Annotated in this window: 46 protein-coding genes (1 of these 46 running past the window's edge); 34 read left to right on the forward strand and 12 right to left on the reverse strand. The window is 45.8% G+C overall.

Translation table 11 applies throughout. From position 1 onward, the window contains the following. The coding region (locus BBG47_RS12125; RefSeq protein ID WP_254659808.1) for an ABC transporter permease at positions 1-1,912 on the forward strand (1,912 nt) is incomplete at its 5' end. Between the two features lie 68 nt (positions 1,913-1,980). Here BBG47_RS12125 and BBG47_RS12130 read toward each other — a convergent pair. Further along, the gene (locus BBG47_RS12130; protein ID WP_083189246.1) at positions 1,981-2,502 is read right to left on the reverse strand and encodes an HPP family protein; all 522 of its coding nucleotides are present in this window, start codon (positions 2,500-2,502) and stop codon (positions 1,981-1,983) included. Between the two features lie 284 nt (positions 2,503-2,786). Between BBG47_RS12130 and BBG47_RS12135 the strand changes: the two genes are divergently transcribed. Continuing rightward, complete coding sequence (locus tag BBG47_RS12135) at positions 2,787-3,689, forward strand: LysR family transcriptional regulator (protein WP_065291912.1); 903 nt, start codon at positions 2,787-2,789, stop codon at positions 3,687-3,689. A gap of 43 nt (positions 3,690-3,732) precedes the next feature. On the opposite strand, the gene BBG47_RS12140 is transcribed toward BBG47_RS12135, so the two are convergent. After that, positions 3,733-4,548, reverse strand: coding sequence for a DeoR/GlpR family DNA-binding transcription regulator (locus BBG47_RS12140; RefSeq protein ID WP_021253081.1), 816 nt, complete (start codon positions 4,546-4,548; stop codon positions 3,733-3,735). A 244-nt stretch (positions 4,549-4,792) separates the two neighbouring features. Between BBG47_RS12140 and BBG47_RS12145 the strand changes: the two genes are divergently transcribed. The 7 genes from BBG47_RS12145 to BBG47_RS12175 all read left to right on the forward strand — a co-directional run bounded on the left by BBG47_RS12145 (position 4,793) and on the right by BBG47_RS12175 (position 14,221). Continuing rightward, positions 4,793-6,034, forward strand: coding sequence for a metallophosphoesterase (locus BBG47_RS12145; RefSeq protein ID WP_065291913.1), 1,242 nt, complete (start codon positions 4,793-4,795; stop codon positions 6,032-6,034). A 326-nt stretch (positions 6,035-6,360) separates the two neighbouring features. Continuing rightward, entirely contained in the window at positions 6,361-7,335 is a 975-nt protein-coding gene (locus BBG47_RS12150; protein ID WP_065291914.1) for an ABC transporter permease, read from the forward strand. A 31-nt stretch (positions 7,336-7,366) separates the two neighbouring features. Beyond that, on the forward strand, positions 7,367-8,263 hold the full coding sequence (locus BBG47_RS12155; protein WP_028533157.1) for a carbohydrate ABC transporter permease: 897 nt from the start codon (positions 7,367-7,369) through the stop codon (positions 8,261-8,263). Positions 8,264-8,349: 86 nt separating this feature from the next. Then, a complete protein-coding gene (locus BBG47_RS12160; RefSeq protein WP_083189249.1) occupies positions 8,350-10,029 on the forward strand; it encodes an extracellular solute-binding protein in 1,680 nt (559 codons plus the stop codon). Between the two features lie 168 nt (positions 10,030-10,197). Continuing rightward, positions 10,198-11,778, forward strand: coding sequence for a response regulator (locus BBG47_RS12165; RefSeq protein WP_065291915.1), 1,581 nt, complete (start codon positions 10,198-10,200; stop codon positions 11,776-11,778). A 14-nt stretch (positions 11,779-11,792) separates the two neighbouring features. Then, on the forward strand, positions 11,793-13,550 hold the full coding sequence (locus tag BBG47_RS12170; RefSeq protein ID WP_065291916.1) for a sensor histidine kinase: 1,758 nt from the start codon (positions 11,793-11,795) through the stop codon (positions 13,548-13,550). Positions 13,551-13,612: 62 nt separating this feature from the next. Beyond that, positions 13,613-14,221 carry a hypothetical protein gene (locus tag BBG47_RS12175; protein ID WP_065291917.1) on the forward strand — a complete coding sequence of 203 codons (609 nt, stop codon included), beginning with the start codon at positions 13,613-13,615 and terminating at the stop codon, positions 14,219-14,221. 71 nt (positions 14,222-14,292) lie between these two features. Here BBG47_RS12175 and BBG47_RS12180 read toward each other — a convergent pair whose 3' ends face one another. After that, positions 14,293-15,141, reverse strand: coding sequence for a DegV family protein (locus tag BBG47_RS12180; RefSeq protein WP_065291918.1), 849 nt, complete (start codon positions 15,139-15,141; stop codon positions 14,293-14,295). Positions 15,142-15,412: 271 nt separating this feature from the next. Here BBG47_RS12180 and BBG47_RS12185 point away from each other — a divergent pair, with 271 nt between their 5' ends. Next, complete coding sequence (locus BBG47_RS12185) at positions 15,413-15,988, forward strand: hypothetical protein (RefSeq protein WP_251482900.1); 576 nt, start codon at positions 15,413-15,415, stop codon at positions 15,986-15,988. A gap of 29 nt (positions 15,989-16,017) precedes the next feature. Further along, positions 16,018-16,890: a protein phosphatase 2C domain-containing protein gene (locus tag BBG47_RS12190; protein ID WP_065291919.1), complete on the forward strand. Its 873-nt coding sequence runs from the start codon at positions 16,018-16,020 to the stop codon at positions 16,888-16,890. 61 nt (positions 16,891-16,951) lie between these two features. Here BBG47_RS12190 and msrA read toward each other — a convergent pair whose 3' ends face one another. Then, a complete protein-coding gene (gene msrA / locus BBG47_RS12195; RefSeq protein ID WP_083189250.1) occupies positions 16,952-17,938 on the reverse strand; it encodes a peptide-methionine (S)-S-oxide reductase MsrA in 987 nt (328 codons plus the stop codon). Positions 17,939-18,049: 111 nt separating this feature from the next. Between msrA and BBG47_RS29890 the strand changes: the two genes are divergently transcribed. Further along, positions 18,050-18,187, forward strand: coding sequence for a hypothetical protein (locus tag BBG47_RS29890; protein WP_175400519.1), 138 nt, complete (start codon positions 18,050-18,052; stop codon positions 18,185-18,187). A gap of 140 nt (positions 18,188-18,327) precedes the next feature. Continuing rightward, positions 18,328-19,050 carry a TerC family protein gene (locus BBG47_RS12200; protein WP_065291920.1) on the forward strand — a complete coding sequence of 241 codons (723 nt, stop codon included), beginning with the start codon at positions 18,328-18,330 and terminating at the stop codon, positions 19,048-19,050. 79 nt (positions 19,051-19,129) lie between these two features. Here the strand turns inward: BBG47_RS12200 and melA are convergent, their stop codons facing one another. Next, complete coding sequence (gene melA / locus BBG47_RS12205; protein WP_065291921.1) at positions 19,130-20,428, reverse strand: alpha-glucosidase/alpha-galactosidase; 1,299 nt, start codon at positions 20,426-20,428, stop codon at positions 19,130-19,132. A 176-nt stretch (positions 20,429-20,604) separates the two neighbouring features. On the opposite strand from melA, the gene BBG47_RS12210 reads away from it, so the two are divergent. Then, positions 20,605-21,477 (forward strand): AraC family transcriptional regulator, encoded by an 873-nt coding sequence (locus BBG47_RS12210; protein ID WP_065291922.1) that lies wholly within the window; start codon positions 20,605-20,607, stop codon positions 21,475-21,477. Positions 21,478-21,550: 73 nt separating this feature from the next. On the opposite strand, the gene BBG47_RS29895 is transcribed toward BBG47_RS12210, so the two are convergent. The 6 genes from BBG47_RS29895 to BBG47_RS12235 all read right to left on the reverse strand — a co-directional run bounded on the left by BBG47_RS29895 (position 21,551) and on the right by BBG47_RS12235 (position 28,701). Then, complete coding sequence (locus tag BBG47_RS29895) at positions 21,551-21,724, reverse strand: hypothetical protein (RefSeq protein WP_155987320.1); 174 nt, start codon at positions 21,722-21,724, stop codon at positions 21,551-21,553. A 540-nt stretch (positions 21,725-22,264) separates the two neighbouring features. Beyond that, entirely contained in the window at positions 22,265-23,665 is a 1,401-nt protein-coding gene (nhaC, locus tag BBG47_RS12215; RefSeq protein ID WP_065291923.1) for a Na+/H+ antiporter NhaC, read from the reverse strand. Between the two features lie 291 nt (positions 23,666-23,956). Next, positions 23,957-24,964 (reverse strand): LacI family DNA-binding transcriptional regulator, encoded by a 1,008-nt coding sequence (locus BBG47_RS12220; RefSeq protein ID WP_065291924.1) that lies wholly within the window; start codon positions 24,962-24,964, stop codon positions 23,957-23,959. 277 nt (positions 24,965-25,241) lie between these two features. Further along, the gene (locus BBG47_RS12225; protein ID WP_065291925.1) at positions 25,242-26,366 is read right to left on the reverse strand and encodes a GNAT family N-acetyltransferase; all 1,125 of its coding nucleotides are present in this window, start codon (positions 26,364-26,366) and stop codon (positions 25,242-25,244) included. 28 nt (positions 26,367-26,394) lie between these two features. Next, positions 26,395-27,315 carry a ribokinase gene (gene rbsK, locus BBG47_RS12230; RefSeq protein WP_021253036.1) on the reverse strand — a complete coding sequence of 307 codons (921 nt, stop codon included), beginning with the start codon at positions 27,313-27,315 and terminating at the stop codon, positions 26,395-26,397. 123 nt (positions 27,316-27,438) lie between these two features. Further along, positions 27,439-28,701 carry a CapA family protein gene (locus BBG47_RS12235; RefSeq protein ID WP_065291926.1) on the reverse strand — a complete coding sequence of 421 codons (1,263 nt, stop codon included), beginning with the start codon at positions 28,699-28,701 and terminating at the stop codon, positions 27,439-27,441. 230 nt (positions 28,702-28,931) lie between these two features. Here BBG47_RS12235 and BBG47_RS12240 point away from each other — a divergent pair, with 230 nt between their 5' ends. The 9 genes from BBG47_RS12240 (at position 28,932) to BBG47_RS12275 (ending at position 37,863) form a co-directional block, all read left to right on the forward strand. Beyond that, positions 28,932-29,306, forward strand: a complete 375-nt coding sequence (locus BBG47_RS12240) for a winged helix-turn-helix transcriptional regulator (RefSeq protein WP_021253034.1) — start codon at positions 28,932-28,934, stop codon at positions 29,304-29,306. A 178-nt stretch (positions 29,307-29,484) separates the two neighbouring features. Continuing rightward, entirely contained in the window at positions 29,485-30,345 is an 861-nt protein-coding gene (locus tag BBG47_RS12245) for a DegV family protein (RefSeq protein WP_065291927.1), read from the forward strand. 232 nt (positions 30,346-30,577) lie between these two features. Continuing rightward, positions 30,578-31,282 carry a response regulator transcription factor gene (locus BBG47_RS12250; RefSeq protein ID WP_021253032.1) on the forward strand — a complete coding sequence of 235 codons (705 nt, stop codon included), beginning with the start codon at positions 30,578-30,580 and terminating at the stop codon, positions 31,280-31,282. Next, positions 31,279-32,364 (forward strand): sensor histidine kinase, encoded by a 1,086-nt coding sequence (locus BBG47_RS12255; RefSeq protein ID WP_175400520.1) that lies wholly within the window; start codon positions 31,279-31,281, stop codon positions 32,362-32,364. The genes BBG47_RS12250 and BBG47_RS12255 overlap by 4 nt, the downstream gene beginning before the upstream one ends. A gap of 210 nt (positions 32,365-32,574) precedes the next feature. Then, positions 32,575-33,354: an ABC transporter ATP-binding protein gene (locus BBG47_RS12260; protein WP_065291928.1), complete on the forward strand. Its 780-nt coding sequence runs from the start codon at positions 32,575-32,577 to the stop codon at positions 33,352-33,354. Next, a complete protein-coding gene (locus BBG47_RS30695) occupies positions 33,326-33,796 on the forward strand; it encodes an FtsX-like permease family protein (protein ID WP_254659809.1) in 471 nt (156 codons plus the stop codon). The genes BBG47_RS12260 and BBG47_RS30695 overlap by 29 nt, the downstream gene beginning before the upstream one ends. A gap of 20 nt (positions 33,797-33,816) precedes the next feature. Beyond that, positions 33,817-35,286, forward strand: a complete 1,470-nt coding sequence (locus BBG47_RS12265; RefSeq protein ID WP_254659810.1) for an ABC transporter permease — start codon at positions 33,817-33,819, stop codon at positions 35,284-35,286. A 153-nt stretch (positions 35,287-35,439) separates the two neighbouring features. Continuing rightward, the gene (locus BBG47_RS12270; RefSeq protein ID WP_065291929.1) at positions 35,440-36,180 is read left to right on the forward strand and encodes a hypothetical protein; all 741 of its coding nucleotides are present in this window, start codon (positions 35,440-35,442) and stop codon (positions 36,178-36,180) included. Positions 36,181-36,453: 273 nt separating this feature from the next. Next, positions 36,454-37,863: an alpha-L-fucosidase gene (locus BBG47_RS12275; RefSeq protein ID WP_065291930.1), complete on the forward strand. Its 1,410-nt coding sequence runs from the start codon at positions 36,454-36,456 to the stop codon at positions 37,861-37,863. 161 nt (positions 37,864-38,024) lie between these two features. Here BBG47_RS12275 and BBG47_RS12280 read toward each other — a convergent pair whose 3' ends face one another. After that, positions 38,025-38,744 (reverse strand): Crp/Fnr family transcriptional regulator, encoded by a 720-nt coding sequence (locus BBG47_RS12280; RefSeq protein WP_021253026.1) that lies wholly within the window; start codon positions 38,742-38,744, stop codon positions 38,025-38,027. A 411-nt stretch (positions 38,745-39,155) separates the two neighbouring features. On the opposite strand from BBG47_RS12280, the gene adhE reads away from it, so the two are divergent. The 11 genes from adhE to BBG47_RS12335 all read left to right on the forward strand — a co-directional run. Then, complete coding sequence (adhE, locus tag BBG47_RS12285; RefSeq protein ID WP_065291931.1) at positions 39,156-41,783, forward strand: bifunctional acetaldehyde-CoA/alcohol dehydrogenase; 2,628 nt, start codon at positions 39,156-39,158, stop codon at positions 41,781-41,783. A gap of 501 nt (positions 41,784-42,284) precedes the next feature. Next, entirely contained in the window at positions 42,285-44,552 is a 2,268-nt protein-coding gene (pflB, locus tag BBG47_RS12290) for a formate C-acetyltransferase (RefSeq protein ID WP_065291932.1), read from the forward strand. 181 nt (positions 44,553-44,733) lie between these two features. Next, on the forward strand, positions 44,734-45,465 hold the full coding sequence (gene pflA, locus BBG47_RS12295) for a pyruvate formate-lyase-activating protein (protein WP_065291933.1): 732 nt from the start codon (positions 44,734-44,736) through the stop codon (positions 45,463-45,465). Between the two features lie 469 nt (positions 45,466-45,934). Beyond that, positions 45,935-47,575 carry a DUF4855 domain-containing protein gene (locus BBG47_RS12300; RefSeq protein ID WP_254659811.1) on the forward strand — a complete coding sequence of 547 codons (1,641 nt, stop codon included), beginning with the start codon at positions 45,935-45,937 and terminating at the stop codon, positions 47,573-47,575. 301 nt (positions 47,576-47,876) lie between these two features. Further along, entirely contained in the window at positions 47,877-49,238 is a 1,362-nt protein-coding gene (locus BBG47_RS12305; RefSeq protein WP_065291934.1) for an ABC transporter substrate-binding protein, read from the forward strand. A 128-nt stretch (positions 49,239-49,366) separates the two neighbouring features. Beyond that, on the forward strand, positions 49,367-50,251 hold the full coding sequence (locus BBG47_RS12310; protein WP_021253020.1) for a carbohydrate ABC transporter permease: 885 nt from the start codon (positions 49,367-49,369) through the stop codon (positions 50,249-50,251). A 2-nt stretch (positions 50,252-50,253) separates the two neighbouring features. Next, a complete protein-coding gene (locus BBG47_RS12315; RefSeq protein WP_065291947.1) occupies positions 50,254-51,081 on the forward strand; it encodes a carbohydrate ABC transporter permease in 828 nt (275 codons plus the stop codon). Between the two features lie 90 nt (positions 51,082-51,171). Further along, positions 51,172-53,100, forward strand: a complete 1,929-nt coding sequence (locus tag BBG47_RS12320; RefSeq protein ID WP_065291935.1) for a cache domain-containing sensor histidine kinase — start codon at positions 51,172-51,174, stop codon at positions 53,098-53,100. Then, on the forward strand, positions 53,097-54,698 hold the full coding sequence (locus tag BBG47_RS12325) for a response regulator (RefSeq protein WP_065291936.1): 1,602 nt from the start codon (positions 53,097-53,099) through the stop codon (positions 54,696-54,698). Before BBG47_RS12320 ends, BBG47_RS12325 begins: the two co-directional genes overlap by 4 nt. Positions 54,699-54,756: 58 nt before the next feature. Beyond that, entirely contained in the window at positions 54,757-56,397 is a 1,641-nt protein-coding gene (gene nagZ, locus BBG47_RS12330; protein WP_083189254.1) for a beta-N-acetylhexosaminidase, read from the forward strand. Between the two features lie 244 nt (positions 56,398-56,641). Continuing rightward, on the forward strand, positions 56,642-57,671 hold the start of the coding sequence (locus tag BBG47_RS12335) for a stalk domain-containing protein (protein ID WP_065291937.1). It continues 1,073 nt past the right edge of the window; only the first 1,030 of its 2,103 coding nucleotides appear in the window; it begins with the start codon at positions 56,642-56,644; its stop codon lies off the right edge, out of view.

Genomic DNA, 57,671 nt, shown 5'->3' on the forward strand with positions numbered 1-57,671 from the left:
GAAGATGAACTTTCGTCAGTTCGCGTTTAAAAACGTTATTCGCAACGCGCGGCTGTATGCCGGTTATTTTATAAGCAGTGCTTTCTCCGTTATGATCTTTTTCGTATATTCGATGCTGGCGTTCCATCCAGAATTGAATTTGGCGGAGAGTGGGGGATTCGGAAAAGGCGCACAAACAGGGATGCAGGTTGCCCAGTATATCATTTACGTCTTTACGTTTTTCTTCATCCTCTATTCGATGAGCGTATTCTTGAAGACGCGAAAGAAAGAATTCGGTGTCTGCATCATGCTGGGGATGTCCAATATGCAGCTGAAGCGTCTCGTATTTTTAGAAAATACGATCATTGGATTTGCTTCGACTGTGGCTGGTATAGCAGCAGGACTGATTTTTTCCAAAGGGATGCTTATGCTCGGTTCGTCCATGTTGTATTTGGAGCATTCGTTATCGTTCTACTTCCCAACAAAGGCGCTTTGGTTTACATTTGTGGCCTTTATGCTGTTGTTCCTAGTAATCTCGTTCTTTACGGCGACGATCTTGCGAACAAGCTCACTTATTGATCTATTGAAAGCCTCGACGAAGCCAAAACCCGAGCCGAAGGCGTCGGTATGGCTGGCTATTCTGGCTGCTATACTGCTGCTAATCGGTTATGCGATAGCTTTTATCGTACGCGGAACCCTTGTTATGTTTGCACTGCTGCCTGTCGTCATTCTTGTGTCGATCGGTACATACTTCTTATTCACACAGCTAAGTGTGTATATCATTCATAAATTGAAGAAGAACAAGAAGTTGTATCGCCGGAATACAAACATGTTGACACTGTCCGATTTGGCATATCGGATGAAGGATAATGCACGCATGTTTTTCCTTGTCGCGATTATTTCAACCGTTGCGTTTACAGCCATCGGCACGCTTGTTGGGTTCAAAGCGATGCTGACTGAGGGCGTTGCAGGATCGATGCCGCCGATGTCTTATGATTCCTATGCCGACAATAAACAGGAGCAAAAACATCTTGCATACATTGAGACAGAGTTGAAGGAAGAAAACGTTAACTATGACAGCTTCGTTATTCATAATAAAGATGCGGAGCTTAAGGATAAATACTCATTCAATGCAATTTCCGTAACGGATTATAACCTGATCTCGGAGGATAAGATCCGTGTAGATGCAGGAAGTGCGGTATTGATGCAATTCAAGATGGATGACTTCGGATATAACAGAGGGAAGAAGGACTGGTCGAAGGGGCAGACTTTGACTCTGAGCAGTGGAAGCAAGCTTCAATTGACAGATGTACCGGACATGAGCAAAGATGTCCGCCAATACATCACTGGAAATCATGTGCTTGTGATGTCGGATTCAGATTTCAACGCACTTCCAAAGTCGAAAACCGATATGGATATGCATGTATTTGCGATGGATGACTGGCAGGGAACGAAGGCAGTAGCGGAGAAGCTGAATACACAGTTGAATGCTGATAGTACCAATCCCCACTATCGTTTTCAGGCGCGAGCGCTTGCGATGCAGGAAGTGAATCAGGGTATGGGCCAAATTCTGCTGACGGGTTTGTTCGTAGGAATTGTTTTCTTCGTGGCAGCAGGCAGCTTCCTTTATTTCCGACTATTCTCGGATTTGGATTCCGACATCGTGCAGTATCGAGCTATCTCCAAGCTGGGTCTGACTGAAGGGGAACTGTCAAAGGTTGTATCCACTCAAATCGGACTGCTGTTCTTTGTACCGATTGTCGTAGCTATCATTCATGGTGCCGTTGCATTGAACACACTGCAAAATTTGTTCTCGCAAATCTCTATTTTAAAAGAAATCATTCTAGTATTAGGTACATTCTTCGTTATTCAGGTTGTCTATTTCTTATTCATTCGAGCAAATTATGTGAAAAAACTGAAGAAGGTACTGTAATCAAGCAGTCCAAAAAAGATAGGAGCAGGTCGCCGTTGCGATCTGCTCCTTATTATTTATTTGCAACATTATGAGGTGAACCAATGCTTAGGATATTGATTTCCCTGTGTGCGATGATATGTCCACGCCGCCAGTACTAAGACAACGGCTCCTAACCCGACCGGAAACAACAGGTAAGTCCAAGGGGCGCCTGTCATCATAATAAGCAGTGGATCGGCGCCCGCAGGTGGATGAATGGTTCTGGTCCATTGCATGAAGGCGATGGACAGACCGACGGCTAGCGCGAGGCTCCAGACATGCACGCCAACACATGAGCTAATGGTCAGCCCGACCAGTGAACTGATGAGATGGCCCCCTATTACATTGCGCGGCTGTGCCAATGGACTGTCTGGCAGCGCAAACAAAATAACACATGACGCTCCAAAAGGAGCCATCAAAAAAGGGGACGACAACCAGCCTTCAAGGAGTGCTAGTACCAGGATAGCAAGTCCCCCTCCTGTACCTGCGAGTAGTGATGTTTTTACATATTGAAGTGATGGACGTTTTCGGCCAATTTCAAGCATTTTCTGTGTTACGTTAGAATTGTTCATCCTATAGTTTCCTTTCTAAGTAATGAGTTCGTGTCTCGGATTGATTGATTGCACCGGTGCTTGAAATATATTGTATAATGTGATTTGGTATTTGTAATACGAATAATTATGATATCTCACATTTCATTTTCCGATATCAAATTCTTATCGATGTGAGATGTATTGTTCTCGTTACGGTATGAGGGATGTATTATGTGGTATCGATTACGGGATGAGAGAAGTATCATTTACGCTTAGATAAGTGCATGAATTGTATGAAGCTGTTTCATGAAGGGGGAAGAGGGATGTTTGAGCTATTAGATGGGAAGCAAGTCGAAACCGTACGGGTGGTCGCCCACACGAAGAGCATTAGCCGTGCGGCCGAGCAATTAGGATACGTACAATCAACAATTACCTCACATGTAAAGATGGTGGAGAAGACGGTTGGACAAACATTGTTCCATCGCTTGCAGCGTGGTGTAGAACTGACCGAGGCCGGGGCTATCTTCCTGCGTTATAGTGAGAAATGGAGTCTGCTGGGCAGAGAGCTGACCCAAGAGCTTCCGGCGGGCCAATCGATAGAGGGAACAGTCACATTAAGTGTGTTGGAATCCTTTTGCACGACGCGAATGACGGACTTGTTAACAGCAATTTTCCTTAAGTATCCGCGAATCAAGCTTCACCTGCTTCCGGGATTTATGGAGGATACATGCCAGCGAATTCTTCAAGGGGAATGCGAGCTTGGAATTGTGGCCGGTCGGCCGCAAATGGGCGGTGTTGACTTCCTGCCGCTTGTTAATGTGCGGATGGTGTGGGTCGTTCCTATGTCGATGCAGCTCCGCTGGGAAGAGGAAGGCTGGGAAGCACTGGATGATGTTCGAGTCATTGGATTTGGCTCGCAATGCGTCTATCAAGCAGTAGCATCTCAACTTCTCCAAGAGAGCGGGATCAAGCCTAGTCAATATAGTACCTTTCATAGCTTAGAGATGATGAAGCAGACAATCAAGGTGGGAATGGGCATGGCGTTATTGCCTTATCGAACGGTAAAGGAGGAGATCGAGCAGGAAGCGCTTGGCTATCTTCCGCTACAAGTACCAACTCTAATCCATGGGCTTGTATGGAAGCAGGGGGATGAATTATCCCCCGCGGCAATTACGATACGCGATATTTTGGTAGAAAAGTTCAAGAACGAGCAGGAAGCGGATTGATGAGGTCTCCAATTAGGGAGTAATCATCAATCATTATTTTCATTTAACTGTTCATACTGCATCGAGCCGTCGCGGCATATTGCTTATTTGGATCGCACTGATCATCGAGAATAATGGATTGTGCCGCCAGTCCCTCTCTCCATTGCAATGGCAGCGGACAATTGGTAACCAGCGTATGGAAGCTGGACAATTCAGCAATTTTGACAAGCCCTATTTTCTCGCACTTCGTTATATCTGCGACTAATATACTCTGCTTCGCATGATGCAGCATAATCTTGCGTATTTCAGCTTCTTCTTCATTGGCGTCAGTTACGCCGTGTGTAAGATCGATACCGGAGCACGAGAGGAAGGCTTTGTCGGCAGTATATCGGGCGAGGGCGTTGGCAGCAGCATGTCCAGAATAGGACAGTGATCGGCGGCGAAGAGTACCACCGGTACAAATTAATTTAATATGTTCAGCATCTGATAGTTCCATGATGACATTTAGTGAATTTGTGATTACAGTCAATTGCTTGCGCGCTTTTATTATTTTGGCGATATGGAGTGAAGTTGTACTCGAATCAAGCATAATCGTATCCCCATGTTGGATAAGCCTAGCGCACTTTGTTCCGATCCACTTCTTTTCAGACAAATAGCAGTCCTCGCGCACCCATACAGGGACGTCAGAGCTTACGGATGTCTCTGCTAAAAATGCTCCCCCATGTGTTCTTAGCAGGAGACCTTCTTTCTCCATACGATCCAAGTCTCTTCGCACTGTTTCTTCCGTCACTCGAAACTGCTTGCTAAGCTCTGCGACGAGAACTCTGCCGTCCTGGAACAGGTGCTGCATGATGCGTTTTCGGCGTTCAATGGCTAACAAGGCATTTACACATCCTCACGATAAGGTGGACAATGGTGGCATCTTGCTTCATGTAGACCTCTATTATAGCGAAATATGGTATTTTTGACGAGTTAAGAAAGCATAACTATTTCACAACACGAATTAAGTAAATATTCTACTCTGTTCATCTCTAGAAAAAGGTTATAGACTAGAGGTGAATTAATCCATGCTTCATGCATTGCAGATCGAATAGAATGAACAGGACAAGGGAGATGAACGATCGATGTCAACACATATGCAGCCTACACTCGTCTTTCCGGTAATCAGTGACATACATATTGATCCTTCGGGTGAAGGTAGTGTCGCCAAGTTCGAACGAGCGATGTTGCAGTTGAATGCAAGGGCGCCTCATCAGGATGCGTTTGTTATTGTAGGGGATTTAACAAACAATGGACTTGAGGAGGAATACGATCGCAATTTAGAAGTATTCCGCAAGCATAAGCTACCAGGAGCGACACCGCTCATCACGATCGGCAATCACGACTATTGGAACGGACTTCCGATTGAAGAAGCGCAGGCTCGCTTTCTTGCAAAAACGGAGATGCCATCCTTATATTTTCATCAGGTCATTAAGGGTTACCATTTCATTGTCATGGCGACAGAGGATAAGGTTACATCAGGGTACTTCTCATTGGATCAGATTGCATGGCTTCGCGAACAACTGCAGGTGGCTGCAGCCGATTCAGCAGAGCGTCCTATATTCGTCTTCCTGCATCAGCACTTGAAGGACACCGTGTACGGCAGCGAGGACTGGGGCATTCAGGACAATATTGAACCGCTTATGGAGGCATTGCGACCATATCCGCAGGTTATTACGTTCTCCGGGCACTCCCACTACCCGCTTCAGGATCCGCGCAGTATTCATCAGGAGGACTTTACTTCTGTTGGAACGGCTTCGCTTAGCTATATGGAAGTGGAACATGGCAAGCTTCAAGGGAATTTGCCGTTAGGGTTCGAGAAGTTCAGCCAAGGCTTGCTTGTCGAGGTATATGAGGATCGCGTTGCGATTCATAGGCTTGATTTCGAATATGATCGTCAGATTGGAGACGCTTGGATTGTGTCGCTGCCGGCATCAACTTCAACCTTTACATATACCATTCATCGTGACACAGATGCGCCATGCTTCCCTGATCACGCACAATTGCATGTAGAAGAGGAGTGTACAACTTCAGATTCTATCGTTATCGTCTTCGATCAGGCGTCCGATAATGAGCTTGTACATGCCTACAACGTTACGGTTGAGAATCGTAGTGATGTAGAAGAGGTTGTACAGTACGCTGCATTTTCCGAATCTTATAAAAATCCGGTTCCGGAGCAGCTTCGTCTGGAAATACCAGGGCTGAAGCCAGATTGTGAATACTCCATCGCGGTACAGGCAATAGATACTTTCGGCAATGTGAGCGAGCGTGTGCTGCAGGGCAGCTGTCGTACTCGTCCTGTTGAAGAGCTGAAGGTGGAAAATTAATTTATCCTAATTAGTATTCGAATATTGTATAACGGCAAGTGCCCAAAGCAAACCAGTGCTTTGGGCACTTTTTATAGTTAACTAGAGCAGTACTAGTGTTGGACGCAACTCATTTTGCTGGAGCGGTAGGTTCGCTTCTTCTGAATAACTTAAGTCTATAAAAGTTATTGTTATTTTTTATAAAAGAACGTGTCAAAGTATCAATAATCGTTGGTTTGTCATATATCCGTGAAAGCGCTTTGCTTTTACAATGGAGAAGACAACATCTGGAAGGAGTTAAGATTTAATTCAGCAAGAGTTATATTGAATCAAGGAGGGATTTTCATATGGCGAAGGCAACCACGGGAGCAGAGATAGAACCGGGCCTGAACCTGGATAAGCATAAGAAAAGCGCATTAAAACGATTTTTTATGCAAATAGACATACAGCTCATGGTGCTGCCCGCACTTGCTCTAATCTTTATATTTTCTTATATCCCTATGTATGGCATTCTTATTGCTTTTCAAGATTATAAGCTTAAGGCAGGCTTCAATCTGTTCAGCAATGAGTGGGTAGGATTAAAGCACTTTATTGATTTTTTTAATTCACCAGAATTTGTACCTGTTATGCGCAATACGATTATTATCAGTTTTATGAAATTTATCTTCGGGTTTCCAGCGCCAATTGTTTTAGCGCTTATGCTTAATGAAGTGCGCAAGATGGCCTTTAAACGGGTCATTCAAACCGTCACGTACTTGCCTCACTTCTTATCATGGGTAGTTATCGGATCCATGGTTACATCCTTACTGTCCGTAGACAATGGCAGCATAAATATGCTGTTAGAGAAGCTCAGGATTATCGATGAGCCGATTAACTTCATGTCAATGGCAGAATATTTCTGGTCGATTCTCGTTGCAACCAATGTATGGAAGGAAATAGGGTTTGCCTCCATTGTATATTTGGCAGCGATTGCAGGGATCGATCCTCATTTGTATGAAGCAGCATCGATAGATGGTGCGAGTCGATTCAAGCAGATGACTCTCATTACACTGCCTTGCATTATGCCAGTTGTGATCATCTTTATGATTCTTGCAATCGGCAACCTGCTCAATGCAGGCTTCGAGGACATTCTCATTCTCGCTTCCAATCCAGCTTTGAGAGAAGTATCTGACTCGCTTGATGTATATGTAGTTCGTGTCGGTATTGATAATTACAGGTACTCCTATGCAACGGCAATCGGCCTGTTCAAGGCTGTTGTCAGCGTCACGTTGCTTACATTTGCGAACTTCATTGCCAGAAAGACGGGCAATAGCTTATGGTAATGAATCATTCCATAACTAGGAGGACTGAATAATGATACGTGATAGTATAGGAGACCGCATTTTTACGGTATTTATCTATGTAGTGTTAACCTTATTGGCCTTTTCGACCTTTTATCCATTCTGGAATTCACTTGTCATATCGTTTAATGAAGGATTGGATACGTCTAAGGGCGGCATTACTTTTTGGCCGCGCGAGTTTACATTGGAGAACTATAAAATCGTATTCGAAGATTCGCGATTAATGAATGGATTTGTGATTGCCCTCTTGCGAACGGTCATTGGAACGGTAGCATCCATCTTAGCGACGGCCATTTTTGCATACGGGATGTCGAAGCGAGGGCTTATGGGCCGCAAGTATTATATGATTATGTGTATCGTTACCATGTATTTTGGAGGCGGTCTCATTCCGAGCTATATGCTCATTCGCGGACTTGGTTTGTTCAACTCTTTCTGGGTGTTCATTATTCCGGCACTTATTAGTGTATGGAATATGATTATATTCCGCACCTTCTTCCAAGGCTTGCCGCAAGGCTTGGAAGAGTCAGCGAAGATTGACGGCTGCGGTAACTGGGGTACATTCTTCCGTATTGTCTTCCCGTTATCTGGCCCTGTTATTGCTACCTTGTCTCTGTTCACAGCGGTTGCGCACTGGAATGAATGGTTCGTAGCCAGTATCTATATTACGAACGAGAATCTGCTTCCTATTCAGACGATACTAAGACAGATACTATTCTCCAACATCGCATCTGAACAGTTGTCCAATGTAGATACGAGTGCGCTTGTGCACATCAATGCTGCCAAGAAAATAACCTCTAAGGCATTGACGATGGCGACGATTATGGTAGCAACGCTTCCAATTGTATGTGTGTACCCGTTCTTGCAGCGTTTCTTTGTAAAAGGTGTATTGATTGGCTCGTTGAAAGAGTAGCGATTGTTTAATCTGCTGGACATTTGGATGCGTTTAGAGCAACCTTGCTTTAAACATAGATTACAAAATTGAAAGGGGAAAAAGCCGTGAAGAACAAAAAAAATCTTCTGCTGAGTGTGTTGTCTGTCTTTATGGTATTCACTCTGTTAGTAGGATGCGGCAGTGGGAAGACAAGTGCTCCACCTGAGAATGAACCTGTGAAGCAAGGCGACACGGGCAAAGAATCAAGTGAAACTCCGAAGAGTGACCTGTACGAATTGGGCAAGGAACCACTTGAAGTATCGTTCTATGGCAACTATGGTTGGTACCAGCTGCCGAAATGGGGTAAGGATCCTGCTTCGAAGTGGATACAGGACAACTTGAAAATTACGGTCAATGGAATCAGTTCAGGTGGCAACAATGCACAGAAGCTGCAAACGATGATTGCGGGCAATGAGCTTCCTGATATTATCTGGACTGACAGAGGGGCCGATATAGAACGTCTTCGTGAGGCTGGTATGCTCGTACCATTGGATGAGTATATTGACAAGTACCCGAATTTCAAGAAGTATTTGACTGAAAATCACAAAGCATTGCTCCGTTCGTCTGACGGCAAGATCTATCAGGTACCGAACTATTATACACAGCAGCCAAACGGAAACGCGGGCTATGCAATCAACAAAAAAATCTATAAAGAGCTCGGCTCTCCAAAATTGGAGACGACTGACGACTTGTATGCATACTTGCAAGCTGTTCATAAGAAGTACCCTGACGTCACTCCATTTGAAACGGGATTGGCAAAAGACGGTCACGGTATTGACCAACTCTTCTCTTCCTTTAAAGAAAATAACTTGTCCCTTACTCGCTTCTTCGCAGTTCCAGATGGTGATAAAATGGTCTCCATTTATAAGGATCCAGGCTTCCGTGAATCCGTAGTATATACGGCGAAGCTGATGCGTGAGAAGCTGATGACGCAAGATGCGAATACGCAAACAGAAGACCAAGTAAGAGAAAAAGCGATGAATGGCAAGTTTGCCGTTATTGCAACTTTCGATCCGATGAAGATGCTAGCTGTAGCAGATGAGGAATTGAAGAAGAAGGATCCGGAAGACGGCTATATGTTTATTAAACCGATTGTAAAACAAGGTCTGGATGCTAGCAAAATCTATCCGGGAACATATAACCAACTTGGATGGAACGTAGCTGCCATTACGACAAATGCGAAAAATCCAGAGGCCATATTCGCGATGCTTGACTGGATGACAGGACCTGAAGGCAGCATGGTGCTGAACTGGGGACCTCCAGGAGCTGATGGGTATTGGGATGGATTTGAAGCTGATGGTCTGACACCGAAATTTAATAAAGATAAATACATGAATGATCCGAAAACGCTTTCTGAAATAAATGGTAAAGCTGGCGACTTGGTATGGGTGGGCAATACAATGTTCATGGATAATACGAAAAAGCAAATGTTGTCTACTGTACCAGCAGATAAGATTGATTTCAGCAACCGCTGGCAAATGGAAGTAACATGGGCTTCGCAAGGTGACTTCACGGAGTTCCTCGGCTGGGAGCCGACTCCAGATAGTGAAGAGGGGATTGCTAGACAAAGTGTTAGAGATATTTGGTTGACAGCTAGAGCAAAATCCATGTACGCGAAATCCGATGAAGAAGCACTGCAAATTCTGGATAAAGCACATGATGATTCCATGAAGGTTGGTTATCAGAAGTTCCTTGACCATGTTACAAAAGTTTGGACGGAGAATAAGAAAGCAATGGGTAAATAATCTTCGGAACGAAGGCTCGCTGTCTGCCAGCGGGTCTTCGTTCTTTTGATCAAATCTTTTATTTTGAAATCATCTGACTGTTCAAATGATAGTTGAACTTGTTATACTTTGTTTAGGGAAATGCTGGAATGAGAATTGTATGACTGCATCGTTTGGGGGGCCTCATTCATGTATAACGTGTTGTTAGTTGATGACGAGATGCTTGATCTGGAAGGAATGAAGCAATTCATTCCTTGGGAAGAGCTTGGGTTAGAAGTTGCAGCAGCGGTAAATAACGCCTTTGAGGCTTGTCATATTATTGATAGTACGCCTATCGATATTATCGTCAGTGACGTTAATATGCCGAATATGTCCGGGTTGGAGCTGGCCCGCAGGGCGATTGAGGTAAATTCCAATATCCGAATTATTTTTGTAAGCGGTCATCAAGATTTCAGTTATGTGAAACAGGCATTATCTTTGAAGGCCTACAGTTATGTACTCAAGCCGATGAATGATGATGAGCTTATCGCTGCACTCGAGAAGGTGAAGCAGGATCTTGATGATGACCGGAAGCGTCGTGATGTGGAGGAAGCCTATCAGCATATGATTCCAATGGCGAAGAATGATTTGCTGTTGCGGTTGGTTGACGGGCAGTGGAGAAGTGAGCAGCAGGATGGAATGATGAAGCTAGTTGCCTCTTATGGGCTTGACAAACTGAATTGGCCTGTCCGAGTTGCTGTTATGGAACTTGACTATATGACTTGGACGCAAGAACATACGAGCTTGTCACATGAGGTTACAACGAAGGAATTCCTGTATGCGGTCAATGAGGTTGGATTGAAGCATCATATGCCACATTGCTGCAAGTTGACGCCTCATCGGATGATGGTGTTGATTCATGATCAGTATTTAGACCCTTTCATTGATGATTTATATAAGGTGATTGAGACTCAGTTCTCCGTGACGATGACAGTTGGGGTAGGGGAACCAGTAAACGGATTGGAACAGCTCTATCTCTCGTTCCAACAGGCAACCAAAGCGGTTGATGGCAAAATGTTTATTGGCAAAGGGAGGCTTATCCGCTACGAAGCGGTGAGTTTGAAGCCCGAAATGATGGATGCGCGTACATTGGAACAACGTATGGAGGCACTATTTCACGCCTTGATGGAATATGAGCTGGTTTGTATTTACGATGAGATAGAGAGGCTGTTCGAATCTGTGAGCATGCTCCGTTCTAAGTTTACCGTACATAATCTTGCGATGTTCATCATATGGAAGCTGGATGAGCAATTGAAGACAAAGGATGAGAATCTGTTCGATATATTGGGTATGGAGCTGCATAACTTGGATATTCTGCTGCAATTTGATACGGTGAGCGATATTCGCTCCTGGCTCGTCAGGAAGACATTTGAGATATCTGAATATTTGCGCAGCAAATCTACCTCTAAGAATAATCGGCTCATTCGAGAAATGATTCAAGTGATGAAGGATAAAATGAGCGAGAACATTACACTGAAGGATGTGGCGAATCAATTTTCATTCTCGCCGAACTACTTGGGGTACATGTTCAGGGAGGAGACTGGGAAATCGTTCAGTGAAGTACTTATACAGCTTCGTATGGAGCGGGCACGCGAGCTGCTGCATGAGAGCTCCATCAAAATCTATGAAATTGCTAATCAGGTAGGCTATCGATACCTTCCCTATTTTAGCAGACAATTCAAGGAAGCATACGGCATGACTCCGATGGAATATCGCAAGCGGGAAACATGATAGGGGAGAAGTCAATGAACGAACAGCGACCGAAGTTCCGCTATTTGCCGATTGGCTACAAACTCATGCTGACTTATATGGTTTTCATCATTGTTCCTGTATTAGTCATAGGACTTGTCTCCCATTCCATGTATGATCAATCGATTCGCAAGCATACACGGAACAATATACAAGGAACACTGCTGCAGATTCGCGATAATATTGAATATAAGATGCAGGATGTAATCCGCATATCTTCTATTTTGTATGGCGATTATGAGCTGTATCGATATTTACGCAGCTATGAAGAAGGCTGGGAAAATTATGATCGCATTACGAAGTACGTTATTCCTAAGATAGAAGCGGCATCTTCGGCAACTGGAATGAAGCTGTGGATTTCTGTTTTTTTCCGTAATGAATCCATAAATGAGATCCATCACAGTACATTTGGGAAAGAGAATCCTACGGATTATAACTGGCCGTATGAAATTTATCATTTGAATCGAATTACAGATAAGGATTGGTATAAGAGCTTTCCACCCGAGAAGTACAGCATCACAATGAAGTGGAGCCAAATTGAGCGTGATGCGGAGAATAGTCGAATTTCCCTGCTGCGTCGGCTTGTGGACACCAATAATCCTCTGAAGCTGCAAGAAGTTGGATTTTTGCGCATTAATGTTGCGATCTCGGAGCTGTTCGATAGTATTAATTATTCGAAGATTGGAAATGACAGTGTAATCTACCTAGTGGATGAACAGGGGAGAAGCATCTATCAGTCTGGCAAGTTGCCTGCTAATGAAGCGGATACGCAGAGCAACTATTTGACGATCCAAGAGACGGTAGGGAAGCAGTCTTGGAAGCTGGTCGCTCATGTTCCTCTCTCCATTATACAGGAAGATTCGATGAAGGTTCGATTGTTTGTTATTTTTATTTGCTTGATTTGCTTTATTGTGTTGTCATTCGCAGGAGTGTTCATTTCGAGATATTTCTCGATTCGGATTACGAAGTTCGTGTCCGTGCTTAATGCTTTTCGGGAAGGCGATCTGCACAAACGAATTTCCTATCGGGGCAAAGACGAATTTTCCCAAATTGCTACTGCATTGAATAACATGGGCGAAAATGTTGAGGCGCTAATTAAGGAAGTGTATTTGACACAGCTGCAGAAGAAGGAAGCGGAATTGGAGATGCTGCAATCGCAAATCAATCCTCATTTCCTGTATAACACCCTGTCCTCCATTAATCGGCTAGCGAAGTTCGGGGAGAATGAGAAGCTGCAGCAGATGGTATTAGGGCTGGCTAAGTTTTATCGACTTGCGCTTAACAATGGCAAGCTGATGATACCGGTACATAATGAGTTAGAGCAGGCACAGGCTTATGTGGATATTCAGAAGATTAAATACGGTGATCGCATTAGTGTTATGTTCGATATTGACCCAGCAGTATGGCCGTATCGTACGGTAAAGCTGATTGTACAGCCATTTATTGAAAATGTGTTGGAACATGCTTGGTGTGGAGATCGAATCTTCATTCGAATTGTAGCAAAGAAGGATGTGGATGACCTGCTGTTCCGGATCATCGATGATGGGGTAGGTATGACCGCTCAGCGAATCCATGATATTTTTGATGGAAGAGACCATGTGAATACAGGCTACGGCATTCGAAATGTAGATCAACGTATTAAACTGCACTATGGTGCTGAGTATGGAGTAACGATTGTGAGCGGACTTGGCATTGGCACATCTGTATCCATACGTATACCAGCTGAGGCATCAGAGCAAATAACTTCCCAATAAGCGCCAGACATCCTGTATAATAGATGATTATGAATCCATGCTCAGAAATGGAGGAAAATCAATTGAATGCTCGATCATTGGCCTTCTTGGCTGTTCGGCTCGGCGCTCTCTATTGGATCGTGACCGCCTTCCTAGAGTTGGCGAAGATTGCAGCTGCGCTGGTAAATATGATCTCCTCGATGATTCATATGGAGGTTGGAAGTGAAAATATGGTATACACCAATTTCGTCATACTGCTTCTCCCTGTCCTTGTTCCGCTTATAGGAGGAATCATCCTATGGTGCACGGCAGGATCATTATCGAAGGCGCTAGCACCATCTAAACTACGTGATGTGACTCTAGTGAAGACACAAGATGCAGACGTATCTAGCAGCGGCGAGGAAAGTGTGCTACCGATGCGCAGCCAGACGCATTCTGCGAACCCGGTGCTTCGCACCACCCTTCAAATCGGACTAGGTATTGCTGGTATTATGCTTCTCGTGAACAGCATCCCGGAATTTATCAAGCTATTGATTATGCTCTCGAATCAAGAAGTGGCTTTATTTGCAGAGCGGGCTTGGACGGATGACAGCGCCAAGTTCATAGAAGTGATTGTACAGATGCTTCTTGGGATCTGCCTTGCTGTTGGGGCGGGTGGGATTGCTCGTTTTTTTACTCGTTCAATGGAATAAAATACGGTTAGTTCTCTACATAAATACAGCGGCTGCACCTTGCTCTATTGGCGAGGTCAGCCGCTGTATATTTATTTGCGCGCGTATACGATTCCAATTGTGTTTGGTCCACAGTGGCTGGAGATGACGCAACCACAATCCGACAGGATCACATGTTTTGCGCCCGTCTTCTCTTGCAATTCGGCCTGAATCATTTTGGCATCTTCAGGCGATAAGGAATGAGTGACGAATACGATATCCTTGTCCATCTCATCCACATGATCCAGTGCATTTTGCTTCAACTGCTCAAGTGCTTTCTCGCGTTTGCCGCGAATTTTATTGGCCGCAATCATTTTTCCATCGACAACTTTAATGACAGGACGAATGCGAAGCAAGCTGCCGATCAAGTTCTGCAGACTGTTGCAGCGTCCGCCCTTATATAGATAATCTAATGTATCTATAATGAACTCGGTTTCCATTTTGCCACGAACGTCCTCAACAAGCTCTACAGTTTCCTCCAGAGATGAACCAGATTCCAGTGCCATCGCTGCCTTGAGAACTTGAATCCCGATGCCGGTAGATAAATTTAAGGAGTCAATGACAGTTACAGTATCTTCACCAAGCATATCCCCGGCAATAATGGCATTCTGAATGGTGGAAGATAAGTGGGAAGACAACCCGATATACAGAATTTTGCGGCCTTCGTTCACAAATGGCTCAAATGCCTTTACAAAATCAGCTGGAGATGGCGAAGATGTCTTCGGCAGCTTGCCGCATGCATCTACACGCTTGTACAATTCCGGAGGGGTCATATCCACTCCATCACGATAAGCGTCGTCACCGAAAGTAACATATAAAGGGATAATGCCAATGTCATAACGTTCAAGTAGTGATTTCGGCAAATCGCATGTGCTGTCCGAAAATATTTTAATGTGATTCATTATGCTTCCTCCTGAAAGGTATGTAGCTTTTATTAGGCTATAAGGAATGTTACTCAACTAGACATTTAACCATTATACTGCAAAAGGAATGGACTTACATAATCCGAATTGAGTGAATAGGCTGAAAAAATATTCCAAATACGACGCGAGATTGCGTTCGCTTAAGACGTCACGTTATACTGAAGCAAGATAACAGCATGCTGAACTGTTTCATGATTGCGTACAGCTTGCTTGTGGAAGTACATACGGAAAGGACATGCAGACAACAAAGATGAACAAGATGAATATGGAAGCAAAGGCATTTAGACGAATTCAATGGGGTTTGTTATTTTTTATTGATTACGCGCCGAGGGGCGTTGATCTGCTGCCGGATATCGTAGGCTTTGCCTTGGTATTTAGCGGTGTAACACAATTGATATCCGTATCTGATCGCTTTCTGCATGCGAAGCGAGTATGTATCCCGCTCATCGTTCTAGCGGTGTATGAGCTGCTGCAGCCGATGCTGTTAGGCGGAGTCAGTGCGGAAGCGAGAGCATGGATTGGAGTGTTTCGCAGTATAGCAGAGACGGGGTTGAACATTACACTAGTAACCTTCATGTGCAGTGGTTTGCGGGAATATGCACTGCGCCGTGACTGGGGCTACATCGCACATATGGCCCGTAGACGATCCATCTATTTTACAGTTGCACTCGCTTGTTCATTAAGTATGCTTGGATTCGCGTTTGCATCACCGATGGTGTTCTCCGCAATGGCGGCGCCGATGTTCTTGCTATATATTATCGTTGTGTTCATGCTAATGGGATTGTTCGGTCAAGCTGCGAAGATGGTGCAGAAGTCAGGTAGCTGAGCCTAAGATCGATTGAAGGGGGAACAGCAGTGATTCGAATTCATTGTGATGCGGCAACGAGACAGGGACAGGGCAGTCGAAATGAAGACCGGATAATTGCACTTCCCGAACAGCAGCTATATGCGGTCATCGATGGTGTATCTGGATTGGAGCCGATTACAGATGAGGAAGGGCATACGGCAGGAGAGATGGCTGCCTTAAGTATTGCTCGTGGTCTGGAATCTATCACTACTGCAATAGCAGCTATGGCTTCTCCGCTTGATGTGATGCGTGCTCGACTCTTGGAAGCAAATCGGATGTTGGATGATACGATGCGCCAATACGGTATCGCTCCATACGATACAGGACGAAGGTTCGGTGCGGTTCATGCCGCTGTGTGGCTTGATGAGTATTATGCGTATTGGACGCAGACGGGTGATTGCATGATATACGCGCTATATGAATCCGGGGAGGTTCGAGCTGTAACTTATGATCGAGTTGCCCCCTTCGATGAGCGTGCCTTGTCAGCGTGGATGGAGCATGAGGAGGATTGGAGGGAGCATAGGCAGCCAGAAGAGATTCGGCAGCTGCTGAGGCAGAATCGTTCCCGTGCGAATACAGAGTTCGGTTACAGTGTCCTTAATGGAGATGAGGCCGTGCAGCATCGTCTGGAATATGGAGCTCTCCCACTCCAGGGAGTTACGCATATTCTGCTTGTATCGGATGGCATTTATCCTTGGCGTGTTGACGAGGAACAGAGCAGTATGGAGCGGTGGTTCCAATACATCATTACTACTGGGATGGAGCAATGTGCCGCCGCCTTGGAGGCGCGAGAACGAATGGATGCCTACTGTAATCAAATACCCCGATTCAAAATGTGCGACGACAAGAGCGGTATTTTGTTAACAATTGAGCGAATCTAAATATAGGCCCAAATGAGAACGGTTAGGTCGTTCCTCATTTGGGCCTTCGTACTAGAGAACCCTATTTGTGCGAAAAAAGGGATGCGAATTCCCCATATCCTTCTTGCTCCAGCTTCTCCTTCGGAATGAACCGCAGGGCTGCAGAGTTAATGCAATAACGAAGTCCAGTTGGGGTAGGGCCATCATCGAATACATGTCCCAAATGGGAGTCGGCCAGTTTGCTCCTTACTTCCACACGAACCATGCCGTGAGAAGTGTCCAGCTTATTCTCCACATGATTGGAACGAAGCGGCTTCGAGAAGCTAGGCCAGCCGCAGCCTGCATCGAACTTATCCAACGAACTAAAGAGCGGCTCACCAGATACGATATCCACATAGATTCCTTCTGCTTCATGGTTCCAGTATTCATTGGAAAAAGGGGGCTCTGTGCCATTCTGCTGGGTTACCCGATACTGGATTGGCGTCAGCTTCCCTTGAAGGGCTGTACGCTCTTCATCGGAGATTCCCCAATGGTTCACGATGAAGGCATCTCTGCCCGATGCGGAGCGATAGCGCTTGTAATGGGCTGGATTCTTCTGATGATAGTTTTGATGATGCTCTTCTGCTGGGTAGAACGTGCCAGCGGGAACGATCTCAGTAGCAATTGGTTTATCGAATCTACCGCTCTGCTCCAATTCTTGCTTGGATTGCAGTGCAAGCTGATGTTGTTCCTCATTGTGATAGAAGACAGCTGTTCGATAAGACGAACCGCGATCATGGAACTGTCCGCCTTCATCTGTAGGATCAATTTGCTGCCAGAATAGCTCGAGCAGCTTCTTATAAGGGAATAGGGCAGGGTCGAATGTAATTTGGACGGCTTCGGCATGCCCGGTTGTCTCTGAGCATACTTCTTCGTATGTAGGACTGTCAGTGTGTCCTCCTGTATAGCCAGACACAATCGAATGGATGCCAGGAAGCTCTTCGAACGGCGTGACCATACACCAGAAGCAGCCACCGGCAAAGGTTGCTTTTTCAAGTGAAGGATGATGATTGGATAGTTCTTTGCTCACGATGGGGAAGCCTCCTTATGATTAAATACGTATATCTTCATCATACCCAATTGTTATCATTCGAACAACGCCAGATCTGTAATAGAGCGAGAAAATAGAGAGAAATGATGGTTGAACAATTCGATTGCCGGTGTTATGATTAGTTCACTGAAAAAACGAATACTCCAAAGGGGAGTAGCTAGCACAGTAACCGTCGTCATTACGGGATACGCCACAACGCGCATCCTCGGCGCTACTGGCAACGTATAACGTTGTTTGCGAGACCTTTGCCACGATGGTTGCGTTGGTGAAGGTCTCTTTCTGATCGGAACGCCGTTACCACGAATGTGGTAGCGGCGTTCATGTTTTTTACAGTATTTATACATACTAACGTCAAGGGGGAACTATCAATGGAGCTATTTTCATTAGAGTTCTGGACCACGCTGCTGTCCATTGTCGTCATTGACTTGGTGTTAGCAGGAGATAACGCGATTGTTATCGGTCTAGCGGCTCGCAACCTACCGAAGCAAGATCAGAAGAAAGTCATCATCTTTGGTACGATCGGAGCAGTAATCATTCGAGCACTGGCCACTTTAGGAGTTGTATGGCTGCTCAAAATTCCGTTCTTGCTCGTGATTGGCGGAGCCGTGCTCATATGGATTGCGATCAAGCTCATGGTCGAAGAGAAAGAGCATAATGTGCAGGCGGGAGGCAGCTTTTGGGCGGCAGTTCGAACGATTATTATTGCGGATGCAGCGATGGGGCTCGATAATGTGCTAGCTGTAGCGGGTGCGGCGAATGGACATGGATTGCTAGTCGTGCTGGGACTTGCAATTTCCGTTCCTATTGTCGTGTGGGGAAGCACAATTGTACTGAAACTCATCGAGCGCTACCCGATCATTATTATCATCGGATCAGCGGTGCTCGCGTGGACCGCAGCGAAAATGTTCGTCGGTGAGTTCATGAAGTTCGATTCGCTAGCCGGTCTCTTCTCGAATCCATCCATCAAGTATGGATTTGAGATCGCACTGGTGATCGTTGTCGTGGCAGCTGGACTGTCCATTAAACGAAGCATGCAGGCCAAGAAAGCAGCGCAGGCATCACAAGTGCATAAACGTGCACAAGGGGAATAATGTGCGGTCTTCAAGATATAGCAGTAGAAAAAGCGGTACAGTTGTCGATCAACTGTACCGCTTTTGCATGAGTTCTTCCCTATACGAACTTCGGAAGCCAATCTCCGTGAGCCTCGATCAGTTCATCGCATAAGGATACGATATCATCAAGGCTAAGCTCAGCTGCCGTATGCGGATCGAGCATGGCCGCGTGGTAGATGTGTTCCTTCTTCCCTGTAATAGCCGCTTCGATCGTAAGAAGCTGAGTATTGATATTCGTGCGGTTCAACGCTGCAAGCTGTGGCGGCAGATCGCCAACATAGGTAGGCGTAACTCCGTTGCGATCAACGAAGCATGGAACCTCAACACATGCATTGCACGGCAAATTGGTGATAAGTCCCGTATTCATAACGTTACCACCTAGTTTGAATGGTGTTCCTGTTTCCATAGCATCGAAAATATATGAGGCATATTCATGGGTACGGTGGTGTTCGATATGCTGGTTATTGACGAGCTGTTCACGCATATTTTTCCAACCTTCAATTTGGTTGATGCAGCGTCGAGGGTATTCATCAAGAGGAATGTTATACTTCTCGATCAGTTCTGGATACTGTTTCTTAATGAAGTATGGATGGTATTCAGCGTTATGCTCGGAGGATTCCGTCACGTAATAGCCGAATTTGAACATAAGTTCGTAACGTACCATGTCGGTGTGCTTTGTCTTTTGTTTCTCCAAGGCAAGGCGTTTAATTTCTGGATATAAGTCCTCGCCGTTGCGAGTTACCTCGAGCAGCCACGCCATATGATTAATGCCTGCAATCTTCGCACTTACACCTTCACTGTCGATGCCAAGATCATGGAACAGCCAAGGTACGCATACTTGAACACTATGACAGAGTCCTACTGTTTTGATCCCGCCGTATGTGTTCATCACATTGGTCAACACGGCCATTGGATTTGTATAGTTCAGGAACCAAGCATCTGGGCATACTTCCTGCATATCTTTGGCGAAATCAAGCATGACAGGGATCGTTCTCAGATTGCGGAAGATACCCCCAATTCCGAGCGTATCTGCAATGGTTTGGCGAAGGCCATACTTCTTCGGAATTTCGAAGTCTGTAATTGTACATGGATCGTACCCGCCAACTTGAATCGCATTCACTACATATTTAGCGCCGCGCAGTGCCTCTTTGCGGTCTGTGTAGGCAACAACTCGGCAGGTGCTGCCAGTCGTTCCAAGCATGTTGGTCAACATGCTTTCGGAATCACGAAGACGCTCGTGGTCAATATCGAACAAGGCAAGCTCAAATCCTTGCAGTGATGGAGTGAGCATGCAGTCACCTAATACGTTTTTGGCAAATACGGTGCTTCCTGCTCCGAGAAATGTAATTTTACTCATACATCTTGTCTCCTTTCGTTCCAAGCTGCTGTCATGAAATGTAAGGGATCATCGGCATGGTGTGATGCAACTTGGAAATGATTGTTGTACAATTAATGTATCTGAATCGATTAAGGCTTGGTATGGGGAAAACGAATGTGAATATGGAGGATTGTTGTCAGTTAGGAGGGAACCGGATGGGTGAACGAGCAAATCTCGCAATTAATGAAGCACCTTCCAAGGGAGAACTGTCCGTATTGTTCTGCGGCCAATCAATCACGGAACCTCTGCACCACGTAGGTCCTAGTGTTCATGATTACGGGATCGTGCATTGTGTACAGTCTGGCAGAGGGAAATTTACGATTAGAGGGGTTGCCTATGAAGTTGGGGCAGGAGAGAGCTTCTTCATCTTCCCGGGGGAGCTTCATCATTATGTAGCTGATGAAGCAGATCCTTGGCAGTACCGCTGGATAGGATATCGCGGCAGCGGTGTCGAACAGCTGTTGGCGATAATCGGCATTGGGCCGCATGCACCAGTTGTTCAAGGCTATCGCATACATCGAGTAGAAGCGTTGTTCCGGAATGTATATAAAGCACTTCAAATAGGAGGCAGTGCTGGGGACATGGAAGCTGAGGGCTATATGCGTGTTGTTCTTGCTGAATATGCACGTACTACTGACAAAGGTTCTGATGCGAATAACGATGATAAACGCTCCGATATCGAACGTCAGGTAGAACAAGCAGCTCGCTGGCTGTCGCTGCAGTTTGATAAATCCATATCCATAGACGAACTTGCACATACGCTAGGCTATCACCGCACCTATTTATCGAAGATGTTCCGCAAACAAATGGGGGAATCGCCTATGCAGTTTTTGCTGCGCATCCGGATGGAGCGCGCCAAAACATTGCTGATGACGACAAGGTTAACAATCGAGCAAATTGCTGCGGCTGTCGGCTACGAAGATGCTCTTTATTTCTCGAAATTGTATAAAAAATGGTATTTACACTCTCCTTCCTCACATCGAACTGAGATGCAGAGTGGAAAGCCGTCAGGGTGTCTATATTTTTGAATGCGCTTTCGTGATGGGATCCATAAAAAAAGCATCCCATTCAGCAGAGGCTGTGTGGGATGCTTGTAGTTCGTTACATGAGAAAATAAAGTGCGGTAATGACTACCGCTGACAGGATAATAAACCATATCATATGCTTCAAATCCCGATTAAGAACCTGTATATCTGTTTTCAATGCTTGCTCTTTGCCGGAAGGCCCGCTCTCTTGCTTCATTTGTTTCTCCGTGTTCGTGTTCGTTGTCGTCATTGTTATTCTCCTCGTCTGTAAGTGATTGTTGAGTTGTACAGGCGAGGGGACGAGCCACGAACCTAGAAGTGAATTTGAGAGGCCTCAAGAATTGACTGCGCAGTAAAATCATATACGGCGTATCAAATCTGTAACTGGGCAGCCGGCTCCTCAAGAGGGCGATCGCGATATAGAGAATGAATAAGATGAACCATAAAGGCATGGAAAAATGCTTAATAGACTGAACCTGATGAATGCCTACTACAGAGCTTACATGCTCGGGATACGTAAATGCGGATTCATCAGGATGCATGAACATCGTTTCATTCGAAGCAAGAGGGGTAAGTGCTGTACATACGATAGCAAGCACACTAAGTACAAGCAATATATACCTTGGCATACGGGCATGTATAAGGCGCATCTTATCCCCTCCTTCCTGTCTATAATCCATGACTAGTTAAGAAGACAGTATCATAACTGGATTGGAAGAAGCAATAGGGTCTTCTGTATCCTACCGCTTAGTCATCATCTCGTTGCGACTGATGACCTGCAATGAAGTTGCTATTGTGAATTACCGAGTGTCACACGTTTTAACCCGGGCAATAGTGCAAAAGCAAATGTAACCAGTGGGGATACCCACAGGAAGAAAGCATATGGCATGTAATCCAGTACGGTAAGACCAAGAGCGCTTGTCATCATTGCACCGCTGACCCCCCAAGGAATAAGCGGATTCACTAATGTTCCGCAATCCTCCAATGTACGAGATAAGGTGAGTCGTGGAATGCCGCGCTTATCATATTCGGATTCGAACAATTGGCCCGGAATCAGAATCGACATGTATTGTTCCCCTGTAATCATGTTCACCCCGATTGAACTAAGTCCGCTTGTGACAACAAGTCCTTCCTTGGTCTTCACAGGTGCAATCAGACGATTGAACATCGTTTCAATGATGCCTGCATGCTGCAGCAATCCTCCTAGAGCGAAGGCAATCGCAATGAGCGATATTGCCCAAGTCATAGACTGAAGGCCACCTCGGTTCACGATGCGGCTTACTTCCTCCAGCTGGAATGACCCTTGGAATCCTCCCTGCATCACTTCCATCCATTGTGGAACATTTACGTCTCCTTGAATGAGCGCAGTAACTAGCAGACCCGATCCAATACCGAGCAGCATCGTAATGATGATTGGCAATCGCTTAAATGCAGCGATAAGCACGACAGCAAGCGGCAGTAAAGTTAGCGGATGAATATGAAATACACTGCGGATATCCTGCTGCATCGACAGCAATTGATCCATATTGGATTGAGCGGAAGAACCGAAAAATAAAAAGGCGATGCAGGTAATAAGAAATGCGGGTACGGTCGTCTTCGTCATATTGCGAATATGATCAGGCATACTGACACGTGCAACGGCAGAGGCGAAATTCGTCGTATCAGAGAGCGGAGACATCTTATCCCCAAAACAGGCACCAGACACGACAGCCCCTGCTACGATTGCGGGATGGACGCCCATGGAATCCGACATGCCTATCAAGGCTACGCCGAATGTTCCGACTGTCGTCACTGAGCTGCCGACGAACATCGAGACGATAACCGTAAGCAACAGAGCGCTAATCGTGAACCATTGAGGCTGAAACCAAGAGGTTCCATATACGAGTAGCGTAGGAACTGTCCCGCTCATCATCCATACTGCAATCAGGATTCCGATAAGAGATAGGAGCAAGGCAGGCATAACAGAAGCTTGAAGTCCCTTAATCAATGATCGTTCTACTAGATTCCACGATTGTCCGAACAGCAAGAGCAGACAGCCTGTGGCAACAGTTGCTGTTAGCAGTGGGATGTGCGGCTGTGCACCCCAGCCAAGTATTGTAAGCAGTAAAATGGCGATGATGACCGCAAAGATGGTAACACTCTGCACGAAGCGGAGTGGCTGCTTGACTGATTGTTCATCATTCGTATTCATAGTTATTCAACTCCTTGATGGTAACGTTTTTAGTATGTAAAGATCGGATAGATGCTTTTACGCTTACACGCTTTTATGCATAAAAGAAAAAGAAGCGTCAATGTTTCTATTCTAGTACGCTTGATTTACTAGGTCTACAGGTAAGAAAATACATTAGAGTCGGAGAAAGAGGCAAGGAACACGATTGGGGCAGCTTCGTGGTATTCACTGGACAAAAAAGACCGGCCTGTTCTGAACAGGGATGAAATCCCGTTCGAATAGGCCGTGAACGTGCTCGAGCTTATTATGGTTCTATAGCTGTCGTACAGATTGCCGCATGTGGACTTGGCAGGGCAAAATAATTCGGCGGGAGGCTTGATCCCGATCCTTGATTCGCTCAAGCAGCAGCTGCATTCCGGTCTCTCCAAATTGATATGCAGGCTGTGAAGCAACAGAAAAGAACGGATTCGCTTCTTCTACCCACCCAAAATCGTCAAAGCAAGCGATCGAGATATCATCCGGAACTCGCAGTCCGACATGATTCAGCGCCGTAAAGATAGAGAGCGCAAGCATGTTGTTGGCAGCAAAGATAGCCGTAGGGCGAGATTGCGGCTCCAATTCCGTCCAATGAGATAAATCGAGCGCATCCCGATCATGTAAATAGCCCATCTGCATGCATAGTTGTTCGTCAAATGGGATGCCGGCTTCCTGCAAGGCGGCGATATAGCCTGCTTTGCGCTCCCTGGCGGTCGATACTTCTTCAGACCCGTTCAATAGGGCAATCCGTCGATGTCCATACCGAATTAATTCACTGACCATCTGTTTGGCACCGCCACGACTATCCCCGAGTACTGCATCACAATCGATCCCTGGAACCTCACGATCAAGCAGCACGAACGGGACATTTTGTCTTGTCAGCCATTCCAGATGTTCTTTGGATTGGTCTCCACTGGGCGCAAATAGGACACCATCCACCCGCATGGACAGTATCATTTGAACATAGTCTTTTTCCTTCACTAAGCTCTCATCACTATTGCCGAACATAAGACGATATCCATGCTGCATGGCGGCATCTTCCGCTCCACGGGCCATTGTTGTGAAGAATGGGTTTGTGATATCTGTAATAAGTAGAGATAATATTTTGCTCTCTTGGGTGACGAGACAGCGAGCAACCGAATTTGGTATGTACTGCATCTCTTCCATCACTTGCTTAACTTTGGTTCGGGTCTTTTCGCTGACCCTGCCTGTATTATTAATGACGCGTGATACGGTCATTGCGGAGACGTTGGCTTGTCTCGCAATATCATAAATGGTAGCCATATGAAAATGCTCCTATTATACAAATTAAAAGAAGGCTGCATCGGGATGTGGATACTTGGAAGTATAAGGGGTAATCATTTCTAGGATTCACCTTCTGATTATATCCTACTACTTTTGTTCATTGTATGCGAAAATTCAGGTTCACATCAAGAGGAAAGCTTGGGGCAAGGCGAAACAGTGTGGAACTTTGTATACTTCAAAAGTAAAAGCGCACTAATTTTAGTGCGCTTTGAAGCAGTACAACTGCGATAGAAGAAATGATGATGAGAACATTAAGTTATACGTAAAAAAGTCCGATCGTATAAGGAAGTGGTATTGTGATCTTCAATTGCTCGGCAGAAGGCCATTCAGGAGGGAGAATGTCAGTTGCCTTCGGATCGAATAGCAGGGAGAACAATTGACTCTCAGTAAGTTCAACTGACGCTGCATCTGGATACTCAAGGCGAACATTGCCGCCTTCAAGCTCTGTGACCTGAATATGGGCAGCCAGTGCCCCTTGATCACTCCACCAGTTCTGCATATAGCGGAATAATCGCTCTATGCTCGGAACATACAACGTCCCTTGGTTTGGCTCCTCTTCCGAAGAATAGCCATGCAGACAAGTGCTGACTTCCGTATCCTGCCATGGTACGTACAGTTGGGAAGCAGTGATTTGCTTCTGTTTCATTACAAGCTGCAGCAAGTATGCAACCTCTTCAGCGGCGCCGCCATACTCATATACACGAGGTGCAGCATCCTGCTGTTTGGCAGAAGGGAACAGGATATAGATGTATGCAGTAATGTGACCGTTGCGTTCCAGTACGTATACCTTAGGCTTCATCATGACGCAGGAAGCGAATGCACCGCCATGCTCAAGTCCGTGCATATCCCATAAGCTTAAGTCAAAAGCAGCTTCTCGTTGCTGCGCAAGTTCATACCAAGCAAAACAGTCATTCTCAGTAAGAACGCGAGCTGTAACACCCGATTCTTCAGCAACATTTGCATCTGCGGTAACCGTATAAATCTGTGTTTGACCGAAGGGATAACAACGATTGCGAGTATAGAGCGATCGTCCTCCGGACACGAACATCATCACTCCGCCTGTAGAAGCAACATGATCTTGAACCTTGTGCAGCAGATCCGTACCGAATCCTTTGCCGCGAGCAGCCTCGGATGTGCATACCGAGCCGAGTGAGAATACAGGTAGTCGAGATCGTCCGATACGGACAACCGATGGAAGCAATCCCATATGTGCGAGCAGTTCCCCGTCCTCAAACGCACCAAATGAGTGAGCGGTAATAGGGGAGAACAAGTACGAAAAACTATGTGCCATCGACATCTGCTTTTCATTGCGAAACACGTCATCAGACAATCTGGCTGCAGCATCATAATCAAGTGCCTGCAGCATGCGAATCGTTGCCATATATTGCTTCCTCCTTTTAAATGGGCTATTACTCTTGGTGCTGCGCGATCCAATGCGTCAATTGCTCTCGAGTCGGCATTCCTCCCTGCGCGCCGAATACGGTCACAGACAATGCCCCTGCGGCTGTCGCGAACGGAATTGCTTCCTCCATAGAGCGGCCTTCCGCAAGCATTACGGCCAGAGCGCCGTTAAATGTGTCACCAGCTCCCGTAGTATCAACAACGTCGACCCGGTGGCTTGGACTATGGTGAAGTTGTCCCTTGGCGTCTGACCAATAGGCTCCATCAGCCCCTTTGGTTAACACGATTTTACCTGGCATCGCTTGCAGAGCAGATTGCCAATCGAAGGCGCCTGCCTGATCCGCTTGCCCGAGAAGCTCGGCAAGCTCATACTCATTCGGCGTGAGCACAGTGACTTGGCTGAGCAATTGATGATCCAGTTCCATTGCTGGCGCTGGATTAAGGATGACAGGGATTGCTGACTCAGCCGCGATCTCGATGGCAGCTCGTACCGAAGGAAGAGGAATTTCAAGCTGCAGAACGATGATGTCCGATTGGCGAATGACATCGGCGTGTTCGCGAACTCGTTCAGCTGTTACCTGTGCATTTGCACCCGGTACAACAATAATGCGATTATCTCCATCCTTCACAATAATGGAAGCGGTTCCTGAAGATACATCACGAAGTACTTCAACAGCTTCAGTATGTATGCCTTCACGATTCAAGTTATCTAACATCATTGTGCCGAATGTGTCATTACCGACACATCCGATGAAGCTGACATCAGCCCCTAGACGTGCGCAGGCTACCGCTTGGTTGGCGCCCTTCCCTCCGTACATGGTCGCGAACGATTGACCAGTTACCGTTTCACCTTGTGCTGGCACTGTGGAGGTGACCGTTACGAGATCCATGTTCAAGCTTCCGATGATTGTTATTTTTGGCTGTGTCACATTACATCTTCCTTCCTCTTGCTTGCTGTGTATGCTGCGGCATTATGCCTTACATACAATAAGACGCGAATCCTGCGTACAGGTTCGCGTCTTATGACCGAGATGTCGGCATATCTAGCATGGTTAGCGTGTTGGCGGAGCAGTTGCGCGCCCATTTGCCTTCACTGCATCCTGTACCTGTTTGCCGTCCATTTTAACATCAAACGAGATGGATTCCAAATACTTTAATTGCTTTCGATCATAAGCCTCATCTTTCTTAATTATTTGGTCTTTATAGATGAAGTAAGGGGTGAAGTGCATTGAGATATCTCCTTGATCCAGCGTTAGATTCAACAGCCCTGTATCCGCTTTGTCTCCTCGCACATAATCTGGAAATAAGAAGTTGCCGATCGAATAAGCAATTGGCTTGCCCTTATAAAATTCGAATCCCTGCAGAACATGGACATGACTGCCGATGATGGCATCTGCACCGGCATCAATGATTTCACGCGCATAGGTACGCTGCCATGGTTCTGGACGATGACTTTTCTCAACCCCCCAATGGAGATACACAAGCAAGTAATCACAGTCTTTACGTTCTCTTTTGATAACAGGGAGAACACTTGATTTATTATATGCTTCCGCAATTCCTGGCCGCTTCTCTCCGGCGAACCAGTACGTTTGAGGGATAAATCGGGAGAAGGCGAGGATCTTAATTGTTTGACCCTTAATCTTCACCGTATGCGCCCGATACGCTTCTTCTTTATTTCTTCCGCCGCCTACATAGGGGATGTCATATTGCTCCAAGTATGATAGTGTGTCGAGAAATCCCTTCTGTTTAAAATCGAGGGTGTGATTGTTAGCGATCGTAACCAGATCAAACCCGGTATTTTTAATTCCTTGCAAGGATTCCGGATCGGACTTGAAATTATACAGTTGATTCGTATCCTTCTCGGTATGGTGTGTGATAGCTGTCTCCAGATTTACAACTGCAAAATCGGCGCTGCTGACCTCGTCCTTGACGTATTCAAATGGATAATCAGGTCCTTTTTTGCGAATGGTTTCCTTGACGGACCAATCCATGAGTGCATCTCCTGCAAAGACAATTCGGATGGGATCCTGCGAAGGAGGCAACACAAATTTACTTGATTCGTCCTTTGCTGCAATGTTCTTCTTTTTTTGCTCGTGATTTGGCTCCAGTGGGGACGTAGGAGTCACACTTTTATTAGGTGGAGAAACCAAATCAGGCTGGTTCTCTACAGTGCGCATGGCCACTGTCAGCGCGAGCATGCAGCCAAGGCCGATAATTACCAGCAATCCCACCCCGGCTAATTGCTTCAGTTTGCGCGCCCTCTGCTTCTTTATGCGGGCATGCCGCTCTTTCCTGCTCTCGCGATATGAATTCAATGGAAGCCTCCTCAGCTCTGCAAGTACCCGATATTTTCGGATTGAATAAATAATGGATTGTAAGTTTTCACCATACTATTATAATGATCGTACGTACCAAAAAAGTTGCAGATTCTTTGCAAGTCCATTAAATTTTGTAATAAATGATGTCAGTCGCGTTTTCTTTTCGAATCAGCTATGGTAAAATAAATATGCTTACATTTTGTAAGTATAGAAGGAGGGATGAACGGATGCAATCAGATCAGTTGGGAATGTGTCCCCGATTCGAAGCGGCATTCTGCATTTTGGGAAAGCGTTGGAACGGGCTGCTTATTCAGGTGCTATTGAGCGGGCCGAAGCGCTTTAAGGATATTTCCGCACTCATTCCTACCATGAGCGACAAAATGTTGAGTGAACGCATGAAAGACATGGAAGCGGCAGGGATTGTAGTTCGTAATGTGTATCCAGAGACGCCTGTACGCATTGAATATACGCTTACGGACAAAGGATTGGCTCTGCAGCCAGTAATGGAAGCCATAGGGCAGTGGGCGGAGCAGTGGGTGAACGAATCAATCGGATGCTGCGATGAGACTAGCTCTACCTTACAGCATTCGGATCAAGAATAATGCGCAGTGGACAGCTCATCGGATGCTGAGCCTAACTTGACAGCAGGTTAGTGCTCGGCATTTTTGCTGTGTCCACAAGATTGCCTACTTTTTGACGTTGTAAACGTATGGACAAGCTCGTATAATTAAGCGGAATGAGCGATACTAACTTACTTTTACTTTAGGACAGGAGAATGACATGACCATTCACATCATTACGGACGGAAGTTCAGACTTGACTCCAGAGATCGTCCAGCAGTTCGGCATCCATGTAGTACCTCTATATGTACGTTTCGGACAAGAGGTGCTGACCTCTGATATGGATACCGCTCAATTCTATGGGCGTATGCGAGAGGAGGAGGATCTGCCGAAGACATCCAGTCCGTCGCCAGCTGATTTCTACCATATGTATCAATCGCTTGGCACTGATAAAGATATATTGGTCCTTTCCTTGACCTCTAGCTTAAGCAGCACTTACAATCATGCATTAATGGCAAAGACGATGTACGAGGAAGAAGGTCATCCGAACCGGATTGAAGTTATAGATACGAAGACAGCATCTGCTGGACTTGGCTTGCTTGCCGTGCGTGCGGCACAGCTGGCTGGAGCGGGGAAGACACTTGATGAGGTTGCTTATACCGTGAGCCACCAAGTGAAGCACACTCGCACGTACTTCACCTTGGATACCCTCGATAATGTCATTCGTGGCGGACGCTTGGGCAAGTTCAAGGGCACGGTCGCTTCTATGTTGAACATCAAGCTGCTCATGGAGGCAAGCGAAGAGGGTTCCATAGAGGTGATGGAGAAGATACGAGGCACACAGAAAACGCTCCGCCGACTGATTGAGAAGGTCGGGGACGCATGGAACCACGTTGACAAAGAGTGGATTGCCTTTGCACATTCCAATTGTGAAGAGCGGGCCAAGGCCTTTATGAAGGAATTGCTCGACAAATATCACTTCGATCAAGTTCTGTTCGTGAATATGGGCCCAGTCATCGGCACCTATGCAGGTGAAGGCGGGGTACTCATCACGTATCAAGAACTGCCACAGACAATGTAAATATTTCCAACGTATGAATTATTGAAGGAACACATCGATAAGCTCCCGTCTTAAGAAGCGGGAGCTTTGTTCTGTTGTGTTCATTGTATGGAGAGATTCAGCTCTACTGAATCTGCGTACATAGGCATTCAGGTGGATAGTTCGTTTCTAGATTAAAAGAAGTTTATGTTATGATGGAAACGAGAAAGCAACAAAATAGATAGAAGTACGTTCGCGAACTGGGGGTATTGTTATGTATACAATTATGATCGTGGAAGATGATGATAAGATTGCATCGATCTTGCAGTCTTCTCTTGAAAAATACAATTACAATGTAGCTCGTGCGACAAAATTCAGCCAATTAAAGGATGAAATGCTGGAAATCAATCCAGATTTAATTTTGCTTGATATCCATTTGCCGGCCTTCGATGGTTTCTATTGGTGTCGACAATTCCGCAGTGAGACGAATGTACCCATCATATTCGTCTCAGCACGTACGGGAGAAATGGATCAAGTAATGGCGATTGAAAATGGCGGCGATGACTTTATTACGAAGCCATTCCATCTCGACGTCCTTCTAGCCAAAGTAAAAGGAGTTCTGCGCCGAACCTATGGGGAATACGCAGCTAATGGTGGGGGCAATGGTGAAGAGTTGATTGTCCAAGGCTTGACATTGCACCGGGCGAAGAACACCCTTGAATGGTCAGGCAAGCGTGTGGACTTGACGAAAAATGAGGCGCTTCTCGTTGCTTGCCTTATGGAACGGATTGGCTATATCGTATCTCGCGAGACATTGCTGGAGACGTTATGGGATGATGTGGACTTCGTCGATGACAATACGCTAACCGTGAATGTTACCCGCGTTCGCAAGAAGATGGAGGAGATTGGAATTGCGAAGGCAATAGAGACAGTGCGAGGCCAAGGGTATCGCATGTCAGCTACATGGGTGAATGAATGAAGCCGGGAATGACCTTTCTCCAATATGTAAGAGACCGAACTGTAATTATCTTAACGTGCTTCTTAGCGATAGCGATTGCTTTGCTTGTTGTGTGGCTAGATCTTAGCATTGGGCAGCGATTTGCTGCGAAGGAAAGTCTCATCTATATCTTCATACTTGCTGTGTTCATTCTTATGATTGGTTTAGTCTATGATTATACGAATCAACGGCGCTGGTACAAGGAAATGTACAATGCAGAGACGAATGCAAGTGATAGTGACTTCACGCTTTGTTTGCAGCATCCAAGCACATTAGAGCAGAGACGAATGCATGCGCTTCTATCACGTCAATATCGCTCATTTATGAACGAACTGCTTACGATGCGGAAAGACCGAGAGAAGCATGTTCACTTCACGAACCAATGGGTTCATCATATGAAGACTCCGGTGTCTGTTATTCATTTGCTTACACAGCAGCCAGTATATGAGCTTGATCAGTCTCAGCTTGAGTCGCTGCTGCGGAGTGTGAGTGAAGAGGCTGATCGTCTTACGAGAGGTCTGGACATGATGCTGAGTACGGCACGACTGGACAAGTTCGAGCTGGATCTTCATGTTGGGGGATTGAATCTAAAGCAGGTCATCCGGCAGGTTGTGAATGAGAATAAAAAATCGCTGATTAAGCATAAAATTTTCCCGAAGATTCAAGCCGATGATGTGATTGTCGATAGTGATGAGAAATGGTTGAACTTCGTCTTAACACAGCTTGTAACGAATTCGATTAAATATATGAGGGACAAAGAGGGCTCCAAATCGTTGACGTTTAAGGTGGAGCGGGAAGGTGATTCGATACTCCTGCATGTTCAAGACGAAGGGATTGGTATTGCCCCTGAGGATTTGCCGCGTGTATTTGATGCATTCTTCACCGGTCAGAATGGCCGTAAGGAAGGGGATGCAACCGGTATGGGACTCTACTTAGTTAGACAAGTTTGCTCCAAGCTGGGACACACAATCAGTATTGCATCGAAGCTGAATGAAGGCACGACAGTAACGATGAAGTTCGAGACCAGAGCCATGCACCATCAGTTGCTGGAGCGATTGCACTAAGTACATGACCCGATGAACAAGCGCTTACCCTGAAGCCCTTTTCCATGAGGAAGAGGGCTATTTTTATAGGATTAGACGAATGTGACAACTTTGTAAGGTGGTAGAGGGGATTGAAAGCCAATTCGATGTTGGCACGAAGAAGGGAAAGGGTATACTGTGTGTATACATGAGGATTCTGGAGCGTAAGCAAGGAGGAAGGGGCGGACACCTATGCCTGTATTAGAAGCTAAGCAATTATCCAAAGTATATGGAACAAGAGGAAACATGACCTATACGGCTCTTCAAGATATCAATCTAACGATCGACGAAGGGGAATTTGTTGGGATTATGGGGCCATCAGGCAGTGGCAAGACGACACTGTTGAACATATTAGCTACGATAGACAAGCAAACTTCTGGAGATGTGTTTATTAACGGGACGGATCCGGCGAAGCTGAGCAATCGCAAGCTGGCCTATTTTCGTAGAAGAGAACTCGGTTATGTCTTCCAAGACTTCAACCTGCTGGATACGTTAAGTATTCGGGAGAATATTATATTGCCGCTTGCTCTCGACGGCATCTCTGCTAGAGAGATTGAGCGCAGACTGTTAGAAACGGCGAACTGGCTTGGCATCGATCATATATTGGATAAGCGTACTTATGAAGTTTCTGGTGGTCAGAAGCAGCGTACGGCGATTGCACGCGCTGTCATACATCAGCCATCTCTGCTTCTTGCGGATGAGCTGACAGGCAACTTGGATTCCAAGGCAGCGAAGGATGTTATGACTGCGCTCGAAGATTTGAATGAGCGATCGAATCGTACCATATTGATGGTGACGCATGATGCTTTTGCAGCGAGTTATTGCAAACGAATCATATTTATTAAGGACGGCAGATTGTTCTCCGAACTGCGACGTGGTGCCAATCGACAGATTTTCTTCCAACACATCTTAGATTCGCTCAGCTTGTTAGGGGGGAACTTCGATGACATTCCGACAGCTCGCTACAAGTAATATCAAGGGGAATTGGCATCGATACAGCGCTTATTTTTTGAGCAGTGTATTCGCGGTAATGGTTTTCTTCATGTATGCGGCATTTATTTATCACCCTGATGTAATGAATGGACAAGTGCCCGGTGGTCATAAAGTTCGAGAAGTGATGATGCTGTGCGAGTATTTGATCATCATCTTCTCTTTTTTCTTTACGTTATACTCGAGCTCTGCATTTTTGAAATCCAGACAACAGGAATTCGGCTTGCTCACTCTATTCGGAATGACCAAGCTGCAGTTACGAAGACTCGTATTTTATGAGAACATGATTATTTCTATCCTAGCCATTGTCTTAGGAATGGGAATCGGCGCCTTTATGACGAAGCTGTTTTTAATGCTTTATCCCACATACTGGCTGTCGATACCCCGATTACTTTTTATATTGTTCCGAAGGCAATCCTTTTAACATCGGCAGGATACATGATTTTGTTTACGTGTATTACCTTATATTCCTTGAGAAAAGTAGGGCGCAGCCAAATTGTTGAGCTCATACGGGCGCATAAAGAGCCAAAATCGCCCCCTAAATTCTCATGGGTGCTCGTCGTTCTCTCTGTAATGTCGCTAGCGCTGGGATATAGTCTGGCTTATGTTACGACGATACAGTTGTTCGCCTTAACCGCATTGCCGATATTAGGATTCACGGTGCTGGGCACCTATTTCTTCTACACGCAGTTCAGTGTAGCCATTATCCGCATACTGCAGCGAAATAAGCGCGTCTATTATCGAAGAACCAATTTGCTGAACATCTCGCAAGCAGCATTCAAGCTGAAGGACAATGCCCGTGTGCTGTTCAATGTATCCATCTTGTGCGCAGTAGTATTGACAGCAACCGCAAGCTTTTATGCGTTCGATCAGACGATGAAGCGGAAGCAGTTGAATGATATGCCGCAAAGTTACGTCATCACCTGGACGAAGGACAGACAGCAGCCGATCAAACCGGATATGATAAAGGCTTGGGGGGACAGCACAAAGAACGAGATAGAACAAGATGCTGCCTTCAGATATGTTGAAGTGTATTACATGCAAGCTGAATTGTCAGAGAATTATGGAGCAATGGTTAGTGTGTCTGATTATAATCGGATCATTGCGATGGAGGGGGGACCACCCCTATCCCTTATGAACGATGAGATGGTTCTTGTTCTTCGTGAGCCCTTGAATGTGGATGAACCAAGTGATTCGAAACTATATTTGGGATATCCAGGGCCTGTAACGATCATGATTCGAGATACGTCTACAAAGGTATCCGGGCATATTCGGGAAAAGACCACAAGAAATGTAATCAATTCAGGTATAGGCGTTTACAATGTGTTAGTCGTTAGCGATGATTTGTTTGCCCCTTTTTTCGATAAGGCGCCGGCTGACCGAGCTCGATATGGACATGCATTCAATTGGTCGGATTGGGAGTATTCCTTGGCTTTAGACAAAAAGATTCGGGAGCACGTGTCGTTTAACGAAGAGGAAGATGACAGTATCAGAATCTCAAGCAGGGTGTATGATTGGAGCAGCACGAACCAAGTGTCCTCTCTAGGGATGTTCATCGGTTTGTTTATTAGTTTGTTATTTTTTATTGCGAGCGGAAGTGTCATCTACTTCAAATTGTTCACCGAACTGCAGGATGATCAGGCATACTTCAAGGGGTTAACGCGAATTGGCTTGTCGATTGTGGAGATACGCCGTGTAGTTACGTTCCAAGTAGGGCTTATCTTCTTTGCACCATGCATGGTAGGTAGCGTTCATACGCTGTTCGCCTTGAAGACATTAAGCAACATGGTCTATTCCAATATGATGGGGTATGCATTGACAGTCGTGAGCATGTTCGTTGTGATGCAGGCGCTATTCTTTTTCGCTGCACGAAAAACCTATATGAAGAAAATCCTGGAGGAAGTAGTTGTATAAATTAGGGCCAACTCTCATATTTATGTCGATCAATTCATAATTCGATCGGATTTTGTTACGGGATTGATACGATTTCTTGCTCATCTTATTGCATAATAGACTAAGAAACCTGTATGTTTATAGGTAGAGAAGGCAAGAAAGTGAGTTGACGTAATGAAAAGACGATGGCTACGCATTCGCAACTACGCCGAACACTCCAAAGTTCTTGTTGTACTGATGTTGTTGATATGCATAATCACTGCTTGCTCCAAGACAACTGAGCAGGAGCAGCAGGCAGAAGAGCAATCTAGTCCGGCTTCGAAGGTGACTGTTACTATCGAGGGCGGTTCCTATATACCGAACTTGTCAGAACGCATTGAGATTGATTGGAAGTCAGGCATGACCGTTACCGATTCCTTGAAGCAGACAGGAATTGTGAAGATCTCGGAAGAGGATGGTGCGATCATGTCCGTCGGAGATGTTGCCCTGGATACGAAGATGGGATGGGGCATCGTGGTCAATGATGAAGAACTTAGGCAGCCTACAGCGATGGAGAAGATCGTCGGCCCAGGTGATACGGTTGTTGTGTTTGTGAAGCGAATGGATGTCAAGACGAATTCCCTGCCTACTGCAGGACTGACATTGAGTATCGACGGAGGCACTACGATCCCAGAAATGACCAATACCTATGTGGTCAGCTGGAAAAAGAATATGAATGTAAACGATTTAATTGATGAGTTTGCACAAATCTCCTTGTCAGATGACGGCAAGCAAGTGCTGCACATCGGTCAGCGGAAAATGGAAAAAACGATAGACTTTACATTAAAGGTAAATGGGAAGAAGATGACGGTGGCCGAGGGGCGGAAGCTTGTTCTGCAGCCAGATGACCAGATTGAATTCATCATCACTCCATAAAGGATGCATATCCATACAGTCCTCAATGTGAGCGCGGGACGCGCGTCTCATGTTGGGGGCTTTTTTGTGTGAATATGCATGATGTGCAGGATCCTTGACAAAGAACATCATTTATAGAATTTTCCGCTCGTTTATTCATTTTCCCCGCAAATTTCTTGTGTCCTTGTTTTTGTATTGCAGATTGAGAGCGGTTTCTGGTTAACTAGAAATAGATATTTTTGTTAGTACAATGGTTCGATTTCATCAATGAACAGACAGAGGAGGATAAGCGAGATGAGTGAAACCATTCAGCAACAGGCAGAACCACGTGAGGATGAGCAGATCGTGCAGCAAGGGGTACATAACTTCAGTGCGGAAGACGAATGGGTGAAGCCAGATCGCCCTGAGTTGCTTGAACAGCTGGAATGGTTCAAGGATCAGAAGCTGGGCTTAATGATGCATTGGGGAACCTATTCCCAGCTCGGTATCGTAGAGTCGTGGGCGCTTAGTGATGTCGATGAAGAGTGGTCGCGAGATAGTGTGGATTGGGATTATGATGCCGAAGAGCTGAAGCAGCAATACTTCGATCTAAATAAGACATTTAATCCGCTGCGCTTCCAGCCTGAATTATGGGCGGATCTTGCTGTTGAAGGCGGCTTCAAGTATTTGATTTTTACGACGAAGCATCATGATGGTTTTTGCATGTGGGACACCAAAACAACAGACTATCGGATAACAGGTGCACAGACGCCATTCCATACCCATAAGTACGCAGATGTATGTAGGCATCTTTTTGATGCTTTCCGTGACAGAGGATTGGCGATTGCAGCCTATTTCTCTAAGGCAGACTGGCATACACCTACCTATTGGGCACCAGGGATGGAGCGAAGCAACCCAACGTGGCGGGGCCCGTCCTATAATCCGCAGGAGTATCCTGAATTGTGGGAGCAGTTCGTTCAGTTTACTCATGAACAGATCATGGAGCTGTTAACAGACTACGGACGTATCGATGTATTGTGGTTGGATGCTGGTTGGGTATGCAAGGAGAGCCGTGTATCTCAGGATATCCGTCTCGGAGAAGTCGTGGAGAAAGCTAGAGAGAAGCAGCCATGGCTGCTATCTGCCGACCGTACGGTTGGAGGGCCATATGAGAATATTATTACGCCGGAACAGACGATTCCAAGTGAAGCGATGAATGTTCCATGGGAAAGCTGCATTACGATGGGAACATCCTTCTCCTTCCGTTTTGAGGACAAGTACAAGACAACCCGACAACTTGTTCATATTCTGATGGAGGTAGTCGCCAAGGGAGGAAATCTGGCTCTAAATGTTGGGCCACAGCCGGATGGTCGGATTCCTGAGGGTGCGATTGCTCGCATCAAGGAACTTGGCGCGTGGATGGGCACCTATGGGGAAGCCGTCTATGGAACGCGCATCTGCGCTCCTTACTTTACACAGCGCTGCGCCTTTACACGCAAGGACGATAAGGTATATTGCACGTATTTATATCCGTCTGAAGATACTAATGTTAACGATAACATCATTCTTCCGTGTACAGACAAGGTAACGGCAATTCATTTGGTAGGGATAGATGAGAAGCTTCAATTCCACTCTGACGAAGCAGGATTGCATGTAAAGCTGCCCGCACATGAAGTAGGGGGCAAGGCACCAATTGCACATGTGTTCCGTCTCACAGCCAATTAAGTGCATTAGAAAAAATCGGTGAGGAAAGTACAATGGGTAGGGAGTAGAATGGAATGGACATGTTCCTTATTCATATCGGGAAACCGTTAGCAGTACCCTATCTGTAGAGGTAAACAGAAGTAAGGCCCTCATGCCATGAGCTTGCATGAGGGCGTTTTGTATTAGATGCGGCAAATTTCATTCGGGCACATTTCACAATGACATACTTCCCGCAGGTGTTCTAATTCGCGAATGACAATCATACCATTCTCATATTCAATAACATCGCGTTTGCGAAGATCGCTTAGCATACGATTGACGCTCTCACGAGTAGCGCCGATCATATTCGATAGATCGGTATGTGTAATTTTTTTGTTGATCAGGAGACCGCCGTCTTCTAATTCTTCACCGTAAGTATTGGACAATCTGATGAGAGTGGAGCATAGCGCGCCTGGTTTACCATACATCATTAGATCGCGGAACTTGGTCTGAGTCAGGCGGTGATGGATCCCCATCCACTTCATGAAATCAATTGAGAAGTCGCAGTGCTGGCATATGAGAATCTCAATATCCTTCTGCTCAATAAGCAATACCTCAGCTTCTTCAAGGACTTCCGCTGTGAAAGTGTGCTTTGTACTATGGAATGGATCAACTTGGCCGACCAAATCCCCAGCTTGATACATGTACAGAATTAGCTCTTTGCCTTCATCTGTAGACTTTGTGATTTTTACACGTCCGCTCTTCAGGAGGAACAGCTTATCAGATAGATCTCCTTCCCAGAAGAGATGAGAGCTGTCAGGATAGGTACGTTCTTTACCGATATTGATTAATCGTTCTACATTCTGTTCTGAGAAACAAGAGGTATTGCAGGGCTCTCCAAATTTGTCGGTGATGTTAGTCACTCTGTTCCCCTCCAATTTACATATTTCAAATTTTAGTAATTTTGACCCAAAGAATTCCATGTGACAAGTTTCACTATATGAATACGTATTACTATCATGGATGTTCCGCACGCAGTTGTCAATTTATTTACGATTAAAATTATTTACAGTTTGGTTAAATCGAGTGATTAATATCACGCCAATCAAATAAAATCGGGGAGAAATAAAAAATAAGTAAAATCAATCAGTGTTGTGAAATTAATCACATACTAACACACGAAAGATGGATACAATGAAAGTGTGAAATGATTCACAAACAATTGTAACCAACACGAACCTCAGAAAAGGACCGTAACAGAACAGCAGACACACCGTATAGAGAAACCCTTTCTTAGGTTCATTGCAAGGTATCCATGAATGGAGGCGGAGAGAATGGCGACAAAACAAGAAACGAAACCAACTGTAGAGAAAAAAACGGAGCAAGTCGATGTTACGAAGCACATTCAGCAACTGATTGACCGCGCTAATAAGGCGCAGGAAGCATTTATGGACATGAACCAAGAGCAGATCGACAAGGTCGTACAGCAAATGGCACTCGCTGGCTTGGATAAGCATATGATGCTTGCCAAGATGGCTGTTGAAGAAACGGGTCGCGGTGTGTATGAAGATAAAATTACGAAAAACATTTTCGCAACTGAATATATCCACAACTATATCAAGTATGACAAAACGGTAGGTGTCATCGAGGACAATCCGCAGGGTGCTTATATGAAGATTGCGGAACCGGTTGGAATTGTCATGGGGATTACGCCGGTAACGAACCCAACTTCAACAACCATGTTCAAGGCGCTCATCGCGATAAAGACACGCAACCCGATTATTTTCGGCTTCCATCCATCCGCTCAGAAATGCAGTGCGGAAGCAGCTCGAATCCTGCATGAGGCAGCGGTGAAATATGGTGCTCCTGAGCATTGTATCCAATGGATTGAGTATCCGTCGATGGATGCGACTAACGGCTTGATGAACCACCCTGATGTGGCGCTAATCCTGGCGACAGGCGGTGCTGGTATGGTTCGCTCCGCTTATAGCTGCGGCAAGCCTGCCTTAGGCGTTGGCCCAGGCAACGTGCCGTGCTTCATCGAGAAGACGGCTGATCTGAATCAAGCGGTAACGGATTTGATTCTGTCCAAGACGTTCGATAATGGCATGATCTGCGCATCCGAGCAAGCTGTCATCATTGAAGAGCCGATTTACGCGCAAACGAAGAAAATGATGACCGCTCAGGGCTGCTACTTCTTGAACAAGGAAGAGACCGGCAAGCTCCAAGCGATGGCAATGAAGACAGACACCTGTGCGGTGAATCCGAACATCGTGGGCCAATCTGCGAAGAAGATTGCTGAGATGGCCGGACTTCAAGTACCAGATACAACGAAGATACTTGTAGCTGAGCTGGATGGTGTGGGGCCGAAGTTCCCACTGTCTGCAGAGAAGCTGAGCCCCGTGCTTGCTTGCTACAAGGTGAAGACCGCAGAAGAAGGCGTTGACCGCGCGGCTGAAATTGTGGCATTTGGCGGTATGGGTCACTCTTCGGTCATCCACTCGAATGATGACGAGGTAATTCGTAAGTTCGCCGACCGTCTGCAAACGGGCCGCATTCTGGTCAACTCTCCTTCTACTCATGGCGCGATTGGAGACTTGTACAACACCAATATTCCTTCGTTGACACTTGGCTGCGGATCGTATGGCCGCAACTCAACTTCTTCGAACGTAACAGCGGTCAATTTGCTGAATATTAAACGGGTGGCGAAGCGTACAGTGAATATGCAATGGTTCAAGGTGCCAAATAAGATTTACTTCGAGAAGGGTGCAACGCAATACTTGGCGAAGATGCCGGATATTAGCCGTGTCATGATTGTTACCGACCCAATGATGGTGAAGCTGGGCTACGTGGAGAAGCTGGAATACTATTTGCGTCAACGCCGCAACCCAGTCGTCATTGAAGTGTTCTCGGATGTCGAGCCAGATCCTTCGACGAAGACAGTGGAACGCGGTACAGAAATGATGCTCAGCTTCGAGCCAGACTGCATTATCGCCTTGGGCGGCGGCTCGCCGATGGATGCAGCGAAGGGCATGTGGCTGTTCTACGAACATCCAGATGCTGAATTCGATAACCTGAAGCAGAAGTTCTTAGACATCCGCAAGCGTACATTCAAATATCCACGTCTTGGCCAGAAGGCGAAGTTCGTCGCAATTCCAACGACTTCGGGTACTGGTTCGGAAGTAACCTCGTTCGCGGTTATTACGGATAAGGAAAAAGGTAACACGAAATATCCGCTTGCTGATTATGAGCTGACGCCGGACGTAGCGATTATTGACCCAGAGTTCGTGTACAGCTTGCCGAAGACGGCAGTTGCTGATACGGGAATGGACGTTTTGACGCACGCGATTGAAGCGTATGTATCGGTGATGGCAAGCGACTATACTGATGGTCTGGCAATAAAGGCCATTCAGCTCGTGTTCGAGAACTTGGTGAAATCTCATCATGAAGCATGTCCGAAAGCGCGCGAGAAAATGCACAACGCATCGACACTTGCTGGTATGGCATTCGCGAATGCGTTCCTAGGCATCAACCACAGCTTGGCGCATAAATGGGGAGCGCAATACCATACTGCACATGGTCGCACGAATGCGATTCTCATGCCGCATGTCATTCGTTACAACGCGAAAAAGCCTACGAAGTACGCTTCGTTCCCGAAATATGACCACTTCGTAGCTGATGAGCGCTACGCGGAAATTGCACGCATCCTCGGTCTTCCATGCCGCACAACGGAAGAGGGTGTGAACAGCCTTATCAACGCAATTCGGGAATTGAACCGCGAACTGGGTATTCCAGAATCGTTCCAAGCAATTGGCTTCGATGCCAAGGACTTCGAATCCAATGTTGATTACTTGGCAGACCGCGCCTTTGAAGACCAATGTACAACAGCGAATCCGAAGCTTCCACTCGTAACAGAGTTGGCTGATGTATATCGGAACGCATTCTATGGACGATTTGAATAAGTAAGAATGATACGATAGCAGGGCAGTGGGCAGCGGGGGAGATCTTCCCCGCTGTCTTTGTTGTTTATCAACTACTGAACTCATTGCTTATAAAGCGGTAAACGAGTGCTAATCAAGTGCTAAGCACCTGCAAAAAGCAGGGCAGCAGTGGAGATTACAACATTTTGAATTATATTATGTGAAAAAAATCATTTGCCTAGCTTATATTGTGATAAATATCACATAATTGAAAGTGTGAAAAGAGGTACAATGAAGGCGTAGCAAGGGAGGAACGAAAAAGGTTCAGAATTCGCCTCTAAAAAACTTGCTGCATAGCCTCACTCGGCATTACGAAAAGGCAGCTATCGAACGAATGCGAAAGATAAGATAACCGCCTTGCAGCCTTTTTCGTGAAAATCATCACAAGCAATGTGAAATGGGAACGAGAACATCTTGCTGGGTGTGTGCTTTCAATTCGATTACAACACATACAGAAAAACAAACATGTATGGAGGGATTACGATGTCGGTGATGGAAAAGAACATGACAGAAACAAATGAAATGAATCCTTGGCGTGGATTCAAAGCAGGCAAATGGCAAACTCACGTGGATGTCCCGAACTTCTTGGACGGACACATCAAGCCTTACTTGGGCGATGAAGCATTCTTGGCAGGCCCAACGCAAAACACGAAGGATCTGTGGGATATCGTGAGCCAGCTCTCCAAAGAAGAACGTGAACGCGGTGGTGTATGGGATGTTGATGTTAACACGCCTTCAACGATCGTATCGCACAAACCGGGATACTTAGATAAAGAAAAAGAAAAAGTAGTAGGTGTACAAACGGATGCTCCGTTCCGCCGCTCGATTCAACCATTTGGCGGTATTAAGATGATGATCGATGCTTGTAAAGCATACGGCTTCGAAATGCCGGAAGATGTTATCAAAATTTTCACAGACATTCGCAAAACACACAACCAAGGCGTATTCGATGCTTATACATCCGACATGCGCATGGCGCGTAAAGCTGGTATTATCACAGGCTTGCCAGATGCTTACGGCCGCGGCCGCATCATCGGTGACTACCGCCGTGTAGCGCTGTACGGTATAGACTTCTTGATTAAACAAAAGAAAAACGATCTGAAGAATCTTGAGCTGGATGCAATGGATGAAGTTACTATCCGTGACCGTGAAGAAATTTCAGAACAAATTCGCGCACTCGCTGAATTGAAAGAAATGGCTGCAATGCACGGTATGGACATTTCGAAACCAGCTGTCAACGCACAAGAGGCGTTCCAATGGGTATACTTCGGTTACTTGGCAGCCATCAAAGAACAGAACGGTGCAGCAATGTCCCTTGGTCGTGTATCCTCGTTCCTCGATGTGTATGTGGAACGCGATATTCAAGAAGGTACTTTGACAGAGCAAGAAGCTCAAGAATTGGTTGACCATTTCATTATGAAATTGCGTATCGTTAAATTCTTGCGCACACCTGCTTACAACGACCTGTTCAGCGGTGACCCAACTTGGGTAACAGAATCGATCGGTGGTATGGCTTCTGACGGTACAACACGTGTAACGAAGAACAGCTTCCGTTTCTTGCATTCCTTGTACAACTTGGGACCTGCTCCAGAGCCTAACTTGACTGTATTGTGGTCGACAAAGCTTCCTGAAGCGTTCAAGAAGTATTGTGCGAAAGTATCGATTGAAACAAGCTCCATTCAATATGAAAATGACGACCTGATGCGTCCAATCTACGGCGACGACTACGGTATCGCATGTTGTGTATCTGCAATGCGCATCGGTAAGCAAATGCAGTTCTTCGGCGCTCGCGCCAACTTGGCGAAATGCTTGTTGTACGCCATCAACGGCGGTAAAGATGAGAAGCTTGGCTTGCAAGTAGGTCCAGAGCTTCCTCCAATCACTAGCGATGTATTGAACTACGACGAGGTTGTGAAACGCTTCAAGCAGATGATGGAATGGCTCGCGAAGTTGTACATGAACACACTGAACGTGATTCACTTCATGCACGATAAATATTGCTATGAGCGCATTGAGATGGCGCTGCATGATAAAGAAATCTTGCGCACAATGGCTTGCGGTATTGCCGGCTTGTCGGTAGCAGCTGACTCCTTGAGTGCAATCAAATATGCTAAGGTAACACCGATTCGCAACGAAGAAGGCATCGCCGTTGACTTCCAAATCGAAGGTGAATATCCTTGCTACGGTAACAACGATGATCGCGTAGACAGCATCGCTGTTGAACTGGTTGAATCGTTCATGAACATGATTCGCAAGCATAAAGCTTATCGTAATGCATTGCCAACACAATCGGTACTGACGATTACGTCGAACGTTGTGTACGGTAAGAAGACAGGTACAACTCCTGACGGACGTAAAGCTGGCGAACCGTTCGCTCCAGGCGCGAACCCAATGCATGGCCGTGATAAGAAGGGTGCGCTCGCATCGCTTAGCTCGGTAGCGAAGCTTCCATATGAGCACAGCTTGGATGGAATCTCGAACACATTCTCTATCGTACCTAAGGCGCTTGGTAAAGAACTTGATGTTCGCAAATCCAACCTCGTATCGATGATGGATGGATACTTCGGCAGCAATGCACACCATCTGAACGTTAACGTGTTCGACCGTGAACAGCTGATGGACGCGATGGAACATCCAGAGAACTACCCGCAATTGACAATTCGCGTTTCGGGTTATGCAGTTAACTTCATCAAACTGACTCGCGAGCAGCAATTGGATGTAATCAACCGCACATTCCATGGTTCGATGTAAGAACCTTCTGAACGGTTGAAATTGAAGTAAGTTGAGCAATGTAAAGGATATACTCGATATTTGATAAGTAAAGGGGCGCAACTACACCACATGCCTAGTACCTCTCGGTCAATGGCTGGGAGGGAGCGCCCCTCTTGTCATGTAAGCAGGTTGTAATGGGCTGGAGAGGAAAGTGATAGAGATGATCGGACGTATTCACTCGTTAGAAACATTCGGTACCGTTGATGGACCTGGCATACGATTTATTTTATTCATGCAGGGGTGCGCGCTCAAATGCCAATATTGCCATAACCGCGATACATGGAGCTTAGGTGACGGCAAAGAAATGACACTTGAGGAAGTACTTGCTGAAATTGAACCATACTTGCCTTATTACCGCAGCTCTGGAGGCGGTTTGACCGTATCGGGCGGGGAGCCAACGCTGCAGGCTGCATTCGTTAGAGAGCTATTCCGTGAAGTGAAGCAGCGCTGGGATCTGCATACAACCCTGGATTCGAACGGTTTCAACGAAGTAGCGAAGCTCGAAGAATTGATGAATGTTACGGATCTAGTACTGCTGGATATTAAGCATATTAACAATGAGAAGCATATTGCACTTACAGGTGTGCCGAATGCACGTACGCTGGATACGGCGCGTTGGTTATCTGAGCATGGCAAGAAAATGTGGATTCGACACGTATTCGTACCGACGATTAACGACAATGAAGAGGACTTGCTTGAACTGGGTCGTTTTATCGGTACACTGCAAGGTGTTGAGAAATTCGAAATCCTGCCGTACCATCAAATGGGCGTATACAAGTGGGAACAGCTAGGTGAGAAGTATCCGCTTGAAGGGATTCCTTCCCCGACTGCAGAAGAGGTGGAGCGTGCTTATGCGCTTATTGAGAAGGGCCGCGGGCAGACGAGCGTATAGTGTATTTCATATCTATTTATATAGGAAGAGAGATGACTTGCCTAGCAGGGAAGAGGTCATCTCTTTTTTTGTTGCAATTGTTGAAAGAGTGTTCACTTAGAACGTGCATTCAATAGTATTGTGTGTAAAATGATCGAAAAGAACTATTTCTATAATGGAAGGAAAAAACTATAATGCGCTGTAAGGATAAAAAAAAGGAAATTTCCCTAATCTATAATGGAAGCGCTATCATATAAAATATTTTATCGCCAAACATATATGCTGTTGAAATGCATTCTATTGTCCTCATGACTAGTAGGTGAAGAGATGCTGTTAGCTACTGGTTCAACATAGAAAGGGCAACAGGCATCATGAGGGATCAACTTTCTTGGATGAATTTATGAATAGAGGAGGTATGATTGCAGCTTAATCATTAGATGATTCAGGGCCGTATTCTTCGAAAATGAACGAGTATAGGGGGATATTGATTATGAAGAAAAAGATGACAGCACTTGTCCTTAGCATGATGCTGGTATTGTTGTCAATCATTCCGAACATGCCGAATGCCCAAGCGGCACCACAGCTCCGCAATCTTGCACCGAGTTCTACCTACACATGGTCGGAAGCGCCGGAATCGAATTATCCAGATCCGGGCAATAAACTGACTAATGGCGTTAAGGGCGCTGCGAATGTGACGGATCCAGCGTGGGTCGGGCACATTAAGAAGAAGGCGCGGGAAGTCACGTTTGACTTTGGTCAACGGAAATCGATTGCAAGTGTTAGGGCGCACTTCCTTCAAGATTGGCCGGCTTCAGCGATTTTGTTTCCATTGAGCGTATCTATATATGTGTCAGATGATAGTGTGAATTGGGGAATTGTCGGACACAAAGCAACGGAACGTGGCTGGATGAATGGCCCTCCGATTGATCAAACCTATGTATGGGATGGCAGCAAAGATGGGGTTGCAGGCGGAGGACAAGGTGCTACGATGGCCTATGCACGCTACGTGAAGGTTGTGTTCTCGATGCATCCACGGGCATGGACATTTATAGATGAGATTGAAATTATGGGAACAGACGGCAAGGCTGACGGGGCAGTTGTTGTGAATATGAAGCCGTTCGAATTCCAGTACCCAGGCGTCGACACTGCTGGAATCCGTAATTTATCACTTGTCTACAATGGGTATTATCCTGACGTTCCTGCGTGGACAAAAGACAGCCTGATTCCGGAAATTGGTTACGTGAATCAAGCCGGACAAGTTCAGGATTGGTTCTTTGATGGTGTGTTGATGCTGGGTCTCCAATCTCCGGCGGGTCGTGATTTCGGGAAGGATTCACTCCTGACGGATTGGCAATGGTACCTGGATAAAACATTTGGCGCTCAAGGCGACTTGAAGCAGCTGAATGAAGCTACGAAGGAAGTAGGAATCCAACTCGGACAGCCGAACCACAAAACAAAGGTTGTCATGATGCTCCCAAATTCTGGAGAGAACACGACGAATTTCGGTGATATTGACGGTGACGGCATTACGGAGAACTTTAGTGAAGCCAGCGTAGGCATAGAGAAAGCCTTGGCGACACGCCAGAAGGCAGTCAGATGGTGGTTGCAAGAGGTACAAAACCGCTGGAATGCGAACAACTACTCCAACCTTGAGCTGGTTGGCATGTACTGGGTGGATGAAGAAGTTAGCTGGTCCAAGTCAGCCCCAGACTTCCTGCGGATGATGAACTCGGATGTTCATGCAAGAGGGCTGAAATCGTTCTGGATCCCTCATTCCTTGACCTATAAGAGTTTTATATGGAAGGACGCAGGCTTCGATGCAGCGACGTACCAGCCGAACTACTTTTTTGAAGATTTATCAATTGATCGTCTTGTAGATGGGATTCAAACGGCCAAACGATATGGCATGGGTGTGGAAGTCGAGTTCGACAATCGTATGCTAACGGATAATACGTTCCGGAGCCGATTCAATGAATATATGAACGCAGGCTATCAATATGGATTCGCAGGGAAAGGCTTTACTGCGTATTATAAAGGAAGCGGGCCGGTTCTGCGCGATGCAGCGAGCAGCACGAATCCGATTATACGTGAACTGTATGATAGGCTGTACAATTTCACAAGAGGGAATTAAATAGAGGATGCAAATGAAATAGCTCATATTCATTCACCTGCTCTACAAAAAATTGTATTGCGTGAGCTGAATTGGGAAGTTACTAGACAAGCAAATATGCTAGGTGTTTCATAAATTGGCGGTCAAATCCTCAAACCGAGGTTTTGATCGCTGTTTTATTTTATCCCTCAATCGTTAGAGGATTTTATCCCCCAATAGTAAAAATGTCGTCCTTACAGGAAGGACATTGTCGAATTATAATAAAAGCGTACCAAACAACAAGAAGATACTGGCAGACAAAAACATACGGGAGGGTCCTTACATGAAAAAAGGATTGGTAATGATTCTGACGCTTCTGTTCATCGCAACGACAGCGCTTACAGGATGCGGATCAAAGTCAGAGAGTGGTTCTGAGAAGCCAGCGAACCAAGCTGGTGAAGATAAAAAGGTTGAACCATTTGAGCTTACTCTTCGTCATACGCAGCTGGGTGATTCAAAGAAAAATCGCTTCGCTATCTTGCAAGATGTTGTAAAGAAGACAGAATCCGAAGTTCCAGGTCTAACAATTAAGCTTGACGGTGTTGACTCTGAGGTTAACCGCAAAGAGAAGCTTCGTGCAGAAATGGGAAGCGGATCTCCTCCAGATATCTTTGATGCCTTCGGTAACCCAGACGTGAAATTGTACGCGGAGAATGGACTTATACTTGATGTAGCTCCGATTCTGGATGAGCTTGGATTGAAGGACAAGTTCCAATCTCTTGCACAATGGACAGTAGAAGACAAGATCTACGGTTTACCAATCGGTGCTTCAATTGAAGGTTACTTCTATAACAAAGACTATTTCGCTGAAAAAGGAATTCAAATTCCTAAAACATTGGCTGAGCTTGAAGCAATCGCTGAAAAAGTAAAGGCTGACGGCAAAATTCCATTCGCAATTGGCTCCAAGGATGCTTGGGTGCCATTGATGACAACAAACACGTTGTGGTCCTACTACGGCGGTGCGGATATTACTTCCGGATTTGCGAAAGGAACAACGAAGTGGAACGATCCAAAAATGGTAGAAGCATTTGCGAAACACCAAGATTGGATCAAGAAAGGCTACTTCAAAAAAGGCGAGCTTGGTCTCGACTATGCAACACAACGCACACAGTTGGTTAATGGCGAAGCCATTATGATGTTCGACGGATCTTGGGCATCTTCCGTATTCGCTGATGCAACACAATCCGGTAAATTGCATAACAAGGCTGGCTTCTTTATGATGCCTCCGGCTAAAGAAGGCGACGGATACAGCGTAATGTTCGATTCGAACAATGGTTATGCATTCTCTTCCAAGATTGCTGAAGATCCACGCAAGATGGAAGCGGTGAAAGCGTTCATCAAGAACCTTTACAATGAAGACATGCAATTGCGCGGCTTGAAGGAAGATGGCGTTATCCCTACATTGAAGATTGACCAGGCGAAGCTGGATACAGCTGCCGAAGGCAATGATTTGCTTAAAGCGATTATGGCTCAAATGAAAGACGTGAAATTCACATGGCCTGCATTTGACGCACTCGTTCAAGCGGATGTGAATACTGCACTCGGTCAACAGCTCCAAAAAATGATTAGCGGCGAAGCTGAACCGCAAGCGGCTCTGGATGCCGTGCAAAAAGTACAAGAAGAAGCGAACGCAGCATCGAAATAAGATAAATAAAAAGCAAGCTTGACCACAATGAGCACCACCTGTCCGTATCGGGGGGTGGTGCTCATTTATCATCCTGAGCAGCAGTCAACCAGTATGATTACGATGTGGGACGGACGGAGGGAAATCATATGAACAAAGCATTAAGAAACCCCTTAACATATGTGTTATTTTTGCTTCCTACGCTCGTTTTGTTCATCGCATTCTTTATATACCCGGTAATCAATGCGATTTACTACAGCTTTACGAGTTGGAACGGAATATCGAAGGACGTTACATTTATTGGCTTTGACAACTATCTCAATGTGATGAGTAAGCCAGACTTTTGGGAATCGGTGAAGAACAATGGATACTTTATTTTGTTCTCTTTGTTAGTCCAAGTCCCGTTAATCATTTTCTTCTCACTGCTCATCTCCAATGTCAAGCGTTTGAAAGGATTGTACAAGACAGCAGTATTCATGCCGTCTGTTATGTCCACGGCCGTCATCGGTATTTTGTGGGGCTTCATTTACGATCCGGACACAGGGCTTCTTAACAAGCTGTTAGGTTTGTTCGGTATCGATCCGCTTATGTGGCTGGCAGACAAGAAAACGGCAATGATTTCGATCTTGATTACGAACGCTTGGCAGTGGACCGGTTTCTACATTGTTATGGTGTTGGCTGCAATTCTAGCGATTCCGAAAGATCTTGACGAAGCAGCGATGATTGATGGCGCAACTGGCGTTCAACGTGCGATGCGCATTACGATTCCGCTTATTATGCCGATCATCTCCGTGGTTATTATGCTATCGATCGCAGGTGCAATGAAGGCGGCAGATATCGTCATCGTTATGACCAAGGGCGGCCCGGCAGGGGCAACCGATGTTATGGCAACATATATGATCAAGCATTCGATTACAAGCTTCAAATATGGCTATGGGAACAGCATCGCAGTCCTTATCTTCGTGTTCACGCTCATCGTTACTGTGCTTTACCAAGTACTTATTGCGCGTAGAACGGAAAGGATTGAATACTAATGATGAAACAGCTGAAAAAGGGCACCCCTCATATTTTCCTACTGTTGTATTTGGCGGTTATTCTATTCCCATTCCTGTTTGTCTTGTTCTCATCGGTAAAGACAGACAACGGAGCCATTGCAGCGAATCCATTCGGTTTGCCGACAGAATTTGCTTGGGATAACTATGTGAAAGCTTGGGTCAATGCCAAAATTAGCACTTATTTCGTAAATAGCTTGTACATTTCACTTGCAGCATCCGTGTCAACGATTCTCATCGCGTCTCTTGCATCCTTTGCGATTACACGTATGCGCTATAAGCAGATGAGTGCAGCAGTGTTCCAGTTTATTTTGCTAGGCTTGCTCATTCCGGGCAATGCATTGCTGCTTCCGATTTACGGCATCTTGAAGAACTTGAACATGCTCGATAAGCACTGGGCCCTATATGTTCCTTACACGGCAGGGGCAATACCATTTACGATTATTATCTTGGCGGCATTTATGCGAAGTCTCCCGTCTGAGATTGAGGAAGCAGCTGTAATTGACGGCTTGAAGGCACCAGGCATTTTCTTCAAAGTCATCTTGCCGTTGACGGTTCCAGCGCTCGTGACTGTATTCATTGTCAACTTCCTCGGCAACTGGAATGAATTCTTGCTCGCAAACTTCTTTATCTCAACAGACAACTTGCGTACACTTCCGGTCGGTATGGTCGGCTTCCGTGATACGTATAACACGAACTACGCGCAGATGGCGGCTGGTATCGTATACAGTGTCGTACCTGTTATGGTCATCTACGCAATCCTGCAAGAGAAAATTATTGAAGGTCTCACAGCAGGCGGGGTTAAGGGCTAATCTTTTCATAGTTTCTGCATGAAATGTAAGCTCTTACGTGTTAATATATTCATAGATGACTAGAGAGAGAGTAAAGGGGTAATGTGCACAATGAATTTACGATTTAAGATGTTTAGTGGATTTATTTTGCTTATCATTATCCCTTTGCTTTTACTTGGAACGATTACATTTGTGATTACATTTAATTTGCTAGAGAAGAAATATAGTGAGCAAGCGCAATTCTCGATGCGGGCCATGAGCCACAGCATCGGCTACATATTCGATGAAATCAATAAAGTATCCGACACAGGCATTGCGAATAACGTCTTCCAGAAGGCGTTGGTATCGCCTAATCCTTACGAACACGATATGGTAAGCTCAAGCGTCGTCAGATATGACGATAATGGAAAGCTTTACTTCGTGGATGAACAGGGGCGGCCAGTCGGAAAGCAAGTTGATGATACGCTAAAAGGCACGGACTATATCCGGATGAACGAACGCCAGCAGAATTTCCGCAAGCTGCTGTTCAACCATCCTGCGATTAGTTATGCCTTTTTGTACAATTTCAGCCCATATGCACAAAGAGAAGGGATTATCCCAATCTTCTCCAAAGACAACTTCAAGGAAATGCCTTTTGATGAATTCAAAAAGCATCCTGTGTTTAAGAAAGTCATGGACTTGAACGGGGTTCCGTTATGGGTCGGGCCAAATGAATTTCCAGAACTGACTGGCTCTGAGCAGGTCTTTACCCAGATTCGAGTTGTAAAGGATCTATCGACGATGAGGCCAATTGGAATATCGATCATCCAGATTAAGAACTGGGATCTCGACACGTTCTTTAACAAGTTTTATACGGCTGATCAGATGGAGAATACGAAGTTCTTTATCGTCAATCGCGATGGGCAGATTCTATACGACAACTCGAAGCAGCTTGCTGGCCATATGATCGCTGATTATGCTTCGAAGCCGATCAAGTTCGAAAATACTTATGTAAGCTACAAGGACAAATTTGGGGAACGCGAAAGTGTGATCACGTACCACCCCATGAGTGATTACGGCTGGTATTTGATCTCCGTGCGCGACTGGAGCTCTCTCTCGAAGGAGATGGTCGTATTTCTGAAATGGGTATCTACCATCCTATTCCTCTGCATCCTTGGAGCGCTGCTGTTCAACCTGTTGTTTACGAACCGAATAACGCGCAACATTACGCGCATCGTTCGATTTATGCGCAGGGTTGAGCATGGTGATCTGAACGCCCGTGTTGATGAAGAGGGCAGAGATGAGCTACGTATGCTCTCGCATGGATTCAATAGTCTCATGGATCGGGTGTCTGGACTTATTGATCAAGTGAAGAATGAGCAGCAGCAGAAGAATAAGGCGGAAATGAGAGTGCTGGAAGCTCAAATTAAACCGCACTTTTTATTTAATACACTTGAATCGATTAATGTGCTGGCAATTCAAAATGAAGGGCGCAAGGTTAGCCAGATGGTTTATCGCCTAGGCAATATTTTACGCATTAGCATTCAGGATAAAGAGGAAATTACGCTTCGCGAAGAACTTGAATATTTGAAGAGCTATCTTGAAATTCAAAAGTTCCGATTCGAAGAGCTGTTCAACTTCGAAATTGACGTACCGGAACACATCATGCACTGCAAGGTGATGAAGCTGACTCTGCAGCCGCTTGTCGAGAACTCAATCCAACACGGATTTGATGGAATTGAGCACACAGGATGGATTCGCATTACCGCATTTGAGGATGAAGATCGCATTCTCATTCGGGTAGAGGATAATGGGATGGGCATGTCGAATGAACAATTAAGAAAGTTCCAATATATGCTCTCCGATGAGCAAAAATCGGTTCTGCCGCAGGAAGAAGAGTCGTACAATACGGAACGTAGGGGACTCGGAGTCCGCAGTGTAGCAGATCGCTTGCGCATTCGATATGGTCCTGGTTATGGATTGTTCATCTGTTCCGCTTCACAGATGGGAACGATGATTCAGTGTGTGATACCGAAATACGAACAGGGTGATACGTTATGAGTGTGAAGGCTTTGCTCATTGATGATGAGGTACCGATTTTGAACAACTTGAAGCTGGTCATCCCGTGGGATGAGCTGAATGTTGAATTGGTAGGCACAGCTCGCAATGGTGTGGAAGGGCTGGAAATGGTGCGGCAGCACGAGCCAGACATTATTTTGTGTGATATTCGTATGCCCGTTATGGACGGTATGGACTTTCTGCGAGAAATTCGTAAAATGGGTTGTGAGGCCGAGGTTATGATGCTGACGGGCTATCAGGAATTCGAGTATGCTCGCATCGCAATGCAGCATGGTGTTCGTGATTATGTACTGAAGCCGATTAACTATGATGAGCTGGAATTGACCGTGAAGAAGCTTGCTGATCTTGTACGCACCCGTCAACTGGAGAAGAAGCTGTCGGAAAGGCGCTGGGGGCGCATGATTAGTCTCGCTTATGAGAAGATGATGTTCGATGTTCTTATGGGATTCTCCACTGGCGCACTTGCGGCCTTCATGGTCGATGAAGAGCAGCCGATTGACAAGCTGGCTTACTCGCTGCTGCTCGTTGACTTGGATGGCTATGCGCAGCAAAGCGCCTCTTGGAGTGACAATGAGCGCAAGCTGTGGAATTTCGCAGTTCGCAACGTGCTGCAGGATGCTATAGTGGATGATTGGAATAAATATGCCGTATTGCAAATGCGTGAAGGGGAGTGGTGCGTACTTCTTCAATGCTATCGTGACCAGCATGAGGTTACTTCGGTCGATATGGCACGCTGGGCACAGGAAATTCAGCAGGCGGTTCGAGGCCATGTGAAGATGACCGTAAGCCTTGCATGGGATAATGGTCCGATCCCTCTCATGAGCTTGGCACATACGTACAAACGCCTGCAGCGTACTCTTATTTTGCATACCGATGATGAACAGCTCGTATCTGTCGATGAAGGCTCAGTAGCAAGACAGGCGGCCTCTGTCTCACAGTGGCAGTTAGTCGAAGATATCGTGGCGGGGATGAAGCAGAATGATCGCTCTAAGGTCGATGACGGAATGCATGCCTTGCAATCCAGCCTGATGTATATGTCTGAGCAGTCCATTGTACGCGCGGAGACGTTCCTTCATTATGTCATCATTCACTTAATTCGTGAGATGAGAGAGTGGGAACTAGTTACACCACAAGAAGAAGAAGCGGTGTGGAATAAGCTTCAGCATATGATGGGCGTCAAGGACTTAATGTGTGCGATTATGGAGTTAGTCGATCATACGAAGGAACACGCGATGAACAAGAAGTCGAGCGAGCTCCTGATGATATCAGCCAAAGACTATATTCACCGCAATTTAGGCTCAGATATCGGCGTCGAAGAAATGGCTGATTACTTAGGAATCAGCTGCAGTTATTTCAGTTTGTTGTTTAAGAATCATTTCGGGGAAACGTTTGTTGAATACGTGACGCGTCAGCGAATGGAGCTGGCGATGTCATTGCTCCGCACAACAGATAAGAGCATTACACAGATTGGTGCACTTGTTGGATATTCAGAAAGACGGTACTTCTCCAAGGTGTTCCAGAAGTACACAGGCAAGAAGCCGACGGAATATCGCGAGGATGCCGTTCAGACGGAAAAATGATAACGCTTAAATGAATCACATCAAGAATTCACGATATGAAGAGGATGGGATGAGTGAGATGAGTAAACTTCAACTGACGCTTGAGCAAAAAATTGGTCAAATGGTGATGTGTGGATTCGCAACGACAGAGGTAAACGATAATATCCGTTCCTTGATTAAGGAGCACCACGTTGGAGGCATTATTTATTTCAAGCGCAACGTAGTTAGCAAAGAGCAAGTAAGTGCGTTATCTCATCATTTGCAAGAGATTTCCGGTGAACAGACGAATATTCCGCTCTTCATTAGTATTGACCAAGAAGGCGGAATGGTAGCACGGATCGATTGGGAGGATATTACGCTAATCCCGGGCAATATGACAATTGGAGCCACGCGCAGTGCTGAGCATGCTTATGAGGCTGCACGTATTTGCGGAGAAGAGATGCTCCGTCTTGGCATTAACATGAACTTCGCACCGAGCTTGGATGTGAACAACAATTCGGAGAATCCTGTCATCGGGGTTCGTTCATACAGTGAACGTCCTGATCTGGTAGCTGAACTTGGAACTGCACAAATTCGCGGCCTGCAAGAGGCAAATGTGGCTGCAACGGCGAAGCATTTCCCAGGACATGGCGACACGGCTGTCGACTCTCATCACGGCCTTGCTGCTGTACCGCATGATGAGGAACGTTTGGTTGCAGTTGAGCTTGCTCCATTTGCTCGTGCGATTCAAGAGGGTGTTGATTGCATTATGACGGCGCATGTCATTTTCCCTGCATTTGAGCCGGATTCCATCCCAGCTACGTTGTCCCATAATGTGCTTACGAAGCTGCTCCGCCACCGCATGGGCTATGATGGCTTGATCGTAACAGATTGCTTGGAAATGCATGCAATTTCGAAGGAAGTTGGTGTGGCTGAAGGTGCGGTGCGCGCAGTTGAAGCCGGTGCTGATATTTTGCTAGTCAGCCATACGTATGAAGAGCAAGTTGCATCGATTCAAGCGCTGTGCGAGGCTGTTCGTACCGGTCGCATCGCTGAATCGCGCATCGACGAATCCATCGATCGTATCATTACCTTGAAAAATAAGCGTCATATGGGCGAAGAGACAGAAGTTCCAGAGGATTTCGCTTCTTATTTCGCTACGCCTGAATCTAAGGCATTGGTTGATCGTATGTTCGAGGACAGTACGACGCTTGTTAAGGATGAGGCTGGTGCACTGCCGCTTGATCGCAGCGCGAAGACGCTTGTGATCTGGCCTCAAGTGCGGACTCGTTCAGAGGTCGATGATCTTATCGTACAGGAATATACGTTGGCATCTGCACTGCAACCACATATGAACGATGTGGAGCTGCTCCGGATTAACAATGATCCAGACCCCGTTGAAGTGGAAGAAATTTTGGCAAGCACAGAAGGATATAGTCAGATTGTGATCCTGACTTACAATCCAGTATCGAAGCTGCATCAAGGACAGGTTGATGTGGTGAATGCATTGTTAGCACGCAGCAATACACGCGTCATTGTTGCATCGACTCGCAATCCATATGATCTGAATCAATTCCCTGATGCACCTACGTACTTGTGCTGCTATGAGAACCGCCCTGCTGCAATGAAAGCTCTGGGGAATGTGCTGCTCGGCCTGCAGGAGCCGAAGGGCAAACTGCCGGTTACGATTTCGGAGCAATACCCATTTGGGCACAGTGCTTCTTACGCGAAACAGCAATAGAACTCATCTCGAGACCTGTACCGATCGATCGGTGCAGGTCTTTTTTCTTGATATGAAGAAAATGTAAAATCACAATGATTTCAGAAAATGAAATGTAAATATTTACTTTCATTTAATATTCCTTAAAAAAAGAATGAAAAAATAGAAACTTTTTACCCAGGAATGCGTCTATAACTATGTTCAATCTACACATTGTATTAACATTTCGAAATATAAACGATGGATGAGGAGTAGGACATTTACTATGAAATCTTGGAAAAAGCTTTTCGTTGCCTGTGTAGCCGCAGTGCAATTGTTCACAGTAGTACCTGTGTTCGCTGCAGAGGGGACGACGAATACTGAGGTAAGTGGTACAGTCGAAACGGATAAGTCTTCAAATACTGCGGAAGACAGCAGCAATCAGGAAGAGAAGCAGCAAGACAACAAGCAAGTTTCGCAGGCACGTGTTCAATCCGTTCTACCTGGGGAATATGATAAGAATGTTGTTGTCCTAATTGCAGACAGCAATAAGATCTATCAAGATGGGATTGAATACACATCTCCACAGCCGATTACGGTCAAGAAGGGCGTTTCCTATATCGCAATTCGTTCACTGATAGATCGCTTTGGATTCAAGCTGGACTTTGATAACAAGACGAAGGAAACGATCATCAAGAACGGTGACAAAGAACTTCGTTACAAAATGGGAAGTGCAGACTATCGGGTAAACGGTGTCTCTACAAAAATGAAGGGCGCTTCTTATATTTCAAATAGCGTATTCATGGTTCCAGTTACATCCGCGATGGATGCAATGGCAATTCCATATAAGTGGGAACAAGCATCGAAGCGCATCATCATTCAGCTTAGCGCTAAGCCAATTGCGAAGTTTAAAGTTGATCAGAAAGACATTATTGCAGGAGAGACTCGTGTTACATTCACAGATCAATCCACGCATCCACGTGGCCGTCAGATTGTTGAAGTAGATTGGGACGGGAATCAAGAAATCTATGACGAGCCAGGCACATATACGATTACACTGCGCGTACGTGATGAGGATGGGGAGTGGAGTGATCCGTATTCCCAGACAATTACGGTTACAAGACCGCATACACCGCCAGTAGCAAGCTTCCGTACGGATAAAACGACATATAAAATGGGTGAACCGATTAAATATGACGATTTAAGTACGGATGAAGAAGATACGGAATTGAAACGCGAGTGGGTGAACAAGCAACCGGCATTCTTCGAGCCGGGCGAGAAGACAATTACGCTGAAAGTGAAGAACAAGTACGGCC

The organism is Paenibacillus sp. KS1 (assembly GCF_001680695.1).
GTDB classification, from domain to species: Bacteria; Bacillota; Bacilli; order Paenibacillales; family Paenibacillaceae; genus Paenibacillus_B; species Paenibacillus_B suaedae.

Coding starts and splice junctions, on each gene's coding strand:
- BBG47_RS12130 (WP_083189246.1), bottom strand. CDS start 2,502: ATGAACAATTCTAACGTAACACAGAAAATGCTTGAAATTGGCCGAAAA.
- BBG47_RS12135 (WP_065291912.1), top strand. CDS start 2,787: ATGTTTGAGCTATTAGATGGGAAGCAAGTCGAAACCGTACGGGTGGTC.
- BBG47_RS12145 (WP_065291913.1), top strand. CDS start 4,793: ATGTCAACACATATGCAGCCTACACTCGTCTTTCCGGTAATCAGTGAC.
- BBG47_RS12150 (WP_065291914.1), top strand. CDS start 6,361: ATGGCGAAGGCAACCACGGGAGCAGAGATAGAACCGGGCCTGAACCTG.
- BBG47_RS12155 (WP_028533157.1), top strand. CDS start 7,367: ATGATACGTGATAGTATAGGAGACCGCATTTTTACGGTATTTATCTAT.
- BBG47_RS12165 (WP_065291915.1), top strand. CDS start 10,198: ATGTATAACGTGTTGTTAGTTGATGACGAGATGCTTGATCTGGAAGGA.
- BBG47_RS12170 (WP_065291916.1), top strand. CDS start 11,793: ATGAACGAACAGCGACCGAAGTTCCGCTATTTGCCGATTGGCTACAAA.
- BBG47_RS12180 (WP_065291918.1), bottom strand. CDS start 15,141: ATGAATCACATTAAAATATTTTCGGACAGCACATGCGATTTGCCGAAA.
- BBG47_RS12185 (WP_251482900.1), top strand. CDS start 15,413: ATGAACAAGATGAATATGGAAGCAAAGGCATTTAGACGAATTCAATGG.
- BBG47_RS12200 (WP_065291920.1), top strand. CDS start 18,328: ATGGAGCTATTTTCATTAGAGTTCTGGACCACGCTGCTGTCCATTGTC.
- melA (WP_065291921.1), bottom strand. CDS start 20,428: ATGAGTAAAATTACATTTCTCGGAGCAGGAAGCACCGTATTTGCCAAA.
- BBG47_RS12210 (WP_065291922.1), top strand. CDS start 20,605: ATGGGTGAACGAGCAAATCTCGCAATTAATGAAGCACCTTCCAAGGGA.
- BBG47_RS29895 (WP_155987320.1), bottom strand. CDS start 21,724: ATGACGACAACGAACACGAACACGGAGAAACAAATGAAGCAAGAGAGC.
- nhaC (WP_065291923.1), bottom strand. CDS start 23,665: ATGAATACGAATGATGAACAATCAGTCAAGCAGCCACTCCGCTTCGTG.
- BBG47_RS12220 (WP_065291924.1), bottom strand. CDS start 24,964: ATGGCTACCATTTATGATATTGCGAGACAAGCCAACGTCTCCGCAATG.
- BBG47_RS12225 (WP_065291925.1), bottom strand. CDS start 26,366: ATGGCAACGATTCGCATGCTGCAGGCACTTGATTATGATGCTGCAGCC.
- BBG47_RS12240 (WP_021253034.1), top strand. CDS start 28,932: ATGCAATCAGATCAGTTGGGAATGTGTCCCCGATTCGAAGCGGCATTC.
- BBG47_RS12245 (WP_065291927.1), top strand. CDS start 29,485: ATGACCATTCACATCATTACGGACGGAAGTTCAGACTTGACTCCAGAG.
- BBG47_RS12250 (WP_021253032.1), top strand. CDS start 30,578: ATGTATACAATTATGATCGTGGAAGATGATGATAAGATTGCATCGATC.
- BBG47_RS12255 (WP_175400520.1), top strand. CDS start 31,279: ATGAAGCCGGGAATGACCTTTCTCCAATATGTAAGAGACCGAACTGTA.
- BBG47_RS12260 (WP_065291928.1), top strand. CDS start 32,575: ATGCCTGTATTAGAAGCTAAGCAATTATCCAAAGTATATGGAACAAGA.
- BBG47_RS30695 (WP_254659809.1), top strand. CDS start 33,326: ATGACATTCCGACAGCTCGCTACAAGTAATATCAAGGGGAATTGGCAT.
- BBG47_RS12270 (WP_065291929.1), top strand. CDS start 35,440: ATGAAAAGACGATGGCTACGCATTCGCAACTACGCCGAACACTCCAAA.
- BBG47_RS12275 (WP_065291930.1), top strand. CDS start 36,454: ATGAGTGAAACCATTCAGCAACAGGCAGAACCACGTGAGGATGAGCAG.
- adhE (WP_065291931.1), top strand. CDS start 39,156: ATGGCGACAAAACAAGAAACGAAACCAACTGTAGAGAAAAAAACGGAG.
- pflB (WP_065291932.1), top strand. CDS start 42,285: ATGTCGGTGATGGAAAAGAACATGACAGAAACAAATGAAATGAATCCT.
- pflA (WP_065291933.1), top strand. CDS start 44,734: ATGATCGGACGTATTCACTCGTTAGAAACATTCGGTACCGTTGATGGA.
- BBG47_RS12300 (WP_254659811.1), top strand. CDS start 45,935: ATGAAGAAAAAGATGACAGCACTTGTCCTTAGCATGATGCTGGTATTG.
- BBG47_RS12305 (WP_065291934.1), top strand. CDS start 47,877: ATGAAAAAAGGATTGGTAATGATTCTGACGCTTCTGTTCATCGCAACG.
- BBG47_RS12310 (WP_021253020.1), top strand. CDS start 49,367: ATGAACAAAGCATTAAGAAACCCCTTAACATATGTGTTATTTTTGCTT.
- BBG47_RS12315 (WP_065291947.1), top strand. CDS start 50,254: ATGAAACAGCTGAAAAAGGGCACCCCTCATATTTTCCTACTGTTGTAT.
- BBG47_RS12320 (WP_065291935.1), top strand. CDS start 51,172: ATGAATTTACGATTTAAGATGTTTAGTGGATTTATTTTGCTTATCATT.
- BBG47_RS12325 (WP_065291936.1), top strand. CDS start 53,097: ATGAGTGTGAAGGCTTTGCTCATTGATGATGAGGTACCGATTTTGAAC.
- nagZ (WP_083189254.1), top strand. CDS start 54,757: ATGAGTAAACTTCAACTGACGCTTGAGCAAAAAATTGGTCAAATGGTG.